Source organism: Sphingopyxis sp. GW821-FHT12C06 (assembly GCF_058807415.1).
The window spans coordinates 401,214-457,549 of the sequence record NZ_JBXAQR010000001.1; the positions used below are offsets into that span (position 1 = coordinate 401,214).

The window sequence follows — 56,336 nt, forward strand, 5'->3', positions numbered from 1 at the left end:
GTCGGACCGGGGGGCAAGGATGATGCTCCCACGCGCCTGCGCATCCGCAAATATGGCTTTGCCGAGGAAAATGTCCGCAACCTGTTCGCCGACGGGGTGCCGATCGCAGTCGGCACCGACGCCGGCATCGGCGGCGCGAAACATGGCTATTCGACGCTTCAGGAAATGGAATTGCTCGTCGCGGCAGGGTTGACTCCGAAAGCGGCCTTGCTCGCGGGCACGTCGAACAGTGCGCTCGCGCTTGGCCTGCTTGGCGATCGGGGCACGATCGAAAAGGGCAAACGCGCCGATCTCATACTCATCGAGGGCACGCCCTGGGAGACGATAGGCGATGTCCACAAGATCGACCGGGTGTTCGTCGATGGCAAACTCGTTCATGGCGGTGGCGTCAAGCTCCCGGCCGGCAATCTCGCGACCGCGCTGCCCGCCGCGCCCGCTGCCGAACTCATCGACGATTTTGAGCGCGCCGATGGTCGCAGTGCGCTCGATACGCTGCGCCTCACCGACATGGACGGCGGCGTTGAACGCTCGTCGGTGGTCACGAACCGGGTGACGCACGTCGGCGGTGGCTCCGCGCTTGCCTTCGCGGTGCAGATGTCGCTCAAGGACAAACCGGAGGGAGGGGTTATCGTTCCGCTTAGCCGCGGTTCGGTCCGGCCGGCCGACGCGCGCAAGTTCGCGGGCGTCCGCCTCGATATGCGCGGTGCGGGCCGTTACCTGATCGTGGTCAACACGCTCGCGGGCGAGTGGACTGCGATGATTGAAGCGAAGGAGGGCTGGTCCGAACTTCGGGTGCCCTTTACCGCGCTTGTTGCGACCCGGTCGGGCCGCGATGGTGCTACGCCCTGGCGCGGCGACGATCTGGTGCAGGTCGGCGTCGTCGTCCAGCGCGAAGCGGGCGCGAGCGCGTGGGGCGAAATCGACAATTTGCGCTTTTACTGACGCCGCTTTCCCGCGGCTTGCCCGAAGCGCCACGCCCCCGCATCCGGCCCGCCTTCGACTGCGCGGTCGATGCGGGCGCTTTTCTTCGGAGCGTCCTGAGCATGGCTCGACGCGCCGGCGTCCGTGCGCCTACTGCTGTGCCGGAATTCAGCGATCAAATCGCGCGAACGCAAAATGGCTGGTGGGGTCGTCCCGCCACGCTGCGTCTTAACCCACGAGGACGGCCTTTCAGGCCAAATCAAGTGCCCGTCCTCACTTCAAAGGAGTGGCGTCTGCCATGAAAGCGAAACTGTCCTTCCAGCCCCCCCTTGCGAGGATCGGTCTTGCGGCCACGACCGCTGCGGCTCTCCTTGCCATTTCAGCCGCCTCCGCCGCTCAGGCGCCTGCGAATAATCTGGTGCAGCCCAATGATCGACGCCCGTTCCTCGCGCCCGGTGCGCGCACGAGCGACGATCCGGTGCGTATTCCGCGCAAGCCCGTTGCCGAAACGGGCCCCGAACTCGTCATTCGCGGCGGTCGCCTGTTCGATGCGGTCAGCGGGGGCGTACGTCCGGCGACCGTCGTCATTCAGGGCAACCGGATCAAAGCGGTGCTGCCGCCCGAGGCGACCGGCTGGGGCGCGGACGCGCGGATCATCGACGCCGCTGGCAAGACGGTGATGCCGGGGCTCATCGATATGCACACCCATGTCACCTATCCCGACCGCGCGACGCCGATCGACGAGCAGGCGAGTGAGGGCGGCGGGACGCTGCGCGGCCAGCGGAACCTGCGCTATTTCCTTGAATCGGGCTTCACGTCGGTGCGCGACCTCAACGGGGTGAGCAACGCGCCCTTCCTGTTGAGTGAATGGAGCGCGGCGGGCATGATCCCGGCGCCGCGTGTCTTTGCGGCGGGCTGGATCATCACCGGCACCGGTGGTCACGCCACCGAGCGCCCGGTCAGCCCGAGCCATGGGCCCGACTATGCCAAGGAAGTTGATGGGCCCGACGCGTGGCGGGGCATGGTGCGCAAGGCCTTTAAGGAAGGCGCCAGCGTCATCAAGATTGCGAGCCATTTCGCACCCGACGAGGTGCGCGCGGCCATCGAGGAAGCGCATCTCCTCGGGCTCAAGGTCACGTGCGATTGCGAAACCATCTATACCGAGATGGCAGTCGATGCGGGCATCGACATGATTGAGCATCCGTTGCCACGCTCGGACGCCGCCATCACCAAGATGGCGAAGAAGAAGATCGCCGCGGTGCCGACGTTGCAGGTCTACCAGAATCTGCTCGACCGCGCCGGCGGTTTTTATGGCTCGACCTCGCGCCGCTTCACAATGACGAGTCAGGGCAATTTTGATGAATTCAAGAAGATGAAGGCGGCAGGGATCATCATGGGCATTGGCACCGACACGATCGGCGATGCCAGCCTGATGGTGCCCAACAGCTATATCGCTGAGCTCAAATGGTTCGTGCGCGGCGGCTATTCGGTCGCTGACGCGCTCAAGGCGGGGACGATCGTCAACGCCCGGCTTCTCGACATGGGCGACGAGCTTGGCAGCATCGAGCCCGGTAAGCTGGCCGACATCATCATCGTTGATGGGCGTCCCGACGAAAATCTGGACGATCTCACGCGCGTCGAGCATGTCATCAAGGATGGCCGGTGGCTGATCGAAGACGGCACGCTCGTCACCCCGCGCCATGTATCGCAGCCGCTCGTCAAGCCGTCGCCCCCGGCGGACGTGAAGTGATGCGCTGCCCTGTCGCACAATCCTCGGCCGCGACCACCATCACCGGAAAAAGGGCCTTGCCTGTGAAAAAACTGGCTTCTGCCGCCGTTTTCGCGTGGCTGATGACGACGAGCGCCGCGATCGCGGGATCGGTCCCGACGCCGAAAGAGGTCCTTGGTCACGACATGGGTGAAGACCGCTATGTCGCGAGCTACAGCGAGACCGCGACCTATTGGAAACGGCTCGCCGAACTCAGCGACCGGATCAGGCTTGTCGACATCGGCCCGACGGTCGAGAAAAGGCGGCAGTTGATGGCGATCGTCTCGTCGCCCGAAAATCTTGCGCTGCTCGACAAATATAAGGATATTTCGGAGCGGCTCGGCCGCGCTGAAGGACTGACCGAGGATCAGGCGCGCGCGCTCTCTGCCGAAGGCAAAGCGGTGATCTGGGTCGATGGCGGCATTCATGCCAGCGAAACGCTGACCCATTCGGCGATCATTCAGCAGGTCTATGATCTGGTGAACAGCGACGACGCTGAGGCGAAGCGCATCCGCGACAATGTCATCATACTCTTCGTTGCCAACAACCCCGACGGCCAGGAACTGGTCGCCAACTGGTATATGCGGATCAAGGATCCGGCGAAGCGCGAGGCGGGTTTCGACAGCCTGCCAAAGCTCTATCACGCCTATGTCGGCCACGATAACAACCGCGACTTCTACATGGCCGAAATGCCGGAGACACAGAATATCACGCGCGTGTTGTTCCGCGACTGGCGCCCGCAGGTCGTGCTCAATCAGCATCAGACGGGTCCTGCGGGCACCGTTGTTTTCATTCCGCCGTTCCGCGATCCTTTTAATTTCAACTTTGACCCGCTCGTGATGACAAGCCTTGAGGAAGTCGGCGCGGCGATGCAGTCGCGGCTTCTTTCCGAAGGCAAGCGCGGCGGCACGTCACGCGACGGCGCGCATTACGACACCTGGTACAATGGCAATCTTCGCTCGATTTCCTATTTTCACAATGCGATCGGCATCCTGACCGAGACGATCGGCAAGCCGGTACCGATCGATATCGAGCTGGTCCCCGAACGCCAGCTCCCCGGAAACAACCAGCCCGCGCCGATCGCGCCGCAAAAATGGCACATCGGCCAGTCTCTCGAATATAGCATGACGATCAACCGCGCGGTGCTGAGCTATGCTGCCGCGAACCGTGAGAAGCTGCTCTTCAACATCTACCGCATGGGTGCGAACAGCATCTCACGCGGCAGTGAGGACAGCTGGACGATGACCCCCACGCGGATTGCCGAGATGCACGCTGCTTCGGCGGCGACCGGTGCGAAGCCCGTCGCGACGCGCACCCGCGGCAGCAGTTCGATCGACCCGCGCTTTTATGCCGAGGTGATGAAAAATCCGGCGAACCGCGACGCGCGCGCTTATGTGATCGATCCCGGCCAGCGCGACTATCCGACCGCGATCCGCTTCCTCAACGCGCTGATCAAGCTCGGCGTCGATGTCGACCGCGCCGCCGCGCCTTTCATCGCGAACGGGAAGGAGTATCCTGCGGGCACCTATTTCGTGCGCACGGCGCAGGCTTACCGCCCGCACATCCTCGATATGTTCGAGCCGCAGGATTATCCCGAGAATTTCGAATATCCCGGCGGCCCGCCGATCCCGCCCGCCGATGCGACGGGCTATACCCCCGCTTTCCAGATGGGGGTCGGGTTCGAACGCGTCCTCGATGCGCTTGAAGTCCCATCGACACGCGTCGGCACCATCCTTGTCAACCGCCCGGGCCGGATGGTCGGCGACGGCAAGGCGGGCTATCTCATCGGGCACGGCGCCAACAACAGCTTCATCCTTTCGAACCGCCTTCTGAAAGCGGGGGAACCCCTTTTCTGGCTGTCCGAACCGGTCGCTGTCGCGGGCGGAGCCGCCGAGCCGGGCGCACTCTGGGTGCCGGCAAGTCCTACAGCGAAGCACATTGTTGAGGCTGGAGCAGCCGAGCTTGGGGTCGATGTCGAGCGCGTGGCGACAGCACCCATGGGCGATCGTACTGTGATGAAGCGGCCGCGGATCGCGCTCGTCGACATCTATGGCGGTCTGATGCCGACGGGCTGGATGCGCTGGATTTTCGACCAGCATGAATTTCCCTTCACCATCGTCTATCCGCAGCAACTCGACGCCGGCAAACTGCGCAAGGATTTCGACGTCGTGATTTTGCCGCATGCCGCGTTCCAGCCGCAGGCCGCGCGCGCCAGCGGCGACGGTATGTTCCGCGGGCGCGGCGACGACAAACAGCCGAAGCCCGAAGAAATTCCTGCTGAATATCGTGCATGGCTTGGTTCGGTGACGGCGGAGAAATCCATTCCGGCGCTCAGGGCCTTCGTTGATGCAGGGGGCTCGCTGATCGCCATGGGCGGCTCGGCGCAGGCCATCGCGCAGGTGATGGAACTGCCCGTTGAGGATGCGGTTGCCGAGACGGTCGACGGCAAGACCGCCCGCCCGCCGCGCACCAAATTCTATGTGCCGGGCGCGCTGCTCGAAGCCTCTGTGAACCGGACGGTGCCGCTCACCTATGGCATGCCCGGGCAGGTCGATCTTTTCTTCGACGACAGCCCGGTGTGGAAACTCAAGCCGGGTGCGACGGGCGTCGAGGTTCCGGTCCGTTTTGCCGGTGTCCCCCGACTGCGCAGTGGCTGGGCCCACGGTCAGGAGCTGCTCGACGGTGCGGCCGCGATCGTCGAGGTTGACCGCGGCAAGGGCCGGGTCATACTCTTTGGTCCCGAGGTCGCGCTGCGCGCGCAAACGCACGGCGCCTTCAAGCTGCTGTTCAACGCCATTTATCTGGGCGCGGACCATGGCGGGCGCTGAGACCGGAGCGGGAACGGAGTATGGCCGCGATGCCGCGCTCGCCGCAGCAACGGCACAGCTGCTCGCTGTGCCGAAGGGCGGCGCGGCCGTGCATGCCTTCTTCGATCCCGCAACCTCGACGATCAGCTATGTTGTCCATGATCCCGCCACGATGCGCGGTGCGGTTATCGACAGCGTGCTCGATTATGACGCGGCGGGGGGACGGACTTCGACCGGGTCGGCCGAGGCGATCGCCGAGCATGTGCGCGCCGTAGGCATCTCGATCGACTGGCTTCTCGAGACGCACGCGCATGCCGACCATCTTTCGGCGGCGCCCTGGCTCCAGAAAAGGCTCGGCGGTGCGATCGCGATCGGTGAACATATTCGCGCCGTTCAGGCGGTGTTCGGCGATATCTTCAACGCCGGGCCCGACTTCCGGCGCGACGGATCCGATTTCGACCGTCTCTGGTCCGACGGCGATCGCTTCGCGATCGGCGAGCTGCCGGTGACTGTGCTCCACGTTCCGGGGCATACGCCGGCCTGCGTCGCTTATGCGATCGGCGATGTCGTTTTCGTCGGCGACACGATGTTCATGCCCGATTACGGATCGGCGCGAGCTGATTTTCCGGGCGGTGATGCGCAGACGCTGTTCCGGTCGCTGCGCCGCATCTTCGAACTCCCCGGCGCGACGCCGCTTTTCCTTTGTCACGATTATCTGACCGCTGAGCGGCGCGAGCATTGCTGGGAAACAAGCGTCGCCGAACAGCGCGCCGCCAACGTCCACGCGCGCGACGGAGTTTCCGAAGCGGAGTTTGTCGCGCGTCGGCGCGCACGCGACGCCGGGCTCGCGATGCCGCAGCTGCTGCTGCCGTCGGTGCAGGTCAATATGCGGGCCGGTCGCCTGCCGCCCGCCGAGGATAATGGCGTGGTCTATCTCAAGATACCGGTGGATCGGCTGTGAGCACCGACGTCTTTCCACAAACGGAGATATTATGACGATCAGGACCTTAACTCCGGCACTCCGTGTGTCACCGCAGATCAACCCGGCGGACGTCGCCGGGCTGGCTGCGTCGGGCTTTCGTTCGATCGTCTGCAATCGTCCTGATGACGAAGAGGCAGGTCAGCCTTCGGCGGCGATGGTTGCGGCGGCTGCGGAGGCGCATGGCCTTCGTTTTCTTCACATTCCGGTCGTATCGGGCGCAATGGGCGAGGGCGATGCGGCCGCGATGGCACGCGCGCTCGCTGAGTTGCCGGGCCCTGTGCTGGCTTACTGCCGCTCGGGCGCGCGCTCCGAACAACTCGCGGCGATGGCCGCGGCGCGCGGTGCGGCGGGCGGCACTTCCCGTTACGATATTCTGGTGATTGGTGGCGGTAGTGCGGGGATAGCGGCCGCCGCAAGCATTCTCTGCCGCCGTCCGAACGTGTCGCTGGCGATCGTCGAGCCGAGCGATGACCATTATTACCAGCCGGGCTGGACGATGGTCGGCGGGGGCGTCTTCGCGCCCGAGGTCACGCGGCGCGACGAGTCGGGACTCATCCCGGCGGGCGCCGAATGGATCCGGAGCGCCGCCGCATCCTTCGACCCTGCGAACGATAGCGTAACGCTCGCTGACGGGCGCGTACTCGGCTATGGCGTACTCGTTGTCTGCCCGGGGCTCAAGCTCGACTGGGACGCGATCCCCGGTCTTTCCAGAGCGCTCGGTTCGGACGGCGTTACCTCCAATTATCGCTATGACCTCGCGCCATATACCGACCGGCTCGTGCGCCGCTTCCGCGGTGGTCGCGCGCTGTTCACTCAGCCGCCAATGCCGATCAAATGCGCCGGCGCGCCGCAAAAGGCGATGTATCTCTCGTGCCATCGGTGGGAGCGCGCGGGTGTTCTGAGCCAGGCCGAGGTCCAGTTCCACAATGCTGCGCCTGCTTTGTTCGGGGTCGCGGCCTATGTCCCGGCGCTCGCGGCCTATATCGCGCGCTACGGCATCGACCTGCAGCTTGAATCGCGCCTTCTGTCGATCGACGGCACGGCGAAGGTGGCGCTGTTCGAGCAGAGGCGCGGCGATACGGTTCGCCGGGTTGAGGAACGTTTCGATATGATCCATGTCGTACCTCCGCAGGTCGCGCCTGATTTTGTCGCCACAAGCCCGCTTGCCGCGCCCTCGAGCTTCATTGCGGTCGACGAGGTAACCTTGCGCCATCCTTTGCACGCCAATGTCTTCGCGCTCGGCGACGTTGCCGCGACGACCAATGCAAAGACCGCGGCAGCGGCGCGCAAGCAGGCACCCGTGGTCGCCCTGAACGCGCTCGCTGCGCTTGATGGCGCGCCGCCGGTGGCGGCCTATAACGGCTATGGCAGCTGCCCGCTCACCGTGGAGGCGGGCAAGATCATACTCGCCGAATTCGGCTATGGCGGCAAATTGCTGCCGACCTTCCCCAAATGGCTGATCGAGGGCACGCGGCCCTCGCGCCTTTCGTGGCTGCTCAAGGAAAAGATTCTGCCACCGCTCTATTGGCACGGCATGCTGCGCGGCCACGAGTGGCTTGCCGCGCCGGAGCCTTTGGGCAAGAACGGATGACGCTCGATACCGTCCAATATCTGCTTGGCGCGCTGTCGGGCGGGATCGTCGGTTTCACGCTCGGGCTCGTCGGCGGTGGCGGATCGATCCTCGCGGTCCCGTTGATGGTCTATCTCGTCGGGGTCGCGAGCCCGCATGTGGCGATCGGGACGAGCGCGCTGGCGGTCGCCGCCAACGCCGCGTCCGGGCTGGCCCAGCATGCGCGCGCCGGCACGGTCAAATGGCGCTGCGGTTTTCTTTATGCGGGGAGCGGCATCGTTGGAGCACTCGCGGGGGCGACGCTCGGCAAGGCGATCGACGGCGAGAAGCTGCTTTTTCTGTTCGCGTTGCTCATGCTGGCCGTTGGTACACTGATGTTGCGCGGGCGGAACAATCCCGGGATCGAAGGTGCCGCCTGCAATCGCCACAATGCGCCGGTGGTGCTCGGCTACGGGCTCGGGACGGGCGGATTTTCAGGGTTTTTCGGCATCGGCGGCGGTTTTCTGATCGTGCCGGGGCTTGTCGCCTCGACAAGGATGCCGATCCTTAACGCGGTCGGGACAAGCCTGGTAGCGGTGACCGCCTTCGGACTCACCACCGCGCTGAGCTACGCCGCCTCCGGGCTGGTCGACTGGAGGTTGGCCGGCATATTCATAGCCGGCGGCTTAGCCGGCGGAGTTGTCGGAACGCAGTTCGCCCGGCGTCTTTCGGGTAGAGGAAACCTGTCGACCATTTTCGCCTGCCTGATACTCGCGGTGGCGGTCTACATGATCTGGAAGAGCCTCGCGGCAGGTTAGCGGCGCTCATCGACGTGGGCGGAGGTCGTCAGCATCGATACCGCGATAGCCGGCGTATCGATTGCGGAAATATCTTGCGCGCTTCGACCTCGACTGGAGCATAGTTACGGCAGATGACGACCAAATGGCCATGCCCGCAGTTCGGCGACCGCTTGCCAAGAAATGACTTAACCGCCAATCAATGCTGATGACCGAACAATTGCTTGCTCCGGAAAATGTCGTCTTCAGTGCCGCTCTGCTGCTGATGCTGCTGATCGGCGTGGTTCAGGCAGCGGGGTTGTCCGGCGACGTTGATGCCGATCCCGGTGCTGATGGCGACGCCGGTTTTGCCGACGCGTTGCTCGCCTGGGCGGGTATAGGCCGGGTTCCTTTCCTGATGTGGCTGGTGCTCTTCCTTGCATTTTTTGGTGCTCTCGGGCTGGGGCTGCAGCAACTGATGACTGGATTGACTGGAGGGCCGGGCGCCAATTTGCTGATGGTTCCGCTCACGGCCGCGGCGGCGCTGCCGCCGACCAGCGCCGCAGCGCGGCTGGTCGGGCGGGTTTTCCCGGCGCTTGAGACCACCGCCATCCACCGCGATGAACTTATCGGTCGGTATGCCGAGATCAGTATCGGAACGGCGCGTGTGGGGAACCCTGCGCGGGCGCGGGTGGCCGATCAGCATGGGCAGTTTCATCAGATCATGGTCGAACCCGACAGCGCCGATCAGGTTTTTCAGGCCGGCGAAAGCGTCCTGCTGGTAAAACTCGAAGGCGATATATTCAAAGGCTTTACGCGGGGTGATTTCTATTTACCCCGGCTCGACTGACCCTAATATCCGCTGGGGGCGTTCCAATGACGGAAGCGCGAATCGACAGCAACGGGTAGTCCATGATTGAAATAGCCATTTACGCGGGCATCGGCCTTGCCACTCTCTTGATATTGGGACTGATCGTCACGCGGCTTTATCATCGCGCGACCAAGGAAATTGCCTTTGTCCGTACGGGTTTTCGCGGCGAGCGCGTCATCATGAACGGCGGCGCGCTGGTGCTGCCGGTGCTGCACGAAACGATGCCGGTGAATATGAATACGGTCCGGCTCGCGGTCGAGCGCAAGAATGTCGACGCGCTGATCACCTTCGACCGGCTGCGCATCGACGTGAAGGCCGAATTCTACGTCCGCGTCCGTCCCGATGCCGGATCGATCGCGATGGCGGCGCAGACATTGGGCTTGCGGACGATGAATCCCGAGGCACTGAAGGATCTCGTCGAAGGCAAGTTCGTCGACGCGCTGCGCTCGGTCGCCGCCGGCATGACGATGAACCAGCTCCACGAACAGCGCTCCGACTTTGTGCAAAAGGTGCAGCAGGCGAGTTCGAACGACCTGTCGATGAACGGGCTCGAACTGGAATCGGTGTCGCTGACCGGGCTCGACCAGACTTCGATCGAGCATTTCAATGCCAATAACGCTTTCGACGCCGAGGGTCTGACCAAGCTGACCGAGCAGATCGAGATGCGCAAAAAGGCGCGCAACGACATCGAGCAGGATACCCGTGTCCAGATCGAAACCAAGAATCTCGAGGCCGACAAGCGCAGCTTCGAGATCAGCCGCGACAATGAATTTGCGCGGCTCGAACAGGAGCGTGAGGTCGAGATGCGCCGCGCCGAGCAGGCGTCCGAAGTCGCGCGTGAACAGGCAATGCGCGGCCGCGAGGCCGACGAAGCGCGGATTACCGCGAAGCAGCAGGTCGATTCGACCCAGATTGAGGCCGATCGCGCGGTGAAGCAGGCCGAAATCGCGCAGGAGCAGGCGATCGAACTGGCGCGCCAGGATCAGCAGATCCTGATCCAGAACAAGAGCCGCGATGAAAGTCAGGCGCGCGGGGAGGCTGACGAAGCCCGCGCCAAGGCGGTCGCCGCCGAGGAACAGGTCATCACCGCGCGCGACACCGAGGTCGCCGAGCGCCTGAAGCGCATCGAGCTGATCGAGGCGTCGAAAGAAGCCGAGCGCGCCGCGATTTCGGTGAAGGTCGAGGCTGAAGCCGAAAAGGAAGCCGCATCGAACCGCGCTGCGGCGCTGCGCTTCGAAGCCGAGGGCGAAGCCGACGCCGAAAAACTGCGCGCCGAGGCTGCGCGCGTGCGGTTCGAGGTCGAAGCCGCGGGTCAGCGGGCGATCAACGAGGCCGCAAATATCTTGTCGTCGAACCAGATTTCGCTGCAGACCAAGATGGCATTGCTGAAAGTCCTTCCCGAAGTCGTTCGCGAAGCCGCCAAGCCGATGGAAGCGATTGATTCGATCAAGATCATTCAGGTTGATGGAATCAGCCAGAACGGCGGTGGTGGGTCGAACGGCAGCGGCGGGAATGCCGGTGACGGCGGCAACCTCGCCAGCAATGCCGTGTCGGCAGCGCTCGCCTATCGGGCACAGGCCCCCGTGATCGACAGCCTGATGAAGGAGCTCGGGTTCGATGGTGGCTCTCTGGACGCACTAGTGAAAGGGGCCGCTGACGCGGGCTATGGTTCGCCAGCCGAACTGGAAACCTCTCCGCCCGCTCGCCGCAAGGCGCGCGCAGTGGCGCCGGCGCTCGAGGAAAACGGCGAGGACTGATATCCGGGTGTTCGCAGTGGAAGCGGGGTCATCGAGCGCATGTCGCGCTCGATGACTACCGAGCACCGGCACCGGGAGCACAGCGCCGAAGCACCGGCTTGAATTGCCTGCTCAAATAGCATAGTGGGTCCGTCGTCGATCCCGGCACGTTTCTGAAACTGGAAAGGAGAAAATCATGCGAGCAGCATCCGTCCGCAACGCAGTATTTTTCGAATTCCAGACTATTCAGGGACAAATTGCATGGGCAATTTCCTTTCGGGCGAGCTTGCTCGCCTGATCCGGTCGCGCGGTCCGGGTGCCGCTGACCATTTTACAATCCATTTTTCGATCGTCCGCTTTCAGCCTTTCCTCAGCTATGGGGAGGCGGATCATGCGGTCTGACATGTTCAAGATCATCGTCGAGCGGCCGCGGGTGGGCGCCGGCCATGCCCCGCACGTTAAACTGAAAAGGAGCCGCGACCCGGATCGCAAGTTTATCGGCCTGAAGCGGCACGCAAAAAGCGAGGCCTCCTATACCAAGATGCTGAACGAGAATCTGGCGCCGCTCGTCCGCTTCCTGCGGAGCCGGAAGGGGTGCCGGTGGGACGATGTGTTCAGCGAAATCTGCGCTGAGCTCGATACCGGCAGCACGGTGAAGATGCATGTCAGGACGCATCTCGAGGACATTGTCGCGACCCGGATTTCCATCGGCCGCCAAGGCGAATGGATGTTCGAGGGCGACGTGCTCGGCGAGGTTCGCCGCTGGTCCCGCCGTCGCGAATTCTTTGTCGATCCGCGGGACGGCATCCTCAAGGATTGCGCCGAATTGCCGCAGGATATCGGCGGGAAGGAAGGTGCGGCATGACCGCGGCCCCGATCCGGATCATTACTTCCGACGTCGGCCGGATGGACCCGCTCGCGCTCGATCAACTGGCACAGACGGCGCGGCTGAAGGGCATTGCCCGGGTGGTCGGATTGCCCGACCTTCATGCCGGGCGCGGGATTGCTGTCGGCGCCGCCTTCTGGTCGCCCGACATGATTTTCCCGCATCTGGTCGGAAGCGATATCGGCTGCGGAATGGCGCTATGGGAAACCGGTGTGGCGGTCCGCAAGTTCAAGCTCGATGCGGCCGAACGGAAGCTCCGGGGACTGGACGAGCCATGGGACGGCGATGTGGGCGCCGCGCTATCCGACGCCGGTCTGGCGCCAGAGGCGGGTGGCTCCGCGCTTGGCACCATTGGCGGCGGCAATCATTTTGCCGAATTCCAGCGTATCGAACGGATTGTCGATACCGAACGGTTCGAGGCACTCGGCTTTCGCGCCGACGCTCTCTGGCTCATGGTTCATAGCGGCTCGCGCGGACTGGGGCAGGCGATCCTTGATGATTGGATGCGCGGTGGAGTCACCGCAGCCGGAGCGGCGAGCGAGGCGGGAGAAACCTATCTGGCGGCGCATGATCGTGCGACGGCATGGGCAATCCTCAACCGCGAGATCATTGCCCGCCGCTTCTGCGAAAAGCTCGGGCTGACCGCGGAGCGCCGGCTCGATATCTGCCACAACAGCGTGACGGCGCATAAAGGCGGCTGGCTCCACCGCAAGGGGGCCGCGCCCGCCGACAAGGGGCTGGTGGTGATTCCCGGTTCGCGCGGCGACTTCAGCTATCTGGTGGAGCCGGTCCTCGATCGAGGCGAAGAGGCGCTGCATTCGCTCGCCCATGGTGCCGGGCGCAAATGGAGCCGCAACGATGCCCATGCCCGGTTATCGAAGCGATTTCGACTGGCCGAACTGGAACGGACGGCGCTTGGCGGGCGCGTGATCTGTGAGGATCGCCGGCTGATCTTCGAGGAAGCGCCCGAGGCGTACAAGGATATCGGCGGGGTCATTCGCGATCTGGAGGAGGCGGGGCTGATCCGGGTCGTCGCCAGCCTGCGCCCGCTGCTCAGCTACAAGACGAGGCGCACATGACCGAAATCGTCATCCATCTGTCTTCCGGCCAAGGGCCGGAAGAGTGTCGCTGGGTCGTCGGCCAGCTTGCGCGTATCTTTTCAAAGGAAGCGACGAGCGCGGGTCTCGGCTGCGAATTGCTCGAACCGCTTGCGGCGAATCCGGCCTCGCTGTTGCTACGCATTTCAGGTGCGGGTGCCGATCAATTTGCCTGCGAGAGGGAGGGGAGCATCCTGTGGGTGGGGGCCAGCCCTTTCCGCCCCAGTCACAAACGGCGCAACTGGTTCGTCGGGGCAGCATTGGTCCCGCCGATCGAGGAGGTCACCGAACTGCGCGAAGAGGACGTCGTCTATCAGGCGATGCGCGCGTCGGGGCCCGGCGGACAGCATGTCAACAAGACGGACAGCGCGGTCCGGGCGACACATGTGCCGACCGGACTGGTGACGACGGCGCAGGATCAGCGGTCGCAACACGCCAATCGCAAGCTTGCTCGTATCAAGCTTGCCCTGATGCTGATGGAGCGTCGCAACGATGGCGCACAGCATGCGCGCAAGGAAGAATGGGATCGCAATCGACAGCTCGAGCGCGGAAACCCGGTGCGGACATATCTGGGGCAGGATTTTCGTTTGAAATCAAAGGCTCGTTGACCCTTGGCGTCTCGGGGCGTCGGGTCGCGTTCCGGCGCCTATTTTGATGGTCGTCGAATGCCGTAGTCGATCCTGATCCTGACCCAGGCCCCCACCATTGGCTGTCCACCGCGTCGCGGAGGCCGCACCTTGAACTGCCATGCGGCAGCGAGCACCGCGCGATTGATCTGCGATCCGTTCGGGTACTCGTCGAGTCCGACGCAATCCTCGACCCGATAATCGGGCACTGTGCGGCAAGCAATCAGTCCCCAGCCGGGCTCGCTGGCGGTGGACAAATATCCGCGCAACTCGCTATCGCTCGGCTCGCGATACCAGGCGGCCGCGTAGAGCGGCTCGCCATTGGGAGCCGTTCCCACCCGCTCCGTATCGGGGGAGGCGGAGCGGCCGGTGTTGGGTGGCCCATAGACCGCCCCGCCCGGCGGACGAACGCCGATCCGGGGAGGTGCCGGCGACGGTGGCCGCTCGCTGGGCGTCGGGATTGCTGGCGTGGCCTTCGGCGCAGCGGCTTGCGGGGGTAGTGGTTCGGCCGGTTCTGGCGGCAGCGGCTCTTCGGTTTTCGGCTGCGGCGGTACGGGCTGCTCTTTGGTCTGCTCGCGTTCCGCGCTGCTCGGTTTGGGCGCTTCCTCCGAAATCTCGGTGGCCTCGAGGCTCACCACGCTGACGCGCTCCTCCCTGTGTTCGGGTTTCATTTCCGAGCCAAAGGTGAGCAGCAGAAGCAGCAGGAGCGCCGGGATCAGAACGGCCAGGCTTATGGCAAGCGTACGGCGCCCCATCCCGATGCTGAGCTGTTCGACGTAGGGAGTGGCTGGAACAGGGCTCAGCTGAACATTCTTTGGTGGCGGCGTCCGCTGGCCAAGGTGCCCGGGGCTACATATGCGGTGGATAGTTGGGCGCCAGACCTTTGACAAGTGTGTGTGCCGATTGACGAACGAAATGGCGGTCGAAAGCATCACTTCGCTTCGGCCGGCTGCCGCAGCCTGTGCGCTTGGGCCGTGTCGCAGGCGTTCGTCCGTCACCTTTGCCGCCCGGTCACGGATCGCAGAGTGGCGGCGGTGCCATCGTATCGCAGGAGGCGGCCCGGATCGGCGGCGGGTTGAAGGTCGCCCACGCCGCCAGGGCCAACATCAAAACGGGATTTCAATTGCGGTTTCGACGCAAGGCAGGGGAGGGGAGGCGGTAGCGACAAGGTTCGCAAGCGATCCGCGCCCGTGCGGTTTCTGCACCATGGAATTTTTTATTTGACATCAATGTTAATTGGGGAAATATAGTCTGCAGGGGAAACGTCCCCGCCAGCGGATGAAGGACCTTCGATTGTTGCCTTCCGTGCATGGTCACGAACGCGTCAATTGATCGGCTCCGTCACCGCGACGGATTGTTTCCCAACCTCGCTTCTCCGCCGGGGCCGGTGCTAGAACGGCTGCGGTGTTCCACTGATGGGCGCACGTTTTCGTGCGCCCATATTTTCATGCGCGAGGGGGCGGATCTTTTTTCTCTGACAGCGGCGTTGCTTCGTTCAGGATAAGGCGGGAGGAATACCGGCCGGGAGCAGGAACAGCGGCAGGATGCGAGCGATCAGGTCGCGCATCGCATCATCCTTTTGACCCAGCATCTCGCGCACATAGGGCCCGATCATCGCATCGCCGAATGCGGTCACCGCCATCATCAGCACCGCCACGCGAATGCGTTCGGGGGCATTTTCATCGGTGGACTGGCCGACGATCGCCTCGACCAGCGATTGCACCGCATTGCGGACGGGTTCGAGATGCTCGACGTCGCCTGACAGGATGATCCATGCCGCGAGGGGCCCCGCGCCGCCCTTGTCAAACGCGTCGAATACCATATCGGCAACGGCGCGCGGCGCTGCGGCGTCGGTCTTGAGCAGTTCGACGACATGATCGAGCGCGACGGTCAGGTCGTTGATCATCGACCCCATTAACGCCGATTGCAGGCTCGCCGCCGAGCCGAAGTGATGCAGGACATTGGCGTGCGACATACCGATCTCGTCGCCGATATTCGCCAGCGTGACCGCCGAGGGTCCCCCTTTCAACAAGAGTCCCCGTGCCGCCGCCAGGCCTTCCTCGCGTACTTCGGGGCCCAGGCGCTTGCGCCGCTTGATGCGCGGTGGCGCTTGATTGTTCATTTTTCTTCGTTCCTTGTCGCGGCCCCACCCCCGGGCCGTTTCGGCGGCTTTAGCGCAAAGCGCGCGAGAATCATAATGTAACGGTGTATCAAAATGGGTGTCGGAATGCTTTGAAAAGTCATGAAAATCACGACTTGCGCCCTCCGTGTCGCTTTAATATATACATTGATGTCAATGTAATTGATTCGTTATGAGGTATGTTATGACCCATTCTCTCCCGACACCGCACGACCTTAAAATCGAAAAGCGCGACCTGAAGTTCGGGCGCGAAACGCCCCCGCCGCGCTGGTGGCACGGCGGTGATCCTGGCCGCACCGCCTTCTTCAATGCGCTGTCCTCGACCTTTCCGGTGGGGGAGAAGTTTTTCATGACCGCCGTGCGCCATTACCGCGACGGGGCACCGCAGCCGCTGCGCGACCAGATCGATGATTTCCTCTATCAGGAATCGATGCACACGCGCGAACATGTGGTGTTCAACCGTCAGGCGGAGGATGCCGGCTTCGATATCGCCCCGTTGGAAGAGCGCGCCCGCCGCACCATCGCATGGGCCAGGCAGCGTTCGCCGATCCAGCAACTCGCCGCGACCTGTGCCCTCGAACATTTCACCGCGACACTGGCGCACGACCTGCTGGCCGACCCGCGCCAGCTTGAGGGGGCGACGGAAGAGGCCGCGCGTTTGTGGCAATGGCATGCGATCGAGGAGGTCGAGCACAAGGCGGTAGCTTATGACACTTATTTGCACGCAACCCGCGACATGCTGCCGTTCCGCCGCTGGCTCAAGCGCAGCGCGGTGATGTTAGTGACCTCGATACGCTTCCACTATGTTCTGTTTCGCGGCATCGCGGACCTGTTGCGACAGGATGGTCGCAACGACCTCGCGACCTGGCGCGGCTTGCTGGCCTATCTTTACGGCCGGTCGGGCCTGATGCGTCCGCTGTTCAGGGAAATGTTTGCTTATATGCGGCCCGGTTTCCACCCGTGGGATGCCGACGACCGGCCCTTGCTTGCCAAGGCGCTCGCCGCCTTCGAGGTCGCTGCGCCGCGGAGTCAGGCCGCATGAGCCGGTTTGTTCTGGCATTCGCCGCCGCAAGCCTGCTCGCCATGCCCGCGACCGCCAGCGCCGCCGATATCACAGGTATCTGGGCGACGGGCACCGAGGGGGGGCGCGTGCAAATCTATCGTTGCGGCGCCGCGCTATGCGGGAAGATTGTCGGTGCCAGCCGGCTGCGCGCCAATCCCGATTTGCGCGATGAGCGCAATTCCGACAGCAAGCTGCGTACGCGCAAAATCAAGGGGCTGGTGGTGCTGAAAGGCTTCATCGGTGGCCCGCGTGAATGGAAGGGCGGTCCGGTCTATGATCCGGAAACGGGCGATGGCGCGCCGACCGGTCATTTGAAGCTGCTCGCCAGAGACAAGCTGGAACTCAAGGGCTGCGTTGCGGTTTTCTGCCGGACCAAGGTCTGGACCAAGGTCAGCTAATGGCCCGCCCCGGGCGGAGCGGAGCTTGGCTGCCCCACTCCGCCCGGGCGCCTAAGCTGGCGTTGGATTCAGCCCGAATTGTTCAAAGGTGAAGGCGTGGCGCTCGTCGGAGGGCAGGGCGGCAAAAGCCGTCATCTGCCCACCTTCGAACCGGAAATGCCATGTCTGTTCGATCTTCGGCGCCGATGCGGCAAACCCCGACGGGTCAAACAGCGCGACATTGGCGCGGTGGGCTAGGTCGCGCACCGAGGCATAGCGGACCGCCTGCGCCGATATCCCCCGTGCGTGGGCGGCGAAATCCTGGCATGCGCCATAATCCTGAGGGTCCATCCATAGGGCGGCATGATCGGACAGCGGCGGCTGGGTGAGGTCGATCAATTGCGTGAGCTTCACCGGAACGCTGATCGCCGAATGCTCGACGACGGCGGAGGGTGGCTGAAACCCCGGTGAGCGTGAGAAGAAGAGCAGGCGCCAATAGGCGGTTTCGGCGACCGCGATTGCCACCTGTTCCGACGCATAGAAAATGCCGGGACGTTCACCCGCACGGCGAAAGCGCGACGCCTTCATATGGCCATAGCGAAAGGGTGTCGCGAGCAGGTAGTGGAGGTTGCGCGCCTCGGGCGGCAGTATCGGCTTCACCTCCTCGACCAACTGCTCGAGAATTGCCTGATCGGCGGTGCCGGTGGCGAGGCGGTTGGTCGAGATGCGGTGCTGCGCCTCGACGAGCCGCCATAATTTCGCGTGATAGGGGCGGAAGTGCTCCGGTCCCGGCACCGGAGCGAGATCAGACTTGCGCGCGATAGTCATCGACATAATCCGTCACGTCGCTGAGGCCGCGGATGCTGCGGATAAGGTCGATCGGGCGTCCGCCGAGGTCGAGGTTCGCGGTCTTGAGCCACGATATCGCGGCGCGATCATCGCTTCCCATCAAGGCGTCGAGGCTGCGGAACAGGCGGATCAGATATTGGCCAAGCTCGAACGCCTTGCCCGATCGGTCGAGCTGGAAGCCGCCCGAGCGCAGCCGCGATGCGGTTGCGGGCGACAGGCCCAATATCGTGCCGAGCTGTTCGTTGGTCAGTTGCCAGCATCCGGCGACACGCACGACGGCTTCCGAAAGAATCCGGTTCTGATTGACGGCGGGGGCGAGTTGAGCAGTGACCATGGTCTTTCTCTTGAATGAAATTGTGATATATCATTCATAAGAACGCTTGAGCTCGTTTGCAAGAGGCGATGCCCGCAGGCGCCAGCCCGTGCGCCTTGAAATAATCATTCGTCCCCCACTGGCGCCTTTGGGCTCGACTGGTTACATGGGCCGCCACCAAACGAATCGCGTGTGCCGCCCCGAACGCCCGGGGCAGGCGCCGCCTGCACCAGAAAGTGGCCCACATGGAAATCATCACCGGTTTGACCTTCGACGACGTGCTGTTGGTGCCCGGCCCGTCGGACATGCTGCCGTCGGAAGCCAATCTGTCGACTCAGCTGACCAGCGAAATCAATCTCAACATCCCGATCCTGTCGTCGGCGATGGATACGGTGACAGAGGCGGATATGGCGATCCTGATGGCGCAGATCGGCGGCATCGGCGTTCTCCACCGCAATCTGACGATCGAAGAACAGGCCGCGGCGGTGCGTCAGGTCAAGCGTTTCGAAAGCGGCATGATCGTCAACCCGATCACCATCACCCCCGACGCGCCCTTGTCCTATGCGACCGCCTTGATGGACCAGCACAAGATTTCGGGCATTCCGGTTGTTGAAACCGGTGGCAAGCTGGTTGGCATCCTGACCAACCGCGACGTGCGCTTCGCCGCCAATCCCGATCAGCCGGTGCGCGAACTGATGACCGCCGAGAATCTCGCGACCGTCCGTCCCGGCGTCGGTCAGGACGAGGCGCGCAAATTGCTGCACCAGCGTCGCATCGAAAAATTGCTCGTCGTCGACGATGACTATCGCTGCATCGGCCTGATCACCGTCAAGGACATGGAAAAGGCCGTCAACTTCCCCGACGCGACCAAGGACGGCACCGGCCGCCTGCGCGTCGCGGCGGCGACCAACACCGGCGATTCGGGGATCGAACGCGCCGAAGCGCTGCTCGATGCCGAATGCGACCTGATCGTCGTCGATACCGCGCACGGCCACAGCAAGATGGTCGCGCAGACGGTCGAGCGGATCAAGAAATTGTCGAACCGTGTTCAGATCCTCGCGGGCAATGTCGCCACTGGCGATGCGACCAAGGCGTTGATCGACGCGGGCGCCGACGGGATCAAGGTCGGCATCGGCCCCGGATCGATCTGCACCACCCGCATCGTTGCGGGTGTCGGCGTGCCGCAACTCACCGCGATCCTCGGCAGCGTCGAAGCCGCGGCGAAGCTGAACATCCCGGTCATCGCCGATGGCGGGCTGCGCACTTCGGGCGATATCGCCAAGGCGCTGGCGGCAGGCGCGTCGAGTGTCATGGTCGGCTCGCTGCTCGCCGGCACCGCCGAGGCGCCGGGCGAAACCTTCCTGTTCCAGGGCCGCACCTATAAAAGCTATCGCGGCATGGGCAGCGTCGGCGCGATGGCGCGCGGCTCGGCCGATCGCTATTTCCAGCAGGACATCAAGGACCAGATGAAGCTGGTCCCCGAAGGGATCGAAGGTCAGGTGCCGTTCAAGGGCCCGGCCAAGGATGTCATCCATCAACTCGTCGGCGGCGTGAAGGCCGCGATGGGCTATACCGGCAGCCGCACCCTCAAGGATTTCCGCGAGCGCGCCAAGTTCGTCCGCATCACCAATGCGGGCCTGCGCGAAAGCCATGTCCACGACGTCTCGATCACCCGCGAGGCGCCCAACTATCCGGTCGGCTGATATCGCCGGGGTTCGTCATTGCGACCCCGGCCATCGGGGTTCATTGAAGGCTGCGAGCCGGAGATTGCTTCGTCGCTACGCTCCTCGCAATGACGAAGAAGGAAGTTCACACTCATGACCCCCGCTGCGCGCGTTCAGACCGCGATCGAAATTCTCGACACCATCGCCGCCTCGGCGCGCGAGGGCGGTCCGCCCGCCGACGCGATCGTTGCAGAGGCGATGCGGGCACGCCGCTACGCGGGGTCGAAGGATCGCCGCGCGATCCGCGGCCTCGTCTATGATGCGATCCGCGTGATCCGTTTGACCCCCAAGTCGGGCCGCGCCGCGATGCTGACGCTGGCCGCTGCGGACTCCGAAATCGCCGCGCTGTTCGACGGTTCGCCTTATGGCCCGGCGCCGATTGTCGGGAATGAACCGCGTGCCGAACGCGGCCTCGTGGCGCCGCATTTGATGGCAATGTTCGATCCGCTGATCGGCGCCGACGAAACCGACGCAATGCTTGCGCGCGCGCCGCTCGATTTGCGCGCCAATCGCCTGCTCAGCGACCGCGATACGGTCGCAGGGTTATTCGCCGATGCGCAGCCGATCGCCGGGCTCGCCGATGGCGTCCGTCTGCCGCCTGAAACCGCCGCGGTGCAGGACGCGGCCTATTCCATCGGATTGTTCGAGGTTCAGGATGCGGCGAGCCAGCATGCCGCGCTCGCGCTCGACGCCGCGCCGCAGCATAATGTCATAGATCTGTGCGCCGGGGCGGGGGGCAAGACGCTCGCCATCGCGGCGGCCACCGGCGATCAGGCCGACATTCTCGCTGCCGACACCAACCGTGCCCGGCTTCAGCAACTGGCCCCGCGCGCGCATCGCGCCGGAGCGACCCGCATCAAGACCTTGCTGCTCAATCCGGGGCAAGAGGCGGAGATGCTCGCCGACCGCATGGGCAGCGCCGACCGCGTCATCGTCGATGCGCCGTGCTCGGGCTCGGGCACCTGGCGGCGCAGTCCCGAACTGCGCTGGCGGCTCACCTCGGCGCGGCTTGAACGCCATGTCGCCGATCAGGCGAAACTGTTCGACCTCGGTGCCGAACTGGTGGCGCCGGGTGGCAAACTCCTCTATGCTGTCTGCTCGATCATTGCGCGCGAGGGGCGGGCTCAGGTGGACGAATTTTTGACCCGGCATCCGGGCTGGACCGTCGATGACGCTATCCTGCCCGATGGGATTGGACGGCCCGCGGGCAGCGGATTTCTGCTGACTCCGGGTCATGATGGCTGCGACGGGTTTTTCCTCGCGCGGCTGACGGCGCCATGTTAGGCTTGGCCGAATGAAGCGATGGGAGAATGCGATGCGCGTCAGTTTTCTGGCCCTTGGTGCCGGTTTTGTCCTGGCCAGCATGCCCACCGCTTCCGACGCCCAGCGCGCCGACAACGACATTCTCCCACGCTCGGCCCTGCTTCAGAGTCAGGGGCTAAAGGCCCAGGAATCGGGCGATCTCAACGCTGCCATCGATTATTATGAATCGGCGCTCGCCGCCGACCCGCGCAACCGGTCGGCCATCATCGCGCTGGCGCAGGTCGCGCGCGCACAGGGGCTGCCGGGCAAGGCCATCGGCCTCTATCGCGAGGCGCTGTTGCTCGAACCCAATGACCTTGTCGCGCTGACCGGGCAGGGCGAAGCGCTTGCCGACAAGGGCGCGCTCGAACTGGCGCGCGAGAAGCTGACCGAGGCGAAGCGTATCTGCGCGTCGCAATGCCCGCAGGTTGCGGCGCTGGAAAAGACGATCGCGTCGAGTTCGGAAAAGAAGGTCGTCGCGGCCGAGACGCTCGTCCCCAAGGCGGTCGTTACCACCGGGCAGAATTGATCCGGGGTCGGGTTCCTGACGAAAGGGACGGGTGCCGGGTTGATCCTGACCCGAAGAAGGAATGTCCGGAAACGACCGGTTGCGGACATAACGATCCGACGTCTAAATCGATATATGATGAACAGCACGCCCTTTGACGACTTAATGCATGAAGTTTGCGTTGAAAGAGGATGGTGTGGTGCGGTTGTTAACGACCAGCCCAAACATGTTACGGATTTCTTGCCCAAGAGCGGTATGGTGACAGCCGACGAATTCGTTGGCTGGCTGTTTGAAGCGGACGGCGTTGATCCCAATGAAGATCGAGCAAAATGGCAGAGACATATCGACGGGCTACGCGAAGCCTTCATCCGCCATATGGGCGGGGTAACTGTCGAGGCCAGATGTCTCACTCGGAGCGGCAGCTAACCACCCCATATCGGACATTGGCGATTCAACAGTGCAGTGGCCTTACTTGTACACGCACGCATCCAGCCCGTCGCGCTTCACCACGCCGATGCGCGCACGGATCGTGTTGCCATAGCGGCGGGTGAAGCCCGAGGGGGTAACCGCCTCACGCTTCTTGGGTAGTGGCAGGATCGCGGCGATGCGCGCGGCTTCGGCCGGGGTCAGCTTGCCCGCGCCATGGTTGAAGTAGCGCTGCGCGCCCGCCTCGATACCATAAGTGCCGATGCCGGTCTCGGCGACGTTCAGATAGACCTCCATGATCCGCCGCTTGCTCCAGATTTTCTCGATCAGGAAGGTGAACCACACTTCGGGAACCTTGCGGACATAGCGGGTCCAGCCGGTGCCCTGCCACAGGAAGACGTTTTTGGCAGTCTGCTGGCTGATCGTCGATCCGCCGCGCATGCGCTTGCTCTTGGCGTTGCGTTCGATCGCCTGTTCGATCGCGTCGCGGTCGAACCCGTCGTGGCTACAGAATTTGCCGTCTTCGGCGGCGATCACCGCGCGCACCATGTTGCGGTCGATGTCGGACAGGCTCGTCCAGTCTTTGGTCATTCCGCTGCTGTCCGCCAGCATGGTGAAGGTCGCCGGCGGCGGCACGACGGCATAGAGCAGCACCCAAAGCACCGAGATCAGGACAAAGCCGACGATGGCTTTGACGGTGAATTTCAGAAATCCCAATATCATCGGTGTCGTGGGCGCCATGCTTTGCGGTTGCTGTCGATTTGGCCTAGTCCAAGGATCGGCAAAGGAAAAGTGCGGATCGCAAAGGCGGGTGACATGATGATGTGGCGGACGTTCGGGATGGTGGCAGTGCTGGTCGTCGGCGTCCCTGCCGGGGCGCAGGAACGGCGCGATCTGTGCCCCGATCGTCCGGGACTCGGCACGCCGGCCTGTACGGTCGATGAAGGCGATATCGTCCTCGAAATCGGGATCGGCGATTGGACGCGCGATCGCAACGGGTCGCTAAAGACCGATACCATTGTCGCGGGGGACGCCTTGCTGCGCGTCGGGCTGACGCCGTCGCTGGAGGCGCAGATTGGCTGGACCTCCATCGGCCAGGTTCGCGAGCGCGACCGGGCGCTGGGGACGGTCGCGACGCAAACCGGCGTTGGCGATGTGACGATCGCGCTGCGCCAGAATCTCCGCAATCCCGATGGTTCGGGCTTTTCGGTGGCCGCGATGCCCTATGTCATACTGCCGGTGGGCGGACAGGCGATCGGGGCGGGCGATTGGGGGGCAGGACTATTGCTGCCCGCCAGTGTCGAACTGGGCAGCGTGTCGCTGAGCCTGACGCCGCAGGTCGCCGCCGCGACTGATGGCGATGGCAAGGGGCGTCACCTTGCCTATGGCGCGACCGCTGGTGTGGGCTTTGGCGTATCGGACAGCGTGTCGATGGCGATTGAGCTTGCGGCGGTTCGCGATCGCGATCCCGCTGGCCACGCCACCGAGCTGCTCGGCGGCATTTCGGCGGGCTGGCAACCTGACGACGACAGCCAGTGGGATATCGGTGCGAACATCGGCCTCAATGACGATAGCCCCGATATGCAGCTCTATTTCGGCTTTGTGCAGCGGTTCTGACCGTGCCTCAGCTCTTCGGCGGCTCCTCGTCTTTTTTTCTGTCGCTGCGTCGATCGCATCATTGGCCTTTGCGGTTGCGGCCTTCGCGGCATCACTGGCGTCGGCGGCTAGCGAGCGCATCTTCGCCTCGGCCTCGGCTTCCTTGCCGCTCATCACGAGCCACGCCATTACGGCGGCGGCGATCAGCGACAGCAGCGCGAGCCAATAGCCGAAGTGCCAATTGACCTGGATCATCGCCAGCGCGGCCTGATCCATGCTGCCGCCCGCTCCATTTTCGGCGGCCTCAGTAAGGATCGCGTCCTTGCTGTAGCGCCAGGTGCCGGCAAGGATCAGGACGAATGCAGCCGCCGACGTGCCGAGCACCAGCTTGGCCGCCTCGCGCCCGCGGGAGAAGAGCAGGAATAACCCGCCACCGATCGCGAGCAGGGCAAGGATCAGCCAGACATTCATCGCTGTGCTGTCGCCGGCCTGTGCCGCGCGGCCCAGCGCGTTAATGCGGCCAAAGGCGAGGCCGAAGCCGCTCGCTTCGGCAAGCGGCTGATGGGAGCAGCTGACGGTCATCCATGGCAGCAGGAAGGCCAGCAGAGCGATGCCCTTGGGAATACGGATCCATTTCCACATGATATGTCCCCCTCCAATCCATCCAATCGGGGGAGGCTAGGCCTTTGCGCCCGCGAGTCAAACGCGCGGGGTTTGGGGTCAGTCGACCAATATCTTGCCCTTCATGCCCAGGCTGCTGTGCATGAAGCGCGAACAATGGACTTTGTAGCTTCCCGCCGCGGGGGTCAGTATGACGTCCAGGCTCTCGCCCTTGCCCAGCGAGACGCGGCCTTCGGTGCCGCCCACCTTCGCGCGGTTCGCGGCGTCCATCGTCGCGGCGGCGAAGAATTCGGGGGCGGTGAAATCATGCCCGCCCGACCCGTTGTTGACGAAATGGATTGCCGTGCTGTGCCCGGATTTCAGATGCAGGTCGGCTGGCGTATAGCTGAAATTGGCCATCGCCACCGTCACCTTGTCTACCTGTTCGGCAGCGGTGACGGGGACGGTGAGCGCCAAAGCGGCGACGGCGAGCGACAGGAAACGCATGGCACGCACTCCTTCTGCCGGACAATCCGGCCATGCCCGCCGCGCAGTTGAGCCCGGGGGGCTCAGGCGTTGATCAGCCGCCGATCGCCGGCAAGCTTCAGCATCGCCTTTTGCAGCTTTTCGAATGCGCGCACCTCGATCTGGCGGACACGTTCGCGGCTGACGTCGTAAACTTGGCTCAGATCCTCAAGCGTCTTGGGATCGTCGGTCAGGCGGCGTTCGGTCAGAATGTGGCGTTCACGCTCGTTCAGCGTGTCGAGTGCTTCGTTGAGCAACCCATGGCGAACGTCACGTTCCTGCGCCTCGGCGACGCGCTCGTCCTGCAACGGGCCTTCGTCGCCCAGCAAATCCTGCCACTGGCTGTCGCCATCTTCGCCCATCGGGACGTTCAGCGAAGTGTCGCCGCCCATCGCCATGCGACGGTTCATGCTGACGACCTCATCCTCGGTGACGCCCAGATCGGTTGCGATCTTGGTCAGATGTTCGGGCGACAGGTCGCCATCTTCGAACGCCTCCAGGCTGTTTTTCATCCGGCGCAGGTTGAAGAATAATTTCTTCTGCGCTGCGGTGGTGCCCATTTTGACGAGGCTCCACGACCGCAGGATGAATTCCTGGATCGACGCGCGGATCCACCACATCGCATAGGTGGCGAGGCGGAAGCCGCGTTCGGGGTCGAATTTCTTTACCCCCTGCATCAGGCCAATATTGCCTTCGGAGATGAGTTCGCTGACGGGCAGGCCATAGCCGCGATAGCCCATCGCGATTTTTGCCACGAGCCGGAGGTGCGAGGTCACGAGCTGCGCCGCAGCTTCATTGTCGCCATGCTCGTGGAAACGCTTCGCGAGCATATATTCCTGCTCGGGGGTGAGCAGGGGGAATTTGCGGATTTCCGCCAGATAGCGATTCAGGCTGGCTTCGCCGCCAAGCGCTGGAACCGTGGCCGGAACATTGCTTTTATTCGCCATTTTCAGAGCGTCTTCCCTAATAATAGAGCCTAAATGTGCCGCGGTTGGGTCCGGCGGTCGAGATAGATTTTCATTCGAAACCTAAACGCGCAGTTCATCGATCAGTTCCCGCATGTCGGCGGGCATGTCACTGTCGAGCGCGATTGTGATACCGGTCACTGGATGAATAAAGCCCAAACGGGCCGCGTGCAATGCCTGCCGCACGAAATTCCGCGCTTTCAGCACGTCCGACAAAGGCTTTCGGGCGCGTCCATAGACCGGATCGCCGAGCAGCGGGTGCCCGATATGCGCCATATGCACACGCACCTGATGGGTGCGCCCGGTTTCGAGTCGACATTCGACCAGCGTCGCGCCCTTCAGCGGTTCGACGATAGTGTAATGGGTGATCGCATGTTTGCCGCGCCCTTCGGCGACGACGGCCATTTTCTTGCGGTTGGTGCTCGACCGGCCGAGCGCCGCGTCGACCGTGCCATTGGCGGGCATCGGGCGACCGGTCACGATCGCGAGATAGCGGCGGTCGATGCTGTGCGCGGCGAACTGCTTTGCCAGTCCTTCGTGCGCGCGGTCGTGCTTGGCAGCGACGATCAGCCCGCTCGTATCCTTGTCGATGCGGTGGACGATCCCCGGCCGCGCGACACCGCCGACGCCCGAAAGCTGTCCGGCGCAATGGTGGAGCAGCGCGTTGACGAGGGTTCCGTCGAAATTGCCCGCGGCGGGATGAACGACCATGCCGGCGGGCTTGTCGACGACGATCAGATGCTCGTCTTCGTAGGCGATCACGAGATCCAGGTCCTGCGCGACATTGTGCGTCGGAGCGGGTTTTGGCATCCGCAGCTCGAGCGTCGCCGGGGCGGCGGCCTTGGCCGAAGGGTCAAGCAACAGCGTGCCGCGGGCATCGGCGACACGCCCGCTCTTGATGAGGCTCTTCACCCGCTCGCGCGAGAGATCGGGCAGGGCCTCGGCGAGGGCCCGGTCCAGTCGCAGCCCGGCCGCGCTGTCGCGCAGCGCCACGGTCAATATGTCATCATCCCCCTGCATTGACTTCGATGTGGAAAGCGAGGGCGGAAATTCAAGGGGCTGGGGGCACATCGTCGCGGGTATCGCTCTGCATCGCGTCGGGATCGCGCTTGCTCTTCGGGGCATGCCTGCCCTAGGAGCGGGCTCATGCCGGGGACGTCCGGATACTGCGCTGGGGAGCCACTTCAATCATGACCGACGATCGCGTCGATTTCGCCTCCATGTTGGCCTCGCGCCTGTGTCACGACCTGTTGAGCCCGGTCGGTGCTTTCGCCAACGGCCTCGAACTGCTCGCTGACGAAAAAGACCCGGCGATGCGCGAGCGCTGTTTCGAGCTGCTCGAACAAAGCGCGCGGACGTCGGCGAACAAGCTGAAATTCTTTCGCCTCGCTTTCGGGTCGGCCGGCGGCTTTGGTGAACTGGTCCCGGCTGACGAGGCCAAATCAGCGATCCAGGGGATCATCGGGGATCGCGCGATCGACCTCAACTGGATGATTGGGGCGGACCCGCTGCCCAAGCCCGCGGTGAAGATCATCCTCAACCTGTCGCTGCTCCTCGTCGACGCGCTGGTGCGCGGCGGCCGGCTCGATATCGGCTGCGAAAAGCAGGGCGATGCCATTGAAATCGCACTGCATGTCGAGGCCGAGCGCATGTTTCTCGACGTCGACGTCGAACGCATCCTCGCTGAAGGCGAAGCCGCCAGCTCCATGACCTCGCGCACCGCGCCTGCAGTGCTGGTCCAGGCGGTTGCGGCGCAGAACAACGGCACGGTCATGCTGGCGCGTGAAACACCCACCACTTTGCTTGTCGGTGCGGTGCTGCGCGGGCGGGGGTAAGCACAACGCTTGCCTTTCGGCGGAACCTATCCACCGGCCAGGGGTATCTTGTTCTCGCGCTGAAGTTACATCCCGCGAGGAGTGAATGACATCTCTACCAGGCTCTGGATCGCTTATGCGATGATCGCCTTCATGGTGGCTGCCGCGATCGCGGCTGTCGCCTATTTGCGTTACAACACCCATCACCGCAAGATCGAACGCCGCCGCGCGCGCGAAAAGCGCTATATGGAAGAGGGCGCCGACTAGCGGGATCGTTGACCTGCGTGCAGGATGGTTGCCCCGCCCGACGAGACGCACGGGGGAGAGGCGGGGCGGGACTCCAGGCTATGGGGCTGGTCACGCTGCGACGAACGAGGACTGTCGCCGCATGGCGGCTTGGCTTGTCGCTTCGCCCGCTATGACCGGTAAAGTCTCCTTTAACCATTGTCGTCCATGGTTGCGTTTCGAATTTTGGGGTGCACCGACACGGTCATGGACGATCTGCTGAACGACTTTCTCGCCGAAACGGCGGAAATTCTTGCCGAAGCTGGCGGGGCACTGGTGGCGTGGGAGGCCGAGCCTGCCGACCGTGAGCGGCTCGACGCCATTTTCCGGCTGGTCCATACGATTAAGGGAAGCTCGGGCTTCCTTTCGCTTCCCCGCGTTACGGCGCTGTCGCACGCGGCGGAGGATGCGCTCGATCAGGTCCGCCGCGGCAAACGTCCAGCCGATGCCGCATTGGTCACGGCGGTGCTTGGCATCGTCGATCGCCTCTCCGAACTGTGCGACAAGCTGGCCTCTGCCGGGGTCGAGCCCATGGGCGACGACAGCCTGGTAATCGGTGCGCTCGCCGCCGCCGAGGCCGTTCCGGCGACCGAACCCGCTGCCAGCGAAATCCAGCTGCGCCGTGAAGATGATCTCAGCGCCGAATTGCAGGGCTGGCGCTCGATCCGCGTGCCGCTGCCGCTGCTCGACAGCGTGATGACTGGTGTCACCGACATCGTTCTCGCGCGCAACGAGTTCGCGCGGATGCTGCGCGAGTCAGGCGCTGATGCCTCGGTCATCGCGTCCTTCGAACGCCTCTCGGATTCGATTGCCGGAATGCGCCAGTCGGTCAGTCAGATGCGGATGCAGCGCATCGACAAATTGTTCGCGCCGTTGCCGCGTATCGTCCGCGACCTCGCGCGCGATCTCGGCAAGAAGGTCAAATTCGCGACCAGCGGCGGCGAGGTCGAACTCGACCGCGAGATGATGGAGAATATCCGCGATCCGTTGATCCATATCGTCCGCAACGCGATCGATCATGGCGTTGAGGCGATCGATGGACGTGTCGCAGCGGGCAAGGATGTCACCGCGACGATTTTCGTTTCGGCGCGCCAGTCGGGCAACCAGATCGAAATTGCGATCCGCGACGACGGTCGCGGCCTGTCGCCTGACGCACTAGCTGCCAAGGCGATCGCGGCGCGTATCGTCACCGCAACCGAGGCGCGCGGGCTGACCTCGCGTGAAAAGCTGGAACTGATCTTCCGCCCCGGTTTTTCGACTGCGGCAAAGATTACTGCCATTTCTGGTCGCGGCGTTGGAATGGACATCGTCAAATCCAATGTCGAGAAAATCGGTGGCGTCGTTGAACTGCGCAACGAAGAAGGCCGGGGGCTGACCATCCTGCTCCGCGTGCCGATGACGCTGACCATCATTTCCGGGCTGATGGTGCGCGCAGCGGGATATGAATTTGCCATTCCGCGTGGATCGGTGCGCGAAATATTGCTCGAAAGCAGTGATACGGTACGGATCGATCGCATCGGCGGTGGCGAAATGGCAACCGTACGCGGCGAGCCATTCCCGCTGTTGCGGCTTGAGGCCGTGCTTGGGCGCGCGCGCGATCACCGCGACGACGCTGACGATCGCGCGCTGGTTATCGTCCGGCCGGGGCAGGGGCAAAGCTATGCGCTTAGCGTCGCGGCGATCCATGATCAGGAGGAACTGGTAATCAAGCCGGCGGCGCCGATGATTATGGCGACAGGTCTCTATGCCGGCACGACGTTGCCGGACAATGGCCGCCCCGTGCTGTTGCTCGATGTCCAGGGCATGCTCGCCGTCGCGGGCATCGATGCGAGCGAAGCGGGCCGCAATCAGGATCATGGCGCCGAGGCTGCGGCGGAGGCCATTGCGGCGCGCAACGCGGTGCAGCTCCTGCTTTTCCGCGACGTGGGCGATCGCGTTCGCGGCGTTCGCCTGTCGGTGATCGAGCGTGTCGAAGAAGTGCCGGCGTCGGCGCTGTTCGAAAGCGCGGGCCGCATTCAGGTGCAGATCGGCGACGATATTTTCCCTGTCCACGCCGGAAAATTGCCCGAGGACAAGGGCAGCGTGAAGCTGCTGCGCCTCTACGATGGCCGCGCCGTGCTTTGCTATCCGATCGCGGCAGTGATCGACATCGTCCGTCTGCCCGACGGCATTCAGCTCGCCGCCTCGCCCGGCCTGGTCGCTGGTGTCGTGCTTGTTAGCGGCGATCCGGTCGAGCTGATCGATCCCTATTGGCTGATGGAACAATATGCGTCGGGCGCCCCCGCGCCAGCGCTGCGCCAGCCTCTCTGTCATCTTGCTGACGACCATGATGGCTGGGGCGATAATTTTCTCGCGCCGATCCTGCGCCACGCCGGTTATCGCGTCGCGAGCAGCGACGCGGGCGACGACGAAACGCCCGATGTTCTGCTTTGCCTGTCAGGCGAAGAGACGGCGTCTGACCATGCGGCACGCGACGTGCCGGTGATCCGGCTGCGGACTACTGTCGCCGCGGCGGGCCCCGACGACCCGACCGTCTATCGTTACGACCGCCAGGCGCTGCTCGATGCGCTGCACCGCCAGATCATGGGAGGCCGCGCATGATGGACAAGCTTTACCTCATCGCGCGTATCGCCGACACGCGCGTCGCGCTGCGCAGCCGTGCGATCCATTCGGTGGTGACCGTCGGTGTGCCGGTCGAGGTTCCCGCCGCGCCGCCGCACGTCGCCGGACTGTTTGCGCTACGCAGCCGCGTCTTCACGCTGATCGATCCGCACGCCGTTGTCGGCCTGCCGGCGGTCGCCGTCGCTGCCGGGCAGCGCGTGATCGTCGTCGATGTCGCCGATCACGGCTATGCACTTCTCGCTGACGAAATTGAGGATGTCTGTTTCATCGAAGCGGCTGAGACGCGCATCACGGGCAAGCTGCTGCCCGGCTGGGCCCGCGTCGCCGAAGCGATGATCGAGCATGACGGTGCGACGCTGCTCGTCGTCGATCCCTCATATTTCATCACGCTGCCGGTCGCAAAAGCGGCGTGAACATCTTTGTCATTAACGGGCTGGACACTCCTTCGCCGTAGATTGCCAAAAACCCGGGGGGTCGGAGGAATAGAATGTCAAAATCCTGTTTGGTCGTCGACGACAGCAAAGTGATTCGCAAGGTCGCGCGCCATATCCTTGAAAGCATGTCTTTTGCGGTCGATGAGGCCGCCGACGGGCTGGAGGCACTGACCTTCTGCCGTACCAATCGTCCCGATGTCATCCTGCTCGACTGGAATATGCCGGTGATGAGCGGGATGGAGTTTCTGGGCGCCTTCAATGATCTCGATTATGGGCATGAAGAGAGGCCGCGGGTCGTCTTTTGCACGACCGAGAACAGTATCGATCATATCCGGACCGCGATCGAAGCGGGGGCCGACGAATATGTGATGAAGCCGTTCGATCGCGAAACGCTCGAAGGGAAATTGCAGCTCGTCGGCGTCGCCTGAGGCCGTTGTAATGGCCCGGCCGCAACCCCTGATTTCGGATCCCGCGCGATCGACGCGAACGGTTCGGGTCATGTTGGTCGACGACAGCCTGGTCGTGCGCAGCATTCTCGAACGCATCGTCGACCAGCATCCGGCGCTGAAAATCTGCGCCTCGGTCGCTTCGGCGCATGATGCGCTGGCCTATCTGGCGTGCGAATCGGTCGATGTCGTCATCCTCGATATCGAAATGCCGGGGATGAATGGCATCGATGCCTTGCCGCATATCCTGGAGCGCGCGGCGAAAGCGCGCGTACTGATCCTCTCGTCCAATTGCGTCGAGGGCGGTCCCGCAGCAATTGAGGCGCTGTCGCTCGGCGCCAGCGATACACTCGCCAAGCCGGGGCGCGGCAGCTTTTCGGGGCGTTTTGCCGAAGTCCTGACCGAACGCATCCTGACACTGGGCGACCAGCCACCGCTCCCGACAGTACTTCGCGTAGCGCACCGGCCGATGCCGGTCCCCGCGCCGGTCGCGGTGGCGATCGACACAGATCAGCCAATTGAGTGCATCGCGGTAGCCGCCTCGACCGGCGGCATTCCCGCCTTCGCCAACTTCCTCGCGCATCTCGACCCGCGCATCACCGCGCCTATTCTGCTGACGCAGCATCTTCCCGACGCCTTCATGGAGTTTTACGCGAAGCAGATCGCGACGATGACCAAGCGACAAGTCCACGTCGCCGAAGCCGGCATCGCGGTCGAACGCGGTCATATCTATTTGGCGCCGGGCGACGCGCATCTGATGGTGGTTGCGAACGGGCGTCGCCGCGAAATTGCACTGGCGCGCCATCCGGTCGAAAATGGCTGTTGCCCCTCAGCCGATCCGATGCTGGGCGCTGTCGCTGACGTCTATGGCAAGCGCGGCGTCGCCGTGATCCTCAGCGGCATGGGTCGCGACGGCGTGCTCGGCGCGGCGCGGCTAAAGGCCGCGGGAGGAACCATCTTTGCGCAGGCTCCCGAAAGCTGTGTAATCTGGGGCATGCCGGGAGCGGTCGCCAAGGCGGGGCTGGCCGCTGCAACGCTCAATCCTGATGCGATCGCGCTGATGCTCGGCGGCTTTCTGACCGGACGTCGCAAGCCGTGATGGGCGGTACTGCCAGCGAATCGGTCTATCGCATCCTGATGGGCGTTCTCGAATCACGCACGGGACAGACACTGTCGCCGAACCGTATCTGGCGCATTGAAATGTCACTGAAGCCGGTGATGCAGCGCCACGGCATTGCCGATCTCGATGCGCTCGTTGCCGCGCTCGTCACCTCGAACAGCCGACAATTGCTCGACGATACAGTTGATGCAATGCTCAATAACGAGACGTTTTTTTATCGCGAACACAGCGTATTCGACGACATTGCTGTTACGGCGCTTGAGAAAATACGCGCCATCAATGCCGACCGGCGACGCCTGACGGTATGGCATTGCGGCGTTTCGACGGGGCAGGAGGCTTATTCGCTGGCGATGCTGATCGCCGAACAGGGCGACAAATGGGCTGGCTGGCAGGTCGATATCGTCGGCACTGACGTCAGCTATCATGCGATCAGCCGCGCGCGTATCGGGCTGTACAGCCAGTTCGAAATCCAGCGCGGATTACCGGTGCAGCGCATGGTGCGCTGGTTCGACCAGACCGAGAGTGGATGGCTGGCGAAGGCCGATTTGCGCCGCCGGATCGATTTTTCGGTGCAGAATATGCTGACCGACCGGCCGCCGCTGGCGCGCTTCGCCGACTTGATCTTCTGCCGCAATCTGCTGCTCTATTTCTCTGCACCGATGCGGGAAAAGGCCTTCGCCCGACTGCGTGCGATGGCGGCACCGCAAAGCTTCCTCGTGCTCGGTGCGGGGGAAACGGTGCTCGGCCAGACTGACCAGTTCGTCGCCAGCCCGCGGCTGCGCGGGCTGTATGAGCCCGCTGATCAGCAAGTGCGCCGCGCCGCAGCGGCCTGAGCTTGCAATTTGCCCTTCGCTGGCGCAGGTCAGGCGTCTTCCCGCACCGGGGCGGATTAAAGCATGGGTCGCGAACCGCATGAGCGATTTTATCGAACGCTGGTCACCGAATTTCGACGAGCGCGGACTGCCCGTATCGATGATAGTGCTTCATTATACCGGTATGAAGACCGGCGCTGAAGCTATTGATCGGCTTGCCGATCCCGATGCAAAAGTGTCGGCGCACTATGTCGTCGGCGAGGATGGCCAGATTACCCGGATGGTACCCGAGGAAAAGCGCGCCTGGCACGCGGGCAAGTCGCACTGGCGCGGCATCAGCGACATCAACTCGGCGAGTGTGGGGATCGAGATCGTCAATCCGGGACATGAATGGGGCTATGTCCCCTTTCCCGATCCGCAGGTCTCCTCGGTCGTCCGCCTCGTCCACCAGATCAAGGATCGCCATGCGATCACACGCGGTAATGTCGTCGGCCATTCGGACATCGCGCCGACGCGCAAGCAGGATCCGGGCGAGCTGTTCCCGTGGGAGGAACTGGCGCGCCGTCGTCTCGCGCTGCCGCGACCGACAAAGAAGCTCACCGACCCGCTGTGGACTGATGCGGGCTTTCTGCTGGCGCTCGAACGCTTCGGCTATGACGTGACCGACGGCTTTGCCGCGACGGTGGCTTTTCAGCGCCGCTTTCGTACGGAACTCATCGACGGCACCGTCGACGGCGAGTGCCGCGCTATTCTGCTGGCGCTGCTGCTGCCCCAGCCCGAGGGAAATTGAGCCACCTCAGATTCCGTGTGCGTCGAGCGAACGGATAGCTGGTGCGGTGCTTCGCTTTGGCCTATACTCCCATTTGCCAGAGGGTCGGGCGATCGCCGCCGGTGGGGTATCCCGCCGGGGGAGGAAAGTCCGGGCTCCACGGAAACCACGGTGCCGGATAACGTCCGGCGGTTCGCGCGTTCGTGCGGATCAGGGAAAGTGCCACAGAGAGTAGATCGCCAAAGGCTTCGGCCCGGCGAAAGGTGAAAGGGTGCGGTAAGAGCGCACCGCGCGGCTGGTAACAGGCGCGGCATGGCAAACCCCACCGGGAGCAAGGTCGAATAGGGACGGTACGGAGCAATTCAGGGTCGGTTCCGGCCCAGCCGTCCGGGTTGACTGCTTGAGCGTTCGGGTAACCGTTCGCCTAGAGGAATGATCGCCCATCCCCCGTCAAAAGGGGTGGACAGAACCCGGCTTACAGACCCTCTGGCAATATTCTCCCCAAACTCATCCGCGGGAACCGCCCGCGGGTGGGCCGCGTTCTAAAGGGACCAGTACAAGGGAGGCGAACCATGAAGATCGTCGATGACCATGTTGAAATGACCGATGAAGAGGCAAGCGGCGGCGTCAAAGGACATAATGTCCGCTATGTCCTGGCGATCTCGTTGATCGGGGCGGTCGTCGTCCTGTCGGCAGCCTGGATTATTCCGGCGCTGCTGAAATAGAGGCGGTGGGGCCTTATTTGCCCTCCATGATAAGGTTCAGTTCGTCTTCGGGGTTCGGCGTGTTTTCCATATAGAGGGTGCTTGCCGGTCGTCTGGCGCGCTTGGCGCCGACCTTGTCATAACCGCGGTCGCTGTCGTCCGCCGCGACCTTCAGTTGCGCGGTGATGATATCGCCTGTCAGCAGGTTCCAGCTCATCTCGGCGCCATCATGCGCATAGGTCCGGCTATAGGCTGTCGCGTCGAGGCCGATCAGGCGCATCTTCGATGCCGCGGTTTCGCCGCGAAAGCGATAGGTGGCCGATGTCGCGCTCGTCCCGCCGGTCAAATCCCGGATGACCAGCACCCCGTTGTCGACCGACAGTTCGGCGGGACCCAGCGCCCCGGGCAGAAGATTGAATTGACCAGCGGGGATATGGGTGATGCGTGCCCCTTGGCGGACAGCAAAAAAGGCGTGCGCTATCCGATCGTCTTCCTTCACCAGTACCATCGCGGTGTCGATCTCGCCATCGCCGTTGAGGTCGCCATCGACCCGCGCCTCGACCTCTTCGCCCGGCGCCAGCAGAGTGCGGACTTCGGCGCCGCTCATCACGGATGAGGCGGAGGCTTTCGGCGCGGCATGGGCTGTGCCCGACGCGAAGATCAACGCGAGAAAAACCAGGCTTCGTTCCACGGCACCCCTCCTTTGGCCGAATCCATGTGTTTTTGCTTTTATCCGGCCATTATGCCCGACATTGTGATGGGGATCACAGGGCAAAATGCGCTTTCCTACATTTGGCCACTGACCTACCGTTGCTGCGGGGGACAGAGTGATGGCGCGAATATGCGATTTCAGAATGAAGTTGCGCAGATTTCTGCGAATCTTCAACGCGCGCCGGATCGGGTTTTCTGCGGCGACGGCGCTCGCTGCGCTGACAATGGCCCCCGTGGCGCAGGCTCAGTCCTCTGTCTCATGCGGCGCCGCACCGCTCAACGGCGACCGGGTCGCGCTGCTGATCGGCAACAGCGCCTATAATGACTGGGAATGGCCGTCACTTAAAAATGCGGTCAACGATATCGACTTCGTCTGCGAGGCTTTCGCGCGCGCCGGAATTGCGCCGCGGATCGTCCGCAACGCCAACAAAGCTACGCTCGATGCCGAACTGGCGCGCTTTGCCGCTGAGGCGAAAGGCGCGAAGTCAGTCCTCATCTACTATGCCGGACATGGTTTCGAATATGGCGGGCGCAATTGGCTGGTGCCGATGGACGCGCCGCCCGCGACGCGTCGTGCCGATGTCGAAAAACGCTTTCTGTCGATTGAAGTGCTGGTGAAGCATGTCGTTCCGGCCGGTGCCTTCACCCTGTTGTTCGTCGATGCGTGCCGCACCGCCGAGCCTGTCGTGCGGGTCGAAGATGCGGATGTAAAAAACGGCGAGACGGGATCGGCGCCGCTCGGCCTGCTCGATATCGGGCAGGGCGCGGTTTTCTATTCGACGGCAAAGGGGCGCCCTGCGCTCGATTTCGCCCCGGCCGGATCGCCGGTGAGCCCCTTCGCCGCCGCTGTGGTCAAGGAACTGGCCATCCCGGGCCTCGAAATTTCCGACTATTTCAAGGTCGTTTCGCGCGAAGTTTACAAGCGGACCTATGGAATGGAGTTGGGGCCGCAACAACCCTTTCACTATGGCAGCTGGTTCGACGATTATTATCTCGTTGCGCCGCCCGATGTTCCGGCCGCGCGGCCCACGCCCGTCGTGGCGGTGACGCCGCTGCCCGGCGGCGCCGCCCCGGCGCCGCCAGCCACCCGCGGCGCGCTCAAGCCCGCGGCCGACCCGCTCGCTGACGTCTCGCTCGATCGGCTGGCGATCGAGGATGAACCGATCGTTGTCGCAGATGTGCTGTCGCGTCACCCTGCGGCGGAACTGATCGCGTTTGCCGACGGCGGTCATCCGCTTGCGCAGCATCTTGCCGGCTACATGTTTTCGCTCGGCGTCGGCGTGAAGAAGGATGTGCCGCGCGCCCGCGCCTATCTCGAGCAATCGGCGGCGCAGGGCTTTGCCGCGGGGCAGCAGGAACTGGCCTATCTGCTCCTCGAAACCGATCCGACGCCGGATAATGTGAAGCGCGCCTTTGACCTTTATACTGCGGCATCGAACGCTGGCTTTTCGAAAGCGAAAACGCATCTGGCCTATCGTCTGACGGCAGGTGCATTCGGGAGGCCTGACCTTGTCCGCTCGCAGACGCTCTATATGGAGGCGGCGGAAAAAGGGCATCCCGCCGCCATTTTCGCGCTGACCTATTTTCCCGGCACCCGCGCTGCCAATCTGGCGCGGCTGCGCAGCATTGCCGACGGCGGAAACCCCGAAGGCAATCATTGGCTGTGCGAAGCGCATTTCGCCGACAAGACTCTGGCGGTTGCGATCAACGATTGCGGCATCGCGGCGCGCGCGGGCTTTGCGGGTTCGCGCGCGATCCTCGCCGATGCCTATGCCAGGGGAATGGGTGTGGCGGTCGACCCGAAGGAAGCGGTCCATTGGGCGAAGCTGGCGCGCGACCTGCCCGAATTGCGCAGGGATCAACGCGACCTCATCGCCGGGATCGGCGAATAGCGATCAGGGGTAGCTGACCGTCATCACTTCCCATTCCTTGGGGCCCGCGGGCAAGTGGACGGTGCGCAGGTCGCCAGCCGCTGCACCGCGCAGCGAGCGGGCAAGGGGACTGTTCCAGCCGATGCGGCCGGCGCCGGCGTCGGCCTCGTCATCGCCGACCAGCGTGACGATCCGCCGCGCATCGTCGTCGTCGGCCAGTTCGACGGTGGCGCCGAACCAGATACGCTCCTTATCGGGCTGTGCGGCCGGATCGACAACCCGCGCCGCCTTCATCCGCCGCGCGAGGAAGGTCAGCCGCCGGTCGATCTCGCGCAGTCGTTTGCGGCCATAGATATAGTCGCCATTTTCGCTGCGATCGCCATTGCCCGCTGCCCAGCTGATCACCTCGACCAGCTTCGGCCGCTCCTCGCCGAACAGCACATCATATTCGGCGCGCAGCGCGGCGAAGCCGGCCGGGCTGATGATGTTCGTCTTTCCCCCCGCCATAGTTGTCAGCCGGGGGTGCGCTTGCCGAGGTAGAAGCTCAGCGGCGCCTGTGACCGCGACCCGCCGCCTTCGCGCAGCGTGTCATAAACGACGGCATTTTCGAGTACGCGCTGGACATAATTTTTCGTCTCGAAAATCGGGATCGCCTCGATCCAGTCGATCATTTCGATCCCGCCGCCGCGCGGATCGCCATTGGCGCGCAGCCATTTGTTCACATTGCCCGGGCCGGCGTTATAGGCGGCGACCGCGAGCGGATAGCTGCCGCCGAAATAGCGTAGCATCTGCTGGAAATAGGTCGACCCCAGCATGATATTATAATTGGTGTCGGCGGTCAGCGATCCGGCGTCATAGCTGAGCCCCAGCTTGCCCGCGACTTCGCGTGCCGTTCCCGGCATCAACTGCATCATCCCGCGCGCGCCGGCATGGCTCACGGCTTGCCGGTCGAACTGGCTTTCCTGCCGCGTGATCGCGTGGATGAAGGTCCAGTTGCTTTCATGTCCGGCGGGGACGCGGACGGTCGGGAAGCCCGACACTTCGACCGCGTCGAGGCTGTTCGCCTGCGCACTGCGGCCGATCATGACGCCCAGGTCGGGGCGGCCGATCTGCGTGGCCAGCTGTCCCGCGAGCACATGGTCGGCGGGCGAGGTCGCCTTTTGTGCGATCGCGCGGAGGAACAGCGACTGTTCGCGCCATGCGCCGATTTCGCCGAGCGCGCGTGACGCGCGGACCAGCCGGTCATCCTCGAACGCGCGCTTTTCGTTGCTGGCGACCTGGATCTTCGGAGTTGCGGCGGGTTTGGGCTGTGGGCGGTTCAGCCGCTCGAGCGACAATTGACCGTAAAACTGGTCATAATGCTGTGCGGCGTCGTTGAAATGGGCATTGGCGGTGGAGCGATCGCCCGCCGCCAGCGCGGCGCGGCCGGCCCAGTAAAAGCCCTTGGTGCGTGTCTGTGCCGAGCGCGCGGCTTCGCCATAAGTATGGAACAGTCGTACCGCCTCGGCCGGGCGGCGGAGGTCCTTGTACGCGAGCTGGCCGGCGAGCCAGGCTAGCGACGTATAGTCGTCGCGAACACTGAGCCCGGTTTCGCGAATGACGGTGCCAGCCGGGAACGCATCGTCAAGCTGGCGCGCGATGTTATAGGCGGTCTGCTTGTCGCCCGCAGCGTCGGCCTGACGCGCATTGGTCAGCAGGGTTTCGAGCCATTCCTCGGTATCGGTCGGCGCTTTGGCGAGCGAACGCGGCCCGGCGAGCAAGGCGCGGGCCTCGCCGACGCGGTTGGCCTTGCGCAGCCAGGTCGCCTTGTCGGTGATATAACCGGCATCGGTGCGGGTAAGCGACGGGTTGGCGCTTTCGACCGCCGACGCCTGAAGCGCGGCATCGACTGCACCGCTGCGCATCGCGAGGCGCGCGGCAAAGACGTTCCGCTTGTCTGACGAGGTATAGGCGAGCTGACGGCTTGCGGCGGCGGTGGCGCCCAACCAGAGCAACCGGTCCATTCGCGCATCATGATCGGCGAGGCTGATCGCGCCGGGGAACAGGCTGAGCGCCCGGTTCGTCTCGGCTTCGTCGAGCGTTCCACCCGTCCAGGCGCGACGCACGGCGGTATTGGCTTCGTCGCGGCGGCCGCTGGCGTTCAGCGCGAGAGCATAGCGCAACTGGCCGCTCGCGGTCTGCGGCGGATAGGCCTGAAAATAGGCAAGGGTGCGTGCCGGATCGAAACTGTCGATCGCGATCGCCTTTTCAGCGCGCGTCCGCATCTTGTCGGCGTCGGGCCAGCCCTTGTTGGTCATCAGGAATCGCGACAGCTGGTCGAAGGACGCGCCGGTGTTCGCGGTCAGTCGGCGCCATTCCATCACTGCGTCGCCGACCGAACTGGTCGATGGTGGCGGACCCGACGTGGCGGCAAGGCCCATCTGGGCGCGATACCAAGCCATTTGCTCCGGGGTCAGTTCACTCGCCGTGGCAGCGGTCGGGATGAGGAGGGCCGCGGCAAGCGCAAGGCGGGAAATGTGGGACAGCGAAATCATAGCGGCCATGCTAGTGCCAAACTCCTTGCGGGTCGCTGAATAGGCGTCCATTAGCGGGCGCGCTCGGCCATCTTATCGGTCGCGGGCCTGTTTTTGTAAAGGAGTCCAGCATGTTTTCGGGGTCGATTCCCGCCTTGGTGACGCCATTTCGCGACGGGGCGTTCGACGCACCGGCGTTCAAACGGTTCGTCGATTGGCAGATCGGTGAAGGAACGAGCGCGCTGGTTCCGTGCGGCACGACCGGCGAAAGCGCGACGCTGGGGTTCGACGAACATTATCAGGTAATTGATTGCTGCATTGAGGCGGCGGCGGGCCGGGTTCCGGTGATCGCCGGATGCGGATCGAACGACACCGCGACCGCGATTCGTCACATGCGCTATGCGCAGGCGGCAGGCGCCGCGGCGGCGCTGGTTGTCGCGCCCTATTACAACCGGCCAAGCCAGGACGGCATCCTTGCGCATTTCAAGGCGCTCGCCGATGCCAGCGACCTGCCGATCGTCGTCTATAATGTTCCGGCCCGCACGGTCACCGACATCAGCACCGAAACGATGGGCAAGCTCGCCGACATCGCGTCGGTCGTCGCGATCAAGGACGCCAGCGGCGACCTCGCACGCGTAACGGCGCTTCGCGCCGGGGCGGGCAAGGGTTTTTGCCAGCTAAGCGGCAATGACGATCTGTGGTTGTCGCATGCAGTGCTGGGCGGCGTCGGCTGCATCTCGGTCACCGCCAATGTCGCGCCGCGCCTCTGTGCGCAATTCGCCGCCGCCGTCGCCGCCGCCGACTGGACGAGCGCGCTGACGCTGCACGAACGGCTGTTCCCGCTGCATAATGCGATGTTCTCCGACACCTCGCCCGCTCCGGTTAAATATGCGCTGTCGCGCGTGCACGACTGGTTCGATCCCGAAGTTCGGCTGCCGATCATTCCGGCGAACGACGCGGGGCGTGGTGCGATCGATGCTGCGCTGGCGTCGGCGGGAGTGCTATAGGCTTTCGTTATGGCCCGTCCCCAGTCTGCGCCCGAATTCGACAAAAAGAAGGTCGTCGCCGAGAACCGGCGCGCGCGCTACGATTTTGCCATCGAACAGGTGTTCGAGGCGGGGATCGCGTTGCAGGGCACCGAGGTCAAGGCGCTGCGTTTCGGCGAGGGGACGATCGCCGAAAGCTATGCCGAGGTGAAGGGGCATGAGGTGTGGCTGGTCAACAGCAACATCCCTGAATTCAGCCACGGCAACCGGCACAATCACGAACCCAAGCGCCCGCGCAAATTGTTGCTGAGCGGGCGCGAGATCAACAAGATGCACGCGGCGGTGGCGCGTCAGGGTATGACGCTGGTGCCCCTGTCGGTCTATTTCAATAGCCGCGGCCGCGCCAAGGTCGAGTTGGCGATCGCCAAGGGCAAGAAGGCGCACGACAAGCGCGAATCGATCAAAGAGCGCGACTGGAAGCGCGACAAGCAGCGCTTGATGAAGGATCGCGGATGAGCGGCGGCAAGCCTCGCGACAAGGCGGCGGTGATGAACTGGATTCGTCGCAATTCGCCGACGCGCGAAGAACTGCTCGCGAGCCGCTTCGTGCGGCCTTTCGCGCACCGGGTCGCGCACAGCCATTTGTGGCGCTTCACGCGCACGTCGGTACCGCGCGGCACAGCGCTGGGCCTGTTCGTCGGTATCTTTTTCCTGCTACCCGGCGTGCAGATTTTGGGCGTCGCCTTGCTGGCGCTGCCATTCCGCGCCAACATCCCGATCGGCGCGGCGATGACATTTCTGTCGAACCCGGCGACGACGCCGTTCATCATCGCGGCCTCGGTGTGGCTGGGTGACAGCATGTTCGGGCTTCACGCCAATGTCGCGACCTTTTCAATCATGCTCGACAAGGGGGCATCGGTCGGCGAATGGACCCGCTGGGTCGTGTCTGATGCCGCGCCGGCGCTGATCGCGGGACTGTTCGTCATCTCGCTGGTGTCGGCGGTCGTTGGCTATCTCCTCGCGACCCTGTTCTGGGACAATTGGATTCGCCTGCGTTGGCGCCGGAAATTGCGCCGTTCGCGCGACAAACGACTTGAGGCATCGACGAGCGACACGCCCGCCGGTTGAACCGCGCGGGTTCGCGCGCGTATAGCTGTTCCCATCACAAAGTTTTGCCGTGCCGTCCGCGCGGCATATCTCGTTTGTCTTGAAAATCCGGGGAACATCATGAACCGTCTGACTCATCCTTCGCGCCTGATGGCGACCGCCGCGCTGGGCGCAATACTGCTGGGCATGGCGCCCGCCACTGGCCTTGCTGCCAAGGAAAAGGTCGCTGCACCGACCGCTCAAATCGCCGCCAAGCCTGCGCTGGGCACCTTCGGTTTCGACACTACGGGCATGGACAAGACGGTTCAGCCGGGCGACGATTTCTATGCATTTGCCAACGGTACCTGGGCCAAGAATACCCTGATTCCGGCCGACAAGTCGAACTATGGCATGTTCACAGCGCTCGGCGATCTGTCACAGGAACGCACCCGCGGAATATTGGAAGCCGCGAAAGGCGACCCGAGCAGCATGATCGGCCGTGCCTATGCCGCCTATCTTGACGGGGCGGCGGTTGAGGCGAAGGGGCTGGCACCGATCCAGCCATGGTTGAACAAGGTGCGCGCCGTCGAGAAGGCGGGCCTGCCCGCGCTGCTCGCCGAAGCCGACCGCAATGGTATCCAGCATTTCTTTGGTGGCTATGTCGGCCAGGACGACAAGAATCCCGACGTCTATATCTACTCGATGGGGCAAGGCGGTCTGGGGATGCCCGACCGCGATTTCTATCTGAAGGACAATGAACGCAACACGAAGCTGCAGGCGGCCTATCTGAAGCATCTGGAAAATGTGCTGACGCTGGCGGGCGAAAAGGATGCCGCGGCGCGCGCCAAGGCGATTTATGATTTCGAAAAGCAGATTGCGGCGGTCCATTGGGACAAAAATGACAGCAGCGACGCGACAAAAATCTACAACAAGATGACCATCGTCGAACTGACCAAGGCTGCGCCCGGCTTCGACTGGGCCGCTTTCATCCGCGGTGTCGGGGTCAAGGAAGACGCGCTGCTGGTCGCGCAGCCGAGTGCCTTTTCGGGTGAAGCCAAGCTGATCGCCAGCGCCCCGATCGGCGTCGTTCGAGATATGCTGCTCGTCCGCAGCCTCGATGGCTTTGCGGACGTCCTGCCCGATGCGGTCGCTCAGGAGAGCTTCTCCTTTTACAGCACCGCGCTGTCGGGCACACCGCAAATGCAGGAGCGCTGGAAGCGTGCAGTCGACTTCACCAAGGATAATATGGGCGAAGCGGTCGGCAAGGATTATGTCGCGAAATATTTTCCGCCTGAAACCAAGGCGGCGATGGATGTGCTCGTCAAGAACGTCCTTGCGGCGCTCGACACGCGGATCAGCAATCTCTCATGGATGCAGCCGCAGACCAAGGTGAAGGCGAAAAAGAAGCTCGCCAATTTTACAACGAAGATCGGCTATCCCGACCGCTGGCAGGATTATAGCAAGCTGGAAATCCGGGCCGACGATCTGTTCGGCAACGCGCTGCGGTCGAACCAGTTTGCCCACGATGATAATATCAGCCGCCTTGGCGGTCCGATCCGTCGCTGGGAATGGGGGATGACCCCGATGGAGGTCAACGCCTACGCCAATTTCGGGATGAACGAGATTGTGTTCCCGGCCGCGATCCTGCAGCCGCCCTTTTTCGATCCCCATGCCGACGCTGCGATCAACTATGGCGGTATCGGCGCGGTGATCGGTCATGAAATCAGCCACCATTTCGACGATCAGGGCGCGAAATATGACGAGAATGGCCGGCTTGCCGACTGGTGGACTCCTGCTGACGTCGCGGCGTTCGAAGCTGCGGGCAAGGCGCTGATTGCTCAATATGACGCCTATGAAATCCTGCCCGGCGAGCATCTCGACGGCACCTTCACGCTCGGCGAGAATATCGGCGATCTCGCCGGCCTCACCATTGCCTATGACGCCTATAAAAAGTCGCTCGGCGGCAAGGCGGCGCCGGTGATCGACGGGCTGACCGGCGACCAGCGCTTCTTCCTCGGCTGGGCGCAGGTGTGGCGGCGCAACTATCGCGAGCAGAATCTGTCGCAGCGGATCACGACCGATCCGCATTCGCCCTCGATCCAGCGGGCTTGGGTCTCGCGCAACCTTGACGCATGGTATAAGGCCTATCAGGTGAAGGAAGGTCAGAAGCTTTATCTGGCCCCCAAGGATCGTGTTCGCATCTGGTGATGCACCAATAAGAAAGACTGTCATTGACCGCGCAAAGCCTGCCTTCCGCTGATACTGATTTCAGCAGGGAGGCCGGCTCCGCAGGGCCGCTGCTAGCCCCGCCGCAGCTGTCGCGTATCGACGCGGCGGTGCTCGGCGGGCTGGCGTTGCTATCGGTCGCGCTCCTGTTCTGGGCCACAGACGACATGATTTTGGCGGCGGGCTTCCTCGCGGGGCTAGCCGTCGCGGCTGGCGGCGTCCTGCTGGCGCGTCGGCTGTTTCCCGCCGCGGCGACGGGCGAGGCCGCGCTACCCGACTGGACGATGCTGCGCGCTGCGGTCAATCACGATGACGTCGCCATCGCGGTGACCGACCGCGCAGGCCGTCTCGTTTGCGCCAATGATCTGTTCGCAACGTGGATGGGCGGTTTCGTGACCCCGCCCGGCTTGCCGCTGGAGGGCCGCGGTCCCGACTTGCTCAAGAACGCCGGACGCACCGCTTGGCGCGACGGCGAAGGCGTTGCCGATGACGTCGCGATCGGTGCGCTGCGGATGCGCGCGCAAGTGACGCGCACCGGACAAGCCGAGGACTATCTGGTCTGGCGCTTCTCCGCGCTCGAACGGCTCGATCTGGCATCGGAAATCGTCCGCCACCTCGACGGCCCGGCGGGCCGGACGCTGGGACAGGCGGGCGTCATGACCGCGCTCGTCAATGCCGAAGGGCGGCTGCGCGTCGCCAATCAGGCCTTTCTGCTCCGCGCCTTGGGAGAGGGCGACACGGCCCAATATACCGGCCGCGATGTCGCCGCGATGCTGCGGCTCGACGATTCGGGATCGCTCTATTTTGCGCGCGAGGGCGATCGCGCGACCCCGGTGCGGATGCTGCAGATCCCGCTGGTTCCGGCGGACAGCAATGGTCCGATGTTACTGGCAATGCTCGACGAGGAAATGGGGCCGGCCGATCGCGGCACTGCGCAGGCCTATGTCGAAACTCTGCTGTCATTGCTCCCCTTCGGGCTTGCGATGGTCGATCGCGATGGCCGCTTTCTTTATATGAACCGCGCCTTCATTCGCGCCGCCGGGGTCGCCGAAGGCAAGACGCCGCGCTATCCTGGCGATATCGTCGTCGGCGAGGATAAGGGCGCGCTCGCCGACATGATCCGTCGCCACAGCAGCGGGCAGCAGGTCGGGGGTGACCTGTCGATCCGGCTCGCGGGGCAAAGCGACGAACCCGTGTCGATCCGCGTGGTCGGCGTGCGCGGGCTCGGCGAAGCGGCGGTGCTGCTGAGCCTCAAGGATTCGAGCGAAGAATCGCGGCTTAAGCGTCAGGTCGCACAGGCGTCGAAGATGCAGGCGGTCGGGCAGCTTGCTGGCGGGGTCGCGCACGACTTCAACAATATCCTGACTGCGGTGCTCGGCAGCTGCGACTTGATGCTGATGCGGCACACCCCCGGCGACAGCGACTATGACGATATCCAGCAAATCCGCAGCAACGCCAATCGCGCGGCCAGCCTGACGCGGCAACTACTCGCCTTTTCGCGGCAACAGACGCTGCGCCCGCAAATCCTGCAATTGCCCGACGTGATTTCAGAGGTCTCGCACCTGTTGAAACGGCTGATCAGCGACACGATCCAGTTGTCGGTGCATCATGGCCGCGGTCTGGGGGCGGTGCGCGCTGATCCCGGGCAGCTCGAACAGGTCATCGTCAATCTGGCGGTCAATGCCCGCGACGCGATGCCCGGTGGGGGCACGTTGACCATCGATACCTATCCGGTGTCGGCGGCCGAGGCCCGGCAATTGGGCAATGATATCATGCCGCCCGCTGATTATAGCGCGCTGAAGGTCAGCGACACCGGCACCGGCATCCCCGCCGACGTGCTGCCCAAGATTTTCGAACCCTTTTTCACGACCAAGGACGTCGGCAAGGGGACGGGGCTGGGGCTGTCGACCGTTTACGGCATCATCAAGCAATCGTCGGGCTTCATCTTTGCCGACAGCAAGCCGGGGCAGGGGACGAGCTTCACCATCTACCTGCCGGTCCACCGCTCCGACGGTGATACGCCGGTGGTGCCCGTGCCGCCGGTGAAACCCAAGAAGAGCCAGTGGGGCACCGGAACCATTTTGCTCGTCGAGGATGAGGATATGGTACGCGCCGTTGCCGAGCGTGCGCTGACTCGCGCCGGTTATACCGTCGTCACCGCGTCGCAGGGCGAAGAAGGGCTCGAGCGCTTTGCGCAGATGGAGAAGGTCGATTTGATCATCACCGACGTCGTGATGCCGACGATGGATGGCCCCGCGATGGTTCGCGCGCTGCGCATCAAGCGGCCCGATCTTCCCGTTCTCTTCATGTCGGGCTATGCCGAGGAACAACTGCGCCAGTCGATCGATATCGACGATGTTGCTTTCCTGCCCAAGCCTTTCTCGGTCGCGCAGCTCGCCGAGGCGACGTCGGTGGCACTCGACGAGGCCGCACGCCGGGCATCGCATGATGGATAGTCGCCGCATCCTTCTCGTCGAGGACGACGTACTCATCGGTATGATGCTCGTCGATATGTTCGACGCGCTCGATCTGCCCGAGCCCGCGCAAGCGACGAGCAACGAAGAGGCGCTGGCGATCATCGCGGCCGAGTCGATCGCGGGGGCGCTGGTAGATATCAATCTGGGTGATGAAAAGGGGTGGCCGGTCGCCGACGCGCTGGCGGAGCGCGACATTCCCTTTGCCTTCACCTCGGGCGGCGGTGACGTCATCCCGTCTGCGCACGCTCATCGCCGGTTGGTGAACAAGCCGTTCCGGATCAACGACATCGAGAGCGCTTTGGGTGAATTTTTCGCGAAATAGCGCGACTTGGCTTCCAATTCGTCATTTTTTGTTCCACTCTTGTTCTTAGAGAACAAATGTCGTACATGGGTCCGGCGTTGCGATGCTACTGCCTTCGCTCTAGAGCAGGAAAGGGACGGTTATGGCCGGACAATTATCACTCGTCGAATCGGGGAAATCAGTGAACAGCACGGACAGGCAGAAGGCGCTCGACGCCGCGCTCGCGCAAATCGATCGCGCGTTCGGCAAGGGCTCGGTAATGAAACTGGGCTCGAAGGAAACGATGCAGGTCGAGGCGATCTCGACCGGGTCGCTCGGGCTCGACATCGCACTTGGCGTCGGCGGCTTGCCGCGCGGACGCGTCATCGAAATTTACGGCCCCGAAAGCTCGGGTAAGACGACGCTGGCGCTGCATGCGATTGCCGAAGCGCAAAAGGGTGGCGGGACCGCCGCCTTTGTCGACGCCGAACATGCGCTCGACCCCGTCTATGCCCGCAAGCTTGGCGTCAATATCGACGAACTCATCGTGTCGCAGCCCGACACAGGCGAGCAGGCGCTTGAGATTGTCGATACGCTGGTACGCTCGAACGCCATCGACATCCTCGTCATCGACTCCGTTGCGGCCTTGGTGCCGCGCGCCGAAATCGAGGGCGAAATGGGCGATAGCCACGTCGGGCTTCAGGCGCGCCTGATGTCGCAATCGTTGCGCAAGCTGACCGGTTCGATCAGCCGCTCGCGCTGTATGGTGATCTTCATCAACCAGCTGCGCATGAAAATCGGCGTGATGTACGGCAACCCCGAAACCACGACCGGCGGCAATGCGCTGAAATTCTATGCCTCGGTCCGTCTCGACATTCGCCGTACCGGCCAGATCAAAAATGGCGACGAAATCGTCGGCAACACCACGCGCGTCAAAGTGGTCAAGAACAAGGTTGCGCCGCCGTTCAAACAGGTCGAATTCGACATCATGTACGGGCAGGGCATTTCCAAGATTGGCGAGATTCTCGATCTGGGGGTCAAGGCGGGCATCGTCGAGAAATCGGGCGCCTGGTTCAGCTATGATTCGATCCGCATCGGTCAGGGCCGCGAAAATTCGAAGACCTTCCTCAAGGCCAATCCCGAGTTGATGGAGCGTCTGGAAATCGCAATTCGCGGCAAGACCGACCAGGTTGCCGAAGAAATGATGATCGGCAGCGACGAGGTCGATACCGACGATTGATAGCCATCCGGCCGGTTCGCTTCCTTGCGGCGGACCGGCTGGCGAACGGCGGCGGGCCCCAACAAGCCCCTTGGACCTGCACTTGCCCTCTCTTGCAGACTGGCCCGTCCGCCGTTGATTTTCCTGGACTCCGCTTGATCCTTGCCTGAGGCCCGTCAACGGGTACAACGCGCCATGCCCGCGATCCGCCTCTTTGGTTTGCCCACCGACATCAACAGCAGTTTCGAGCGCGGAGCGGCGGGCGGACCCGCCGCGATCCGCGCGGCGCTGTGGAGCGATCGCGGCAATCTGGCGAGCGAGATGGGCGGCGAGATCGGTAGCGACATCGCGTTCATCGACGACGGCGACCTGCCGCTCAGCGAAAATACGGTGCGCGACGACGCTGCAATCCACCGCCATGTCGTGATGCTGCATGAAAATGGCGAGGTACCGCTCGCGCTCGGGGGCGACCATGCGGTGACCTTCCCGCTCGTCGCCGCGGCGGCGGCGTGCTTCGGTCCCGTCAACATATTGCACTTCGATGCGCATCCCGACCTGTACGATGATTTCAACGGGAATCCGCGCAGCCATGCCTCGCCCTTTGCGCGCATCTGCGAGGCCGGGCATGCGGCGCGGCTGGTACAGGTCGGCGTTCGCACACTGACCCGTCATTGCCGCGAACAGGCGGCGCGCTTCGGGGTCGAGATACTGCCGATGGCGGGTTTCGCCCCCGAGCAGGTACCCGTGCTCGATGGGCCGCTCTATATCTCGATCGATCTGGATGGGCTCGATCCGTCGGCGGCGCCCGGGGTTGCGCATCCCGAACCGGGCGGGCTGACGGTGCGCGAGTTGCTTGTGGTGCTGGCACGGCAGACGGGGCCGATCATCGGCGCCGATATCGTCGAACATCATCCCGGCCGCGATATTGGCGGCGTCACCGCGATTCTCGGCGCCAAGCTGGTGCGCGAGCTTGCCGCGCTGATCGACTGCAACGGACCCTATCGACCCTGATTTGACAAGGAGAGAGCCCATGAGCCTGATCGTCCATCATCTCAACAACAGCCGCTCGCAGCGCATCTTGTGGCTGCTCGAAGAACTTGGCGCCCCCTATGAGATCAAATTCTACGATCGCGACGCGATCACCAATCTCGCCCCGCCCGAACTTCTGGCGGTCCATCCGCTCGGCAAGTCGCCGTTGATCGAGGAACTCGACGATTCCGCCTCCGGCGGGAGGGGCCGGGTGATCATCGAATCGGGCGCGATCACCGAATATTTGTGCGAGCGGCATGGCGGCGGCCATTTCGTACCCGAACGCGGCACCGACGATCATGTCAGCCATCTCGAATGGATGCACTTTGCCGAAGGCTCGGCAATGACGCCGATCCTGCTGCGCCTCTATACCGCCCGGCTCGGCGAAGCGGCGGCGCCGATCGAGCCGCGGATCACGCAACAACTCGACGCGCATTTCAGCTTCATGGAAAGCCGTGTCGGCGATAATGGTCATTTCATCGGCGATGAGCTGTCGGCGGCCGACATCATGCTGAGCTTCCCCGCCGAAATCGCGATCATGCAGGGCATGGCGCCGCGCTATCCCAAGCTCGCCGGATTTGTGAACATGTGCCACGGGCGGGCGGCGTGGCAGCGCGCGCGGAAAAAAGGCGGCGCCTATTATGGCTATTGATCGGCGTTGGGGGATATTTGCGGCAGCGGCGCTGCTCGTCGGCACCGGCGCGGCGGCGCAATCGCCGCTGCTCGGCGCCGACGTCGAGCGGGTGACCGCAGGCCCTGACGGTCAGGATTTCCAGCTGGCGGCGGGTGACGAGCGCGACGCGATGGATCGTTTTGCGGCCTATACGATGGCGCTGGCGCACCGGGACTATGACGCCGCCTATGCAATGCTGCGCCTGTCGTTGCAGGCGTCGTCGCCGCGGCTCGAATGGGAAATGAACTTGCGCAAGCGCCCGGTCCTGTGGGCCGACGGCACGATCCGCGTGCTCAGGCTGAGCTGGTATCGCGATCCCGCCGGGCAGCCGCCGGGGCTTTACGCCGCCTTTGATTTTCGCGGCGATCGAAGGGATCGGACGATGGATTGCGGCTATGTCGTCGTCCACCGCGCCGCATCGGGCGCGGCCTTCACCGTCGTGCGGACCGACACATCCGAAGTTCCCGCCGACATGATCGAAGAGGGCGTTCCGAAGGCCGACGTGCTGCGCCAATTGCCCTGTTATCTGGGCAAGGGGATCGCGACGGCTTTCTGATCGAAGCGGCCGATTGAGGCCATCGACGTTTCCCGGCTTGTCGCATCGCCGCAAAGTCCCTAATTCGCGCGCATGACATCGACCAACGACATTCGCCGCTCGTTCCTCGACTATTTCGCCGGGGCAGGCCATCACATTGAACCGTCGGCACCGCTGGTGCCGCACAATGACCCGACGCTGATGTTCGTCAACGCGGGCATGGTGCCGTTCAAAAATGTGTTCACGGGGCTCGAAACCCGGCCGTACAGCACTGCGGTGTCATCGCAGAAATGCGTACGGGCCGGCGGCAAGCATAACGATCTCGACAATGTTGGTTTCACTGCGCGCCACCATACTTTCTTTGAAATGCTGGGGAATTTCTCGTTCGGCGACTATTTCAAGGAACAGGCGATCCATCACGCCTGGACGCTGATCACCAAGGCCTGGGGCCTTGCGCCCGAACGGCTGACCGTCACCGTCTATCACACCGATGACGAGGCCGCCGCGCTGTGGAAGAAGATCGCGGGCCTGCCCGAAGAACGCATCATCCGTATCGCGACCAATGATAATTTCTGGTCGATGGGCGACACCGGGCCGTGTGGGCCGTGCAGCGAAATCTTCTACGACCATGGCGACCATATCTGGGGCGGCCCGCCGGGATCGGCCGAAGAGGATGGCGATCGCTTCGTCGAAATCTGGAACCTCGTGTTCATGCAGTACGACCAGCGTGCGCCGGGTGACCGCATCGACCTGCCGCGTCCGAGCATCGACACCGGCATGGGGCTTGAGCGCATCGCCGCGGTCATGCAGGGCGTCCATGATAATTATGACACCGACACTTTCAAGGCGCTGATCGCCGCGTCGGTCGACCAGACCGGCGTTCCGGCCGAGGGCGCGACGCAGGCGAGCCACCGCGTCATCGCCGATCACCTTCGCGCATCGAGCTTCCTGATCGCTGACGGCGTGCTGCCGTCGAACGAGGGTCGCGGCTATGTGCTGCGCCGGATCATGCGCCGTGCGATGCGTCACGCGCATCTGCTCGGCGCCAAGGATCCGCTGATGTACCGGCTGTTGCCGTCGCTGACCGCCGAGATGGGCGCCGCCTATCCCGAGCTGATCCGCGCCCAGCCGCTGATTGCCGAGACGCTGGAGCGCGAGGAAACCAAATTCCGCCAGACGCTCGACAAGGGCTTGCGCCTGCTCGACGAGGCGACTGTGGGGATGGGCGCCGGTGCGACCTTGCCCGGCGATGTCGCGTTCAAGCTCTATGACACTTTCGGCTTCCCCTATGATCTGACCGAGGATGCGCTGCGCACGCAGGACATCGCGGTCGATCGCGCCGGTTTCGACGCGGCGATGGCGCAGCAAAAAGCGGCGGCGCGCGCGGCGTGGAAGGGCAGCGGCGAAAAGGCATCGGACGAAATCTGGTACGATATCGCCGAAACCCACGGCAGCACCGAATTCACCGGCTACACCTCGACCGACGGCGAAGCCACGGTGATTGCGCTGGTCAAGGACGGCGCATCGGTTGCTGAAGCCAAGGCCGGCGACGAGCTGATCGTGCTGACCAACCAGACGCCCTTCTATGGCGAGAGCGGCGGCCAGATGGGCGACGCGGGCACGATCACGACGCTGGAGGGCGCAAAGGCGTCGGTCAGCGATACCGGCAAGCCGCTCGGGCGGCTGCACACGCATCAGACGAAGCTGGAGGCGGGGACGCTGAAGGTCGGCGACACCGTGCGCCTGACCGTCGATGCGGCGCGGCGCGACCGCATTCGCGCCAACCATAGCGCGACGCATTTGCTGCATGCGGCGCTGCGCAACCGCTTGGGCGGACATGTCACGCAAAAGGGCAGCCTGGTTGCTGAGGATCGTTTCCGTTTCGATTTTTCGCACCCCAAAGCGCTAAGCGTCGAAGAAATCGCTGACGTCGAGGCCGAAGTGAACGCGCAGATCCGCGGCAATGACGCGGTGACGACGCGGTTGATGACCCCCGACGATGCCGTCGCGGCGGGCGCACTGGCGCTGTTCGGCGAAAAATATGGCGACGAAGTGCGCGTGCTCAGCATGGGGCATGACGATGATCATCATTATTCGGTCGAGCTGTGCGGCGGCACGCATGTCCGCGCATTGGGTGACATTGCGCTGCTCAAGATCGTCGGTGAAAGCGCGGTCTCTTCGGGCGTGCGGCGGATCGAAGCGCTGACCGGTGAAGCGGCGCGCCTGTGGCTGAACGGCCGCGACGAGGCGTTGAAGGCCGCTGCGGCGGCGCTCAAGACTTCGCCCGATGATGTGCCGGCGCGCGTTGCGGCGATGGCCGATGCGCTGAAGAAGGCCGAACGTGAACTCGCCGATGCCAGGAAGGCGCTGGCGATGGGCGGCGGTAGTGGCGCCACCGGGCCGGCGGTCGAGCAGATTGGCGACACGGCGTTCATCGCGCAGGTCGTCGACGGGCTCGACCCCAAGGAATTGCGCGGTACGGTCGACGGGCTGAAGAAGCAGCTCGCCAGCGGCGTCGCGATGCTGGTGGCGGTCAATGACGGGCGGGCTTCGGTTGCGGTCGGCGTGACCGAAGATGTGATGAGCAAGCATAGCGCGGTCGATCTGGTCAAGGCGGCGGTTGCGGCGCTTGGCGGACAGGGCGGCGGCGGCCGCGCTGACATGGCGCAAGGCGGCGGGCCCGATGGCGGCGCGGCGAACGACGCCGTCGCGGCGGTTAAAGCCGCGCTCGCTTGAAACCGACCAAGAAGACGCGGCGCATCGATCACGCCGAACGGCTGATCGCCGCGCCGCTGGTCGATGTCTTTGCGGCGTTCACGAGCGCTGCGAAGCTCGCGCAATGGTTGCCACCCGAGGGGGCGACGGGGATGTTCGAGCATGTCGACCTGCGCGCGGGCGGCGGCTTTTTGATGCGGCTGACCTTTGACGACACCGATGTCGAGACCAAGAGCGACGACGATAGCGATGTTGTGGAAGTCTATATCCCGACACTCGACGACGGGCGGCTGGTGGTGTGGCAGGTTGAGTTCGAGTCCGACGATCCGCGCTTTTCTGGAACGATGGCGATGCACTGGTATCTGTCGCGGCAGGGCGGCGGTACGCTGGTCACGATCGACGCGCATCATGTGCCGCCGGGGATTTCGGCCAAGGATCATGTCGAGGGCTTGAATAGTTCGCTCGCCAATCTGGCGGAGGTGGTTGAGGGTAGCGAAGTCGGATGAAGGCTGTTCCCCGGCGAAAGCCGGGGCTCACGAAATCATACTGCCCTTCCGGGCCCCGGCTTTCGCCGGGGAATAAAATCACCTGCCGTCGCTAGCCCCCAACCCCCTTTGACTTCCCCCACGCCCGCGCGGCGGTATATCCCAGATAGCCGGTCCCGAAGAGCGCGTAGAGCGGTTCGGGGATGCCTGCGAGATAGGCGTTCATGCCTTCGGCGATCCCCTTGGCCATGTCGGGGCGTGCGGCGGCGATCAGGCCCATCGGGATGGCCCAGAGCAGCAGCGCATACATGACATAGAGGAAGCTCGGCCGTGCGCGGCTGGTCCACGGGTCGGCGCTGTTCGCTTCGACGACGATCGCGGTCATCCGGGTGCGGATGGCCTCCATTTCCTGGCTGCCCTCCATTTTGAGGAGTTCGAGCTTGGCGCGGTCGCGCGCTTCGGGGTCGGGGATGATCTTGTCGATCAGCTTGGCGATGGGGCCGATCAGGCCTTCGATGATACTCATAGCAATGCTCCTGCAGGTTCAAAGTTCAGGGAAGTTCAGCCCAATGGCGCGTGGCGACGCATCAGCCGTCACCGATGCGGTTGGCGAGCCAGCCGTAGAGAAAGGCCTCCTGACTCGGGCGGCGTTCGGCGAGCGCGATGTAGCGTTCGCCCTGCAGCGCCTCCATCGCGCGAACCAGGACAGTCTCGCCGCCCTTGCCGCGCGCGCGCAGAAAGCTGTCGAGCGCCGAGAGCGTGCGCGCGCCGACGTCGCGGTCGACCGCGATGTCGGGATAGTCGCGTGCGGCGCGGTTGAGCGCATTGAGCGCGCGCTGGAGGAAGCCTGCCGCGGTGGCGGTGCCCATGTTGATCCCGGTGTCGAACAGTTCGGCGGCGATTTGGGGGGCACGCAGCGCGACCTTGTCGAACGCCGGACGCAGCCAATAGAGGCGGCGGTAGATGGCCGCGGCCTCGCTGCGCGGCAGGGCGCGCATGTCGCCGACATAGCCCTGCGCGCGGGCGACAGCTTCGGTGATGCCCCAGCAGGTCGGGCCGCCGCGGTCGGCGGGGTGGTTTACATATCGGCCTTCGCGGTCGATGACGGCGTCGATCAGCGCGTCGGTATCGAAAGCCAATGGGTCGCGTCGTGGCATGAGTCGCTCCTGTGGTTTGTTGAACTGGATAAACGAACCATATTGGAATTTTGTAGGAAAGGGTTTTCACCATGCGGGCTTTGCAGGTCAGCGAATTGCTGCCCGATCATGGCGGGGCCGCGCTGGCCGATCTGCCGATGCCCGAGCCCGGGGCGGGCGAGGTACGGGTGCGGGTGCGCGCGGCATCGGTGAACTTCCCTGACCTGTTGATGACGCGCGGCGCTTACCAGTTGAAGCCTGACCTGCCGTTCGTTTCGGGGCTGGAATTTGCGGGCGAGGTCGACGCGGTTGGCGAGGGCGTAAGCGGCTGGAAGGTCGGCGATGCGGTGGTCGGCGGCAATCGCTTTGGCGCGATGGCCGAATATTGCGTTGCGCCCGCGAGCGGGCTGCGCCGCAAGCCCGAGCGGCTGAGCTGGGATGAGGCGGCGGCCTATCCGGTGGCGTATCTCACCGCCTATGTCGCGCTGGTGCGTTGCGCGCGGGTCGAGGCGGGCGAATGGGTGCTGGTGCATGGTGCGGCGGGCGGAGTCGGGCTGGCGACGGTCGATCTGGCGAAGGCGCTGGGCGCGCGGGTGATCGCGGCGGCGAGCAGCGAAGCGAAGCGTGCGGCGATCGCGGGGCTCTATGCGCCCGATGCGCTGATCGCCGCCGAGCCGGGGTTTCGCGAGCAGGTGAAGGCATTAACCGACGGGGCAGGGGCTGGTGTTATCTTCGATCCGGTCGGCGGCGATGTGTTCGATGAGTCGACGCGCTGTATCGCCTTTGGCGGACGCCTGCTGGTGGTCGGTTTCGCTTCGGGGCGCATTCCCGAGGTGTCGGTGAACATGCCGCTGATCAAGGGCTTCTCGGTCGTCGGGGTGCGCGCGGGCGAATATGGTCGCCGTTTTCCCGAGCGCGGCGCGGAGAATGTCGCGGCGATCGACGCGCTGGCGGCGGAAGGGCGCATCCGCCCGCATGTCCA

Annotated in this window: 54 protein-coding genes and 1 other RNA gene (2 of these 55 cut by a window edge); 42 read left to right on the forward strand and 13 right to left on the reverse strand. The window is 63.7% G+C overall.

Annotation, left to right across the window (positions count from 1 at the left end; genetic code table 11):
• The 11 genes from AC1RRJ_RS01710 to prfH form a co-directional block, all read left to right on the forward strand.
• Nucleotides 1-942 carry the 3' portion of an amidohydrolase family protein gene (locus AC1RRJ_RS01710; RefSeq protein WP_493119978.1) on the forward strand. It extends 855 nt beyond the left edge of the window, so only the last 942 of its 1,797 coding nucleotides appear in the window; the start codon falls outside the window, past its left edge; the stop codon is at nt 940-942.
• Nucleotides 943-1,219: 277 nt separating this feature from the next.
• Complete coding sequence (locus AC1RRJ_RS01715; RefSeq protein WP_493119979.1) at nt 1,220-2,671, forward strand: amidohydrolase family protein; 1,452 nt, start codon at nt 1,220-1,222, stop codon at nt 2,669-2,671.
• Nucleotides 2,672-2,733: 62 nt separating this feature from the next.
• Nucleotides 2,734-5,517 (forward strand): M14 family metallopeptidase, encoded by a 2,784-nt coding sequence (locus tag AC1RRJ_RS01720; protein ID WP_493119980.1) that lies wholly within the window; start codon nt 2,734-2,736, stop codon nt 5,515-5,517.
• Nucleotides 5,504-6,457, forward strand: a complete 954-nt coding sequence (locus AC1RRJ_RS01725) for an MBL fold metallo-hydrolase (protein WP_493119982.1) — start codon at nt 5,504-5,506, stop codon at nt 6,455-6,457. The genes AC1RRJ_RS01720 and AC1RRJ_RS01725 overlap by 14 nt, the downstream gene beginning before the upstream one ends.
• 31 nt (nt 6,458-6,488) lie before the next feature.
• Nucleotides 6,489-8,069 carry a bifunctional protein tyrosine phosphatase family protein/NAD(P)/FAD-dependent oxidoreductase gene (locus AC1RRJ_RS01730; protein WP_493119983.1) on the forward strand — a complete coding sequence of 527 codons (1,581 nt, stop codon included), beginning with the start codon at nt 6,489-6,491 and terminating at the stop codon, nt 8,067-8,069.
• Nucleotides 8,066-8,845 carry a sulfite exporter TauE/SafE family protein gene (locus tag AC1RRJ_RS01735; RefSeq protein ID WP_493119984.1) on the forward strand — a complete coding sequence of 260 codons (780 nt, stop codon included), beginning with the start codon at nt 8,066-8,068 and terminating at the stop codon, nt 8,843-8,845. Before AC1RRJ_RS01730 ends, AC1RRJ_RS01735 begins: the two co-directional genes overlap by 4 nt.
• Before the next feature lie 181 nt (nt 8,846-9,026).
• On the forward strand, nt 9,027-9,653 hold the full coding sequence (locus tag AC1RRJ_RS01740; protein WP_493119985.1) for a YqiJ family protein: 627 nt from the start codon (nt 9,027-9,029) through the stop codon (nt 9,651-9,653).
• Nucleotides 9,654-9,715: 62 nt separating this feature from the next.
• Nucleotides 9,716-11,431 carry a flotillin family protein gene (locus AC1RRJ_RS01745; protein WP_493119986.1) on the forward strand — a complete coding sequence of 572 codons (1,716 nt, stop codon included), beginning with the start codon at nt 9,716-9,718 and terminating at the stop codon, nt 11,429-11,431.
• 295 nt (nt 11,432-11,726) lie between these two features.
• Entirely contained in the window at nt 11,727-12,275 is a 549-nt protein-coding gene (locus AC1RRJ_RS01750; protein WP_493119987.1) for a hypothetical protein, read from the forward strand.
• Nucleotides 12,272-13,375 (forward strand): RNA ligase RtcB family protein, encoded by a 1,104-nt coding sequence (locus AC1RRJ_RS01755; RefSeq protein ID WP_493119988.1) that lies wholly within the window; start codon nt 12,272-12,274, stop codon nt 13,373-13,375. Before AC1RRJ_RS01750 ends, AC1RRJ_RS01755 begins: the two co-directional genes overlap by 4 nt.
• Nucleotides 13,372-14,001 (forward strand): peptide chain release factor H, encoded by a 630-nt coding sequence (gene prfH, locus AC1RRJ_RS01760; RefSeq protein ID WP_493119989.1) that lies wholly within the window; start codon nt 13,372-13,374, stop codon nt 13,999-14,001. Before AC1RRJ_RS01755 ends, prfH begins: the two co-directional genes overlap by 4 nt.
• A 38-nt stretch (nt 14,002-14,039) precedes the next feature.
• Here prfH and AC1RRJ_RS01765 read toward each other — a convergent pair whose 3' ends face one another.
• Nucleotides 14,040-15,017, reverse strand: coding sequence for a hypothetical protein (locus AC1RRJ_RS01765; RefSeq protein ID WP_493119990.1), 978 nt, complete (start codon nt 15,015-15,017; stop codon nt 14,040-14,042).
• Nucleotides 15,018-15,514: 497 nt separating this feature from the next.
• Nucleotides 15,515-16,141: a TetR/AcrR family transcriptional regulator gene (locus tag AC1RRJ_RS01770; protein ID WP_493119991.1), complete on the reverse strand. Its 627-nt coding sequence runs from the start codon at nt 16,139-16,141 to the stop codon at nt 15,515-15,517.
• Between the two features lie 202 nt (nt 16,142-16,343).
• Between AC1RRJ_RS01770 and AC1RRJ_RS01775 the strand changes: the two genes are divergently transcribed.
• Nucleotides 16,344-17,201 (forward strand): metal-dependent hydrolase, encoded by an 858-nt coding sequence (locus tag AC1RRJ_RS01775; protein WP_493119992.1) that lies wholly within the window; start codon nt 16,344-16,346, stop codon nt 17,199-17,201.
• Nucleotides 17,198-17,620 (forward strand): DUF2147 domain-containing protein, encoded by a 423-nt coding sequence (locus AC1RRJ_RS01780; protein ID WP_493119993.1) that lies wholly within the window; start codon nt 17,198-17,200, stop codon nt 17,618-17,620. Before AC1RRJ_RS01775 ends, AC1RRJ_RS01780 begins: the two co-directional genes overlap by 4 nt.
• A 51-nt stretch (nt 17,621-17,671) precedes the next feature.
• On the opposite strand, the gene AC1RRJ_RS01785 is transcribed toward AC1RRJ_RS01780, so the two are convergent.
• A complete protein-coding gene (locus tag AC1RRJ_RS01785; protein WP_493119994.1) occupies nt 17,672-18,427 on the reverse strand; it encodes an RES family NAD+ phosphorylase in 756 nt (251 codons plus the stop codon).
• Nucleotides 18,405-18,782, reverse strand: coding sequence for an antitoxin Xre/MbcA/ParS toxin-binding domain-containing protein (locus AC1RRJ_RS01790; RefSeq protein WP_493119995.1), 378 nt, complete (start codon nt 18,780-18,782; stop codon nt 18,405-18,407). Before AC1RRJ_RS01790 ends, AC1RRJ_RS01785 begins: the two co-directional genes overlap by 23 nt.
• A 224-nt stretch (nt 18,783-19,006) precedes the next feature.
• Between AC1RRJ_RS01790 and guaB the strand changes: the two genes are divergently transcribed.
• The 4 genes from guaB to AC1RRJ_RS01810 all read left to right on the forward strand — a co-directional run bounded on the left by guaB (nt 19,007) and on the right by AC1RRJ_RS01810 (nt 22,721).
• The gene (guaB, locus tag AC1RRJ_RS01795; protein WP_493119996.1) at nt 19,007-20,464 is read left to right on the forward strand and encodes an IMP dehydrogenase; all 1,458 of its coding nucleotides are present in this window, start codon (nt 19,007-19,009) and stop codon (nt 20,462-20,464) included.
• A gap of 114 nt (nt 20,465-20,578) precedes the next feature.
• Entirely contained in the window at nt 20,579-21,769 is a 1,191-nt protein-coding gene (locus tag AC1RRJ_RS01800) for an RsmB/NOP family class I SAM-dependent RNA methyltransferase (RefSeq protein ID WP_493119997.1), read from the forward strand.
• Between the two features lie 79 nt (nt 21,770-21,848).
• Nucleotides 21,849-22,316 (forward strand): tetratricopeptide repeat protein, encoded by a 468-nt coding sequence (locus tag AC1RRJ_RS01805; RefSeq protein ID WP_493119998.1) that lies wholly within the window; start codon nt 21,849-21,851, stop codon nt 22,314-22,316.
• A gap of 114 nt (nt 22,317-22,430) precedes the next feature.
• Entirely contained in the window at nt 22,431-22,721 is a 291-nt protein-coding gene (locus tag AC1RRJ_RS01810) for a hypothetical protein (protein ID WP_493119999.1), read from the forward strand.
• A 42-nt stretch (nt 22,722-22,763) separates the two neighbouring features.
• On the opposite strand, the gene mtgA is transcribed toward AC1RRJ_RS01810, so the two are convergent.
• On the reverse strand, nt 22,764-23,462 hold the full coding sequence (gene mtgA / locus AC1RRJ_RS01815; RefSeq protein ID WP_493120000.1) for a monofunctional biosynthetic peptidoglycan transglycosylase: 699 nt from the start codon (nt 23,460-23,462) through the stop codon (nt 22,764-22,766).
• A gap of 75 nt (nt 23,463-23,537) precedes the next feature.
• On the opposite strand from mtgA, the gene AC1RRJ_RS01820 reads away from it, so the two are divergent.
• The gene (locus AC1RRJ_RS01820; RefSeq protein WP_493120001.1) at nt 23,538-24,338 is read left to right on the forward strand and encodes a transporter; all 801 of its coding nucleotides are present in this window, start codon (nt 23,538-23,540) and stop codon (nt 24,336-24,338) included.
• Nucleotides 24,339-25,037: 699 nt separating this feature from the next.
• Here the strand turns inward: AC1RRJ_RS01820 and AC1RRJ_RS01825 are convergent.
• From AC1RRJ_RS01825 to AC1RRJ_RS01835, 3 genes are all read right to left on the reverse strand, one after another.
• The gene (locus AC1RRJ_RS01825) at nt 25,038-25,424 is read right to left on the reverse strand and encodes a cupredoxin domain-containing protein (protein WP_493120002.1); all 387 of its coding nucleotides are present in this window, start codon (nt 25,422-25,424) and stop codon (nt 25,038-25,040) included.
• A 62-nt stretch (nt 25,425-25,486) separates the two neighbouring features.
• Nucleotides 25,487-26,389 (reverse strand): RNA polymerase sigma factor RpoH, encoded by a 903-nt coding sequence (gene rpoH / locus AC1RRJ_RS01830; RefSeq protein ID WP_493120003.1) that lies wholly within the window; start codon nt 26,387-26,389, stop codon nt 25,487-25,489.
• An 81-nt stretch (nt 26,390-26,470) separates the two neighbouring features.
• A complete protein-coding gene (locus AC1RRJ_RS01835) occupies nt 26,471-27,427 on the reverse strand; it encodes an RluA family pseudouridine synthase (protein WP_493120004.1) in 957 nt (318 codons plus the stop codon).
• 170 nt (nt 27,428-27,597) lie between these two features.
• Between AC1RRJ_RS01835 and AC1RRJ_RS01840 the strand changes: the two genes are divergently transcribed.
• The 10 genes from AC1RRJ_RS01840 to AC1RRJ_RS01885 all read left to right on the forward strand — a co-directional run bounded on the left by AC1RRJ_RS01840 (nt 27,598) and on the right by AC1RRJ_RS01885 (nt 35,434).
• On the forward strand, nt 27,598-28,242 hold the full coding sequence (locus AC1RRJ_RS01840; RefSeq protein ID WP_493120005.1) for a histidine phosphotransferase family protein: 645 nt from the start codon (nt 27,598-27,600) through the stop codon (nt 28,240-28,242).
• A gap of 81 nt (nt 28,243-28,323) precedes the next feature.
• A complete protein-coding gene (locus AC1RRJ_RS01845; RefSeq protein ID WP_493120006.1) occupies nt 28,324-28,488 on the forward strand; it encodes a hypothetical protein in 165 nt (54 codons plus the stop codon).
• Nucleotides 28,489-28,713: 225 nt separating this feature from the next.
• On the forward strand, nt 28,714-31,107 hold the full coding sequence (locus AC1RRJ_RS01850; protein WP_493120007.1) for a chemotaxis protein CheA: 2,394 nt from the start codon (nt 28,714-28,716) through the stop codon (nt 31,105-31,107).
• Nucleotides 31,104-31,541: a chemotaxis protein CheW gene (locus AC1RRJ_RS01855; protein ID WP_493120008.1), complete on the forward strand. Its 438-nt coding sequence runs from the start codon at nt 31,104-31,106 to the stop codon at nt 31,539-31,541. Before AC1RRJ_RS01850 ends, AC1RRJ_RS01855 begins: the two co-directional genes overlap by 4 nt.
• A 74-nt stretch (nt 31,542-31,615) precedes the next feature.
• Complete coding sequence (locus AC1RRJ_RS01860) at nt 31,616-31,990, forward strand: response regulator (RefSeq protein WP_088474331.1); 375 nt, start codon at nt 31,616-31,618, stop codon at nt 31,988-31,990.
• 10 nt (nt 31,991-32,000) lie between these two features.
• Complete coding sequence (cheB, locus tag AC1RRJ_RS01865) at nt 32,001-33,107, forward strand: chemotaxis-specific protein-glutamate methyltransferase CheB (RefSeq protein ID WP_493120009.1); 1,107 nt, start codon at nt 32,001-32,003, stop codon at nt 33,105-33,107.
• Complete coding sequence (locus AC1RRJ_RS01870) at nt 33,107-33,961, forward strand: CheR family methyltransferase (RefSeq protein WP_493120010.1); 855 nt, start codon at nt 33,107-33,109, stop codon at nt 33,959-33,961. Before cheB ends, AC1RRJ_RS01870 begins: the two co-directional genes overlap by 1 nt.
• Nucleotides 33,962-34,040: 79 nt before the next feature.
• Nucleotides 34,041-34,730, forward strand: a complete 690-nt coding sequence (locus tag AC1RRJ_RS01875) for an N-acetylmuramoyl-L-alanine amidase (protein ID WP_493120011.1) — start codon at nt 34,041-34,043, stop codon at nt 34,728-34,730.
• 76 nt (nt 34,731-34,806) lie between these two features.
• Nucleotides 34,807-35,203, forward strand: an RNA gene (gene rnpB, locus AC1RRJ_RS01880) — RNase P RNA component class A.
• Nucleotides 35,204-35,281: 78 nt separating this feature from the next.
• Complete coding sequence (locus AC1RRJ_RS01885) at nt 35,282-35,434, forward strand: hypothetical protein (protein WP_493120012.1); 153 nt, start codon at nt 35,282-35,284, stop codon at nt 35,432-35,434.
• A gap of 13 nt (nt 35,435-35,447) precedes the next feature.
• Here AC1RRJ_RS01885 and AC1RRJ_RS01890 read toward each other — a convergent pair whose 3' ends face one another.
• Entirely contained in the window at nt 35,448-36,104 is a 657-nt protein-coding gene (locus tag AC1RRJ_RS01890) for a hypothetical protein (RefSeq protein WP_493120013.1), read from the reverse strand.
• A gap of 163 nt (nt 36,105-36,267) precedes the next feature.
• On the opposite strand from AC1RRJ_RS01890, the gene AC1RRJ_RS01895 reads away from it, so the two are divergent.
• A complete protein-coding gene (locus AC1RRJ_RS01895; protein ID WP_493120014.1) occupies nt 36,268-38,016 on the forward strand; it encodes a caspase family protein in 1,749 nt (582 codons plus the stop codon).
• Between the two features lie 3 nt (nt 38,017-38,019).
• Here the strand turns inward: AC1RRJ_RS01895 and greB are convergent, their stop codons facing one another.
• Nucleotides 38,020-38,502 (reverse strand): transcription elongation factor GreB, encoded by a 483-nt coding sequence (gene greB / locus AC1RRJ_RS01900; RefSeq protein WP_493120015.1) that lies wholly within the window; start codon nt 38,500-38,502, stop codon nt 38,020-38,022.
• Between the two features lie 5 nt (nt 38,503-38,507).
• Entirely contained in the window at nt 38,508-40,538 is a 2,031-nt protein-coding gene (locus AC1RRJ_RS01905) for a lytic transglycosylase domain-containing protein (RefSeq protein ID WP_493120016.1), read from the reverse strand.
• A gap of 101 nt (nt 40,539-40,639) precedes the next feature.
• Between AC1RRJ_RS01905 and dapA the strand changes: the two genes are divergently transcribed.
• The 12 genes from dapA to AC1RRJ_RS01965 all read left to right on the forward strand — a co-directional run bounded on the left by dapA (nt 40,640) and on the right by AC1RRJ_RS01965 (nt 54,239).
• On the forward strand, nt 40,640-41,515 hold the full coding sequence (dapA, locus tag AC1RRJ_RS01910; RefSeq protein ID WP_493120017.1) for a 4-hydroxy-tetrahydrodipicolinate synthase: 876 nt from the start codon (nt 40,640-40,642) through the stop codon (nt 41,513-41,515).
• Nucleotides 41,516-41,524: 9 nt separating this feature from the next.
• A complete protein-coding gene (gene smpB / locus AC1RRJ_RS01915) occupies nt 41,525-42,010 on the forward strand; it encodes an SsrA-binding protein SmpB (protein ID WP_493120018.1) in 486 nt (161 codons plus the stop codon).
• Nucleotides 42,007-42,621, forward strand: a complete 615-nt coding sequence (locus AC1RRJ_RS01920; protein WP_493120019.1) for a DUF2062 domain-containing protein — start codon at nt 42,007-42,009, stop codon at nt 42,619-42,621. The genes smpB and AC1RRJ_RS01920 overlap by 4 nt, the downstream gene beginning before the upstream one ends.
• Nucleotides 42,622-42,720: 99 nt before the next feature.
• Complete coding sequence (locus AC1RRJ_RS01925) at nt 42,721-44,787, forward strand: M13 family metallopeptidase (protein ID WP_493120020.1); 2,067 nt, start codon at nt 42,721-42,723, stop codon at nt 44,785-44,787.
• Nucleotides 44,788-44,876: 89 nt separating this feature from the next.
• Complete coding sequence (locus AC1RRJ_RS01930) at nt 44,877-47,261, forward strand: hybrid sensor histidine kinase/response regulator (RefSeq protein WP_493120682.1); 2,385 nt, start codon at nt 44,877-44,879, stop codon at nt 47,259-47,261.
• The gene (locus AC1RRJ_RS01935; protein WP_493120021.1) at nt 47,251-47,604 is read left to right on the forward strand and encodes a response regulator; all 354 of its coding nucleotides are present in this window, start codon (nt 47,251-47,253) and stop codon (nt 47,602-47,604) included. The genes AC1RRJ_RS01930 and AC1RRJ_RS01935 overlap by 11 nt, the downstream gene beginning before the upstream one ends.
• Before the next feature lie 121 nt (nt 47,605-47,725).
• Complete coding sequence (gene recA, locus AC1RRJ_RS01940) at nt 47,726-48,802, forward strand: recombinase RecA (RefSeq protein WP_493120022.1); 1,077 nt, start codon at nt 47,726-47,728, stop codon at nt 48,800-48,802.
• A gap of 174 nt (nt 48,803-48,976) precedes the next feature.
• On the forward strand, nt 48,977-49,792 hold the full coding sequence (gene speB, locus AC1RRJ_RS01945; protein ID WP_493120023.1) for an agmatinase: 816 nt from the start codon (nt 48,977-48,979) through the stop codon (nt 49,790-49,792).
• Between the two features lie 19 nt (nt 49,793-49,811).
• Nucleotides 49,812-50,462 carry a glutathione S-transferase family protein gene (locus AC1RRJ_RS01950; protein ID WP_493120024.1) on the forward strand — a complete coding sequence of 217 codons (651 nt, stop codon included), beginning with the start codon at nt 49,812-49,814 and terminating at the stop codon, nt 50,460-50,462.
• A complete protein-coding gene (locus AC1RRJ_RS01955) occupies nt 50,452-51,039 on the forward strand; it encodes a hypothetical protein (protein ID WP_493120025.1) in 588 nt (195 codons plus the stop codon). The genes AC1RRJ_RS01950 and AC1RRJ_RS01955 overlap by 11 nt, the downstream gene beginning before the upstream one ends.
• Before the next feature lie 72 nt (nt 51,040-51,111).
• Nucleotides 51,112-53,754, forward strand: coding sequence for an alanine--tRNA ligase (gene alaS, locus AC1RRJ_RS01960; protein ID WP_493120026.1), 2,643 nt, complete (start codon nt 51,112-51,114; stop codon nt 53,752-53,754).
• The gene (locus AC1RRJ_RS01965; RefSeq protein WP_493120027.1) at nt 53,751-54,239 is read left to right on the forward strand and encodes an SRPBCC domain-containing protein; all 489 of its coding nucleotides are present in this window, start codon (nt 53,751-53,753) and stop codon (nt 54,237-54,239) included. The genes alaS and AC1RRJ_RS01965 overlap by 4 nt, the downstream gene beginning before the upstream one ends.
• Before the next feature lie 91 nt (nt 54,240-54,330).
• Here the strand turns inward: AC1RRJ_RS01965 and AC1RRJ_RS01970 are convergent, their stop codons facing one another.
• Both AC1RRJ_RS01970 and AC1RRJ_RS01975 read right to left on the reverse strand, forming a co-directional pair.
• Nucleotides 54,331-54,744 carry a holin family protein gene (locus AC1RRJ_RS01970; RefSeq protein WP_493120028.1) on the reverse strand — a complete coding sequence of 138 codons (414 nt, stop codon included), beginning with the start codon at nt 54,742-54,744 and terminating at the stop codon, nt 54,331-54,333.
• Between the two features lie 61 nt (nt 54,745-54,805).
• Nucleotides 54,806-55,375, reverse strand: a complete 570-nt coding sequence (locus AC1RRJ_RS01975) for a glycoside hydrolase family 108 protein (RefSeq protein WP_493120029.1) — start codon at nt 55,373-55,375, stop codon at nt 54,806-54,808.
• Between the two features lie 71 nt (nt 55,376-55,446).
• Between AC1RRJ_RS01975 and AC1RRJ_RS01980 the strand changes: the two genes are divergently transcribed.
• Nucleotides 55,447-56,336: the 5' portion of an NADPH:quinone oxidoreductase family protein gene (locus tag AC1RRJ_RS01980; protein ID WP_493120030.1), read on the forward strand. 88 nt of this gene lie beyond the right edge of the window; only the first 890 of its 978 coding nucleotides appear in the window; its start codon is at nt 55,447-55,449; its stop codon lies beyond the right edge, outside the window.

Excerpts from the sequence above, each read along its gene's own strand:
- AC1RRJ_RS01730 (WP_493119983.1), top strand. The coding sequence starts at position 6,489 with ATGACGATCAGGACCTTAACTCCGGCACTCCGTGTGTCACCGCAGATC.
- greB (WP_493120015.1), bottom strand. The coding sequence starts at position 38,502 with ATGGCGGGGGGAAAGACGAACATCATCAGCCCGGCCGGCTTCGCCGCG.
- AC1RRJ_RS01725 (WP_493119982.1), top strand. The coding sequence starts at position 5,504 with ATGGCGGGCGCTGAGACCGGAGCGGGAACGGAGTATGGCCGCGATGCC.
- AC1RRJ_RS01955 (WP_493120025.1), top strand. The coding sequence starts at position 50,452 with ATGGCTATTGATCGGCGTTGGGGGATATTTGCGGCAGCGGCGCTGCTC.
- AC1RRJ_RS01895 (WP_493120014.1), top strand. The coding sequence starts at position 36,268 with ATGAAGTTGCGCAGATTTCTGCGAATCTTCAACGCGCGCCGGATCGGG.
- AC1RRJ_RS01825 (WP_493120002.1), bottom strand. The coding sequence starts at position 25,424 with ATGCGTTTCCTGTCGCTCGCCGTCGCCGCTTTGGCGCTCACCGTCCCC.
- AC1RRJ_RS01905 (WP_493120016.1), bottom strand. The coding sequence starts at position 40,538 with ATGGCCGCTATGATTTCGCTGTCCCACATTTCCCGCCTTGCGCTTGCC.
- dapA (WP_493120017.1), top strand. The coding sequence starts at position 40,640 with ATGTTTTCGGGGTCGATTCCCGCCTTGGTGACGCCATTTCGCGACGGG.
- AC1RRJ_RS01805 (WP_493119998.1), top strand. The coding sequence starts at position 21,849 with ATGCCCACCGCTTCCGACGCCCAGCGCGCCGACAACGACATTCTCCCA.
- AC1RRJ_RS01835 (WP_493120004.1), bottom strand. The coding sequence starts at position 27,427 with ATGCAGGGGGATGATGACATATTGACCGTGGCGCTGCGCGACAGCGCG.
- alaS (WP_493120026.1), top strand. The coding sequence starts at position 51,112 with ATGACATCGACCAACGACATTCGCCGCTCGTTCCTCGACTATTTCGCC.
- AC1RRJ_RS01735 (WP_493119984.1), top strand. The coding sequence starts at position 8,066 with ATGACGCTCGATACCGTCCAATATCTGCTTGGCGCGCTGTCGGGCGGG.
- AC1RRJ_RS01780 (WP_493119993.1), top strand. The coding sequence starts at position 17,198 with ATGAGCCGGTTTGTTCTGGCATTCGCCGCCGCAAGCCTGCTCGCCATG.
- smpB (WP_493120018.1), top strand. The coding sequence starts at position 41,525 with ATGGCCCGTCCCCAGTCTGCGCCCGAATTCGACAAAAAGAAGGTCGTC.
- guaB (WP_493119996.1), top strand. The coding sequence starts at position 19,007 with ATGGAAATCATCACCGGTTTGACCTTCGACGACGTGCTGTTGGTGCCC.
- AC1RRJ_RS01860 (WP_088474331.1), top strand. The coding sequence starts at position 31,616 with ATGTCAAAATCCTGTTTGGTCGTCGACGACAGCAAAGTGATTCGCAAG.
- AC1RRJ_RS01850 (WP_493120007.1), top strand. The coding sequence starts at position 28,714 with ATGGACGATCTGCTGAACGACTTTCTCGCCGAAACGGCGGAAATTCTT.
- mtgA (WP_493120000.1), bottom strand. The coding sequence starts at position 23,462 with ATGGCGCCCACGACACCGATGATATTGGGATTTCTGAAATTCACCGTC.
- AC1RRJ_RS01715 (WP_493119979.1), top strand. The coding sequence starts at position 1,220 with ATGAAAGCGAAACTGTCCTTCCAGCCCCCCCTTGCGAGGATCGGTCTT.
- AC1RRJ_RS01870 (WP_493120010.1), top strand. The coding sequence starts at position 33,107 with ATGGGCGGTACTGCCAGCGAATCGGTCTATCGCATCCTGATGGGCGTT.
- AC1RRJ_RS01770 (WP_493119991.1), bottom strand. The coding sequence starts at position 16,141 with ATGAACAATCAAGCGCCACCGCGCATCAAGCGGCGCAAGCGCCTGGGC.
- AC1RRJ_RS01790 (WP_493119995.1), bottom strand. The coding sequence starts at position 18,782 with ATGGTCACTGCTCAACTCGCCCCCGCCGTCAATCAGAACCGGATTCTT.
- AC1RRJ_RS01935 (WP_493120021.1), top strand. The coding sequence starts at position 47,251 with ATGATGGATAGTCGCCGCATCCTTCTCGTCGAGGACGACGTACTCATC.
- AC1RRJ_RS01970 (WP_493120028.1), bottom strand. The coding sequence starts at position 54,744 with ATGAGTATCATCGAAGGCCTGATCGGCCCCATCGCCAAGCTGATCGAC.
- AC1RRJ_RS01885 (WP_493120012.1), top strand. The coding sequence starts at position 35,282 with ATGAAGATCGTCGATGACCATGTTGAAATGACCGATGAAGAGGCAAGC.
- AC1RRJ_RS01950 (WP_493120024.1), top strand. The coding sequence starts at position 49,812 with ATGAGCCTGATCGTCCATCATCTCAACAACAGCCGCTCGCAGCGCATC.
- AC1RRJ_RS01875 (WP_493120011.1), top strand. The coding sequence starts at position 34,041 with ATGAGCGATTTTATCGAACGCTGGTCACCGAATTTCGACGAGCGCGGA.
- AC1RRJ_RS01785 (WP_493119994.1), bottom strand. The coding sequence starts at position 18,427 with ATGACTATCGCGCGCAAGTCTGATCTCGCTCCGGTGCCGGGACCGGAG.
- AC1RRJ_RS01755 (WP_493119988.1), top strand. The coding sequence starts at position 12,272 with ATGACCGCGGCCCCGATCCGGATCATTACTTCCGACGTCGGCCGGATG.
- prfH (WP_493119989.1), top strand. The coding sequence starts at position 13,372 with ATGACCGAAATCGTCATCCATCTGTCTTCCGGCCAAGGGCCGGAAGAG.
- AC1RRJ_RS01800 (WP_493119997.1), top strand. The coding sequence starts at position 20,579 with ATGACCCCCGCTGCGCGCGTTCAGACCGCGATCGAAATTCTCGACACC.
- AC1RRJ_RS01810 (WP_493119999.1), top strand. The coding sequence starts at position 22,431 with ATGATGAACAGCACGCCCTTTGACGACTTAATGCATGAAGTTTGCGTT.
- AC1RRJ_RS01745 (WP_493119986.1), top strand. The coding sequence starts at position 9,716 with ATGATTGAAATAGCCATTTACGCGGGCATCGGCCTTGCCACTCTCTTG.
- AC1RRJ_RS01975 (WP_493120029.1), bottom strand. The coding sequence starts at position 55,375 with ATGCCACGACGCGACCCATTGGCTTTCGATACCGACGCGCTGATCGAC.
- AC1RRJ_RS01840 (WP_493120005.1), top strand. The coding sequence starts at position 27,598 with ATGACCGACGATCGCGTCGATTTCGCCTCCATGTTGGCCTCGCGCCTG.
- AC1RRJ_RS01920 (WP_493120019.1), top strand. The coding sequence starts at position 42,007 with ATGAGCGGCGGCAAGCCTCGCGACAAGGCGGCGGTGATGAACTGGATT.
- rpoH (WP_493120003.1), bottom strand. The coding sequence starts at position 26,389 with ATGGCGAATAAAAGCAATGTTCCGGCCACGGTTCCAGCGCTTGGCGGC.
- speB (WP_493120023.1), top strand. The coding sequence starts at position 48,977 with ATGCCCGCGATCCGCCTCTTTGGTTTGCCCACCGACATCAACAGCAGT.
- cheB (WP_493120009.1), top strand. The coding sequence starts at position 32,001 with ATGGCCCGGCCGCAACCCCTGATTTCGGATCCCGCGCGATCGACGCGA.
- AC1RRJ_RS01855 (WP_493120008.1), top strand. The coding sequence starts at position 31,104 with ATGATGGACAAGCTTTACCTCATCGCGCGTATCGCCGACACGCGCGTC.
- AC1RRJ_RS01775 (WP_493119992.1), top strand. The coding sequence starts at position 16,344 with ATGACCCATTCTCTCCCGACACCGCACGACCTTAAAATCGAAAAGCGC.
- AC1RRJ_RS01925 (WP_493120020.1), top strand. The coding sequence starts at position 42,721 with ATGAACCGTCTGACTCATCCTTCGCGCCTGATGGCGACCGCCGCGCTG.
- AC1RRJ_RS01740 (WP_493119985.1), top strand. The coding sequence starts at position 9,027 with ATGCTGATGACCGAACAATTGCTTGCTCCGGAAAATGTCGTCTTCAGT.
- AC1RRJ_RS01820 (WP_493120001.1), top strand. The coding sequence starts at position 23,538 with ATGATGATGTGGCGGACGTTCGGGATGGTGGCAGTGCTGGTCGTCGGC.
- recA (WP_493120022.1), top strand. The coding sequence starts at position 47,726 with ATGGCCGGACAATTATCACTCGTCGAATCGGGGAAATCAGTGAACAGC.